The sequence below is a fragment of the Pseudomonas sp. DCB_BI genome (assembly GCF_026240995.1).
Taxonomy (GTDB): Bacteria; Pseudomonadota; Gammaproteobacteria; order Pseudomonadales; family Pseudomonadaceae; genus Aquipseudomonas.
Genome location: NZ_JAPFCG010000009.1, coordinates 1 through 57,010, shown reverse-complemented (window position 1 = coordinate 57,010; position 57,010 = coordinate 1). Strand labels below are relative to the sequence as shown.

General features: G+C 59.9%; 52 protein-coding genes, 2 tRNA genes and 1 pseudogene (1 of these 55 cut by a window edge). 32 read left to right on the top strand and 23 right to left on the bottom strand.

The window, feature by feature from the left end; translation table 11 throughout:
* Positions 1-477, top strand: the final stretch of a protein-coding gene (gene choV / locus OO258_RS11720; RefSeq protein WP_110744772.1) for a choline ABC transporter ATP-binding protein. It extends 702 nt beyond the left edge of the window; the window shows 477 of its 1,179 coding nt (coding positions 703-1,179); the start codon falls outside the window, past its left edge; the stop codon is at positions 475-477.
* A gap of 117 nt (positions 478-594) precedes the next feature.
* On the opposite strand, the gene hisF is transcribed toward choV, so the two are convergent.
* The 6 genes from hisF to OO258_RS11690 form a co-directional block, all read right to left on the bottom strand.
* Positions 595-1,365 carry an imidazole glycerol phosphate synthase subunit HisF gene (hisF, locus tag OO258_RS11715; RefSeq protein WP_266030534.1) on the bottom strand — a complete coding sequence of 257 codons (771 nt, stop codon included), beginning with the start codon at positions 1,363-1,365 and terminating at the stop codon, positions 595-597.
* Positions 1,366-1,375: 10 nt separating this feature from the next.
* Positions 1,376-2,113 carry a 1-(5-phosphoribosyl)-5-[(5-phosphoribosylamino)methylideneamino]imidazole-4-carboxamide isomerase gene (hisA, locus tag OO258_RS11710; protein ID WP_060494680.1) on the bottom strand — a complete coding sequence of 246 codons (738 nt, stop codon included), beginning with the start codon at positions 2,111-2,113 and terminating at the stop codon, positions 1,376-1,378.
* 27 nt (positions 2,114-2,140) lie between these two features.
* Positions 2,141-2,401 (bottom strand): DUF2164 domain-containing protein, encoded by a 261-nt coding sequence (locus tag OO258_RS11705; RefSeq protein ID WP_110744773.1) that lies wholly within the window; start codon positions 2,399-2,401, stop codon positions 2,141-2,143.
* A complete protein-coding gene (gene hisH / locus OO258_RS11700; RefSeq protein ID WP_016484506.1) occupies positions 2,402-3,040 on the bottom strand; it encodes an imidazole glycerol phosphate synthase subunit HisH in 639 nt (212 codons plus the stop codon). It lies immediately after the preceding gene.
* Positions 3,041-3,634 (bottom strand): imidazoleglycerol-phosphate dehydratase HisB, encoded by a 594-nt coding sequence (hisB, locus tag OO258_RS11695; RefSeq protein WP_009682881.1) that lies wholly within the window; start codon positions 3,632-3,634, stop codon positions 3,041-3,043. It abuts the gene before it with no gap.
* 271 nt (positions 3,635-3,905) lie between these two features.
* Positions 3,906-5,567 (bottom strand): OFA family MFS transporter, encoded by a 1,662-nt coding sequence (locus OO258_RS11690; RefSeq protein WP_266030533.1) that lies wholly within the window; start codon positions 5,565-5,567, stop codon positions 3,906-3,908.
* Positions 5,568-5,870: 303 nt separating this feature from the next.
* On the opposite strand from OO258_RS11690, the gene OO258_RS11685 reads away from it, so the two are divergent.
* The 4 genes from OO258_RS11685 to OO258_RS11670 all read left to right on the top strand — a co-directional run bounded on the left by OO258_RS11685 (position 5,871) and on the right by OO258_RS11670 (position 9,616).
* Positions 5,871-8,117 carry an AsmA family protein gene (locus OO258_RS11685; RefSeq protein WP_266030531.1) on the top strand — a complete coding sequence of 749 codons (2,247 nt, stop codon included), beginning with the start codon at positions 5,871-5,873 and terminating at the stop codon, positions 8,115-8,117.
* Positions 8,114-9,181 (top strand): A/G-specific adenine glycosylase, encoded by a 1,068-nt coding sequence (mutY, locus tag OO258_RS11680; RefSeq protein WP_110744776.1) that lies wholly within the window; start codon positions 8,114-8,116, stop codon positions 9,179-9,181. Before OO258_RS11685 ends, mutY begins: the two co-directional genes overlap by 4 nt.
* Positions 9,178-9,450, top strand: coding sequence for an oxidative damage protection protein (locus OO258_RS11675; RefSeq protein ID WP_110744777.1), 273 nt, complete (start codon positions 9,178-9,180; stop codon positions 9,448-9,450). The genes mutY and OO258_RS11675 overlap by 4 nt, the downstream gene beginning before the upstream one ends.
* A 90-nt stretch (positions 9,451-9,540) precedes the next feature.
* A tRNA-Phe gene (locus tag OO258_RS11670) sits at positions 9,541-9,616 on the top strand.
* 153 nt (positions 9,617-9,769) lie between these two features.
* Here the strand turns inward: OO258_RS11670 and OO258_RS11665 are convergent.
* Complete coding sequence (locus OO258_RS11665; protein WP_110744778.1) at positions 9,770-9,997, bottom strand: hypothetical protein; 228 nt, start codon at positions 9,995-9,997, stop codon at positions 9,770-9,772.
* Between the two features lie 241 nt (positions 9,998-10,238).
* Here OO258_RS11665 and OO258_RS11660 point away from each other — a divergent pair, with 241 nt between their 5' ends.
* Positions 10,239-10,685 (top strand): hypothetical protein, encoded by a 447-nt coding sequence (locus tag OO258_RS11660; protein ID WP_266030529.1) that lies wholly within the window; start codon positions 10,239-10,241, stop codon positions 10,683-10,685.
* 111 nt (positions 10,686-10,796) lie between these two features.
* Here OO258_RS11660 and gabP read toward each other — a convergent pair whose 3' ends face one another.
* Positions 10,797-12,182, bottom strand: a complete 1,386-nt coding sequence (gabP, locus tag OO258_RS11655) for a GABA permease (protein ID WP_110744852.1) — start codon at positions 12,180-12,182, stop codon at positions 10,797-10,799.
* Positions 12,183-12,819: 637 nt separating this feature from the next.
* Here gabP and OO258_RS11650 point away from each other — a divergent pair.
* The 5 genes from OO258_RS11650 to OO258_RS11630 all read left to right on the top strand — a co-directional run bounded on the left by OO258_RS11650 (position 12,820) and on the right by OO258_RS11630 (position 17,126).
* A complete protein-coding gene (locus OO258_RS11650; RefSeq protein WP_003255746.1) occupies positions 12,820-13,593 on the top strand; it encodes an ABC transporter ATP-binding protein in 774 nt (257 codons plus the stop codon).
* 11 nt (positions 13,594-13,604) lie between these two features.
* Complete coding sequence (locus OO258_RS11645) at positions 13,605-14,357, top strand: ABC transporter substrate-binding protein (protein WP_019439074.1); 753 nt, start codon at positions 13,605-13,607, stop codon at positions 14,355-14,357.
* Between the two features lie 54 nt (positions 14,358-14,411).
* Positions 14,412-15,107, top strand: coding sequence for an ABC transporter permease (locus OO258_RS11640; RefSeq protein ID WP_110744781.1), 696 nt, complete (start codon positions 14,412-14,414; stop codon positions 15,105-15,107).
* Positions 15,104-15,793 (top strand): ABC transporter permease, encoded by a 690-nt coding sequence (locus tag OO258_RS11635; RefSeq protein ID WP_016497592.1) that lies wholly within the window; start codon positions 15,104-15,106, stop codon positions 15,791-15,793. The genes OO258_RS11640 and OO258_RS11635 overlap by 4 nt, the downstream gene beginning before the upstream one ends.
* A 127-nt stretch (positions 15,794-15,920) precedes the next feature.
* On the top strand, positions 15,921-17,126 hold the full coding sequence (locus OO258_RS11630) for a methyltransferase (RefSeq protein WP_266030528.1): 1,206 nt from the start codon (positions 15,921-15,923) through the stop codon (positions 17,124-17,126).
* Positions 17,127-17,412: 286 nt separating this feature from the next.
* Here the strand turns inward: OO258_RS11630 and OO258_RS11625 are convergent, their stop codons facing one another.
* Entirely contained in the window at positions 17,413-17,682 is a 270-nt protein-coding gene (locus OO258_RS11625) for a DUF3077 domain-containing protein (protein WP_016484491.1), read from the bottom strand.
* Between the two features lie 520 nt (positions 17,683-18,202).
* Between OO258_RS11625 and OO258_RS11620 the strand changes: the two genes are divergently transcribed.
* The 8 genes from OO258_RS11620 (at position 18,203) to OO258_RS11585 (ending at position 26,686) form a co-directional block, all read left to right on the top strand.
* Positions 18,203-18,451 (top strand): hypothetical protein, encoded by a 249-nt coding sequence (locus OO258_RS11620; RefSeq protein ID WP_197898350.1) that lies wholly within the window; start codon positions 18,203-18,205, stop codon positions 18,449-18,451.
* 98 nt (positions 18,452-18,549) lie between these two features.
* Positions 18,550-18,625 (top strand) — tRNA-Thr (locus tag OO258_RS11615).
* 163 nt (positions 18,626-18,788) lie between these two features.
* Positions 18,789-20,108, top strand: a complete 1,320-nt coding sequence (locus OO258_RS11610) for a tyrosine-type recombinase/integrase (protein WP_266030525.1) — start codon at positions 18,789-18,791, stop codon at positions 20,106-20,108.
* 1,144 nt (positions 20,109-21,252) lie between these two features.
* Positions 21,253-21,762 (top strand): hypothetical protein, encoded by a 510-nt coding sequence (locus OO258_RS11605; RefSeq protein ID WP_266030524.1) that lies wholly within the window; start codon positions 21,253-21,255, stop codon positions 21,760-21,762.
* A 27-nt stretch (positions 21,763-21,789) separates the two neighbouring features.
* The gene (locus OO258_RS11600) at positions 21,790-23,055 is read left to right on the top strand and encodes a hypothetical protein (RefSeq protein ID WP_266030522.1); all 1,266 of its coding nucleotides are present in this window, start codon (positions 21,790-21,792) and stop codon (positions 23,053-23,055) included.
* 84 nt (positions 23,056-23,139) lie between these two features.
* On the top strand, positions 23,140-24,180 hold the full coding sequence (locus OO258_RS11595) for a hypothetical protein (RefSeq protein WP_266030521.1): 1,041 nt from the start codon (positions 23,140-23,142) through the stop codon (positions 24,178-24,180).
* Positions 24,167-25,771 carry a hypothetical protein gene (locus OO258_RS11590; RefSeq protein ID WP_266030520.1) on the top strand — a complete coding sequence of 535 codons (1,605 nt, stop codon included), beginning with the start codon at positions 24,167-24,169 and terminating at the stop codon, positions 25,769-25,771. Before OO258_RS11595 ends, OO258_RS11590 begins: the two co-directional genes overlap by 14 nt.
* 591 nt (positions 25,772-26,362) lie before the next feature.
* Positions 26,363-26,686 (top strand): helix-turn-helix domain-containing protein, encoded by a 324-nt coding sequence (locus tag OO258_RS11585; protein ID WP_102886248.1) that lies wholly within the window; start codon positions 26,363-26,365, stop codon positions 26,684-26,686.
* Here OO258_RS11585 and OO258_RS11580 read toward each other — a convergent pair.
* From OO258_RS11580 to OO258_RS11565, 4 genes and pseudogenes are all read right to left on the bottom strand, one after another.
* Positions 26,683-26,949 (bottom strand): annotated as a pseudogene (locus OO258_RS11580) (type II toxin-antitoxin system RelE/ParE family toxin); the annotation flags it as partial. The gene OO258_RS11585 and the pseudogene OO258_RS11580 sit on opposite strands and share 4 nt — an antisense overlap.
* A gap of 169 nt (positions 26,950-27,118) precedes the next feature.
* Positions 27,119-29,587 (bottom strand): TonB-dependent siderophore receptor, encoded by a 2,469-nt coding sequence (locus OO258_RS11575; protein WP_266030519.1) that lies wholly within the window; start codon positions 29,585-29,587, stop codon positions 27,119-27,121.
* Positions 29,588-29,686: 99 nt separating this feature from the next.
* Positions 29,687-30,670 carry a FecR domain-containing protein gene (locus tag OO258_RS11570; protein WP_266030517.1) on the bottom strand — a complete coding sequence of 328 codons (984 nt, stop codon included), beginning with the start codon at positions 30,668-30,670 and terminating at the stop codon, positions 29,687-29,689.
* Positions 30,671-30,675: 5 nt separating this feature from the next.
* Positions 30,676-31,185, bottom strand: a complete 510-nt coding sequence (locus tag OO258_RS11565) for a sigma-70 family RNA polymerase sigma factor (RefSeq protein ID WP_266030516.1) — start codon at positions 31,183-31,185, stop codon at positions 30,676-30,678.
* Between the two features lie 110 nt (positions 31,186-31,295).
* Here OO258_RS11565 and OO258_RS11560 point away from each other — a divergent pair, with 110 nt between their 5' ends.
* Positions 31,296-31,562: a helix-turn-helix transcriptional regulator gene (locus tag OO258_RS11560; RefSeq protein ID WP_266030515.1), complete on the top strand. Its 267-nt coding sequence runs from the start codon at positions 31,296-31,298 to the stop codon at positions 31,560-31,562.
* A gap of 183 nt (positions 31,563-31,745) precedes the next feature.
* Here OO258_RS11560 and OO258_RS11555 read toward each other — a convergent pair whose 3' ends face one another.
* Positions 31,746-34,043 carry a TonB-dependent siderophore receptor gene (locus OO258_RS11555; RefSeq protein WP_266030514.1) on the bottom strand — a complete coding sequence of 766 codons (2,298 nt, stop codon included), beginning with the start codon at positions 34,041-34,043 and terminating at the stop codon, positions 31,746-31,748.
* A 139-nt stretch (positions 34,044-34,182) separates the two neighbouring features.
* On the opposite strand from OO258_RS11555, the gene OO258_RS11550 reads away from it, so the two are divergent.
* The 3 genes from OO258_RS11550 to OO258_RS11540 all read left to right on the top strand — a co-directional run bounded on the left by OO258_RS11550 (position 34,183) and on the right by OO258_RS11540 (position 38,086).
* Positions 34,183-34,905: a response regulator gene (locus OO258_RS11550; protein ID WP_266030513.1), complete on the top strand. Its 723-nt coding sequence runs from the start codon at positions 34,183-34,185 to the stop codon at positions 34,903-34,905.
* Between the two features lies 1 nt (position 34,906).
* The gene (locus tag OO258_RS11545; RefSeq protein WP_266030511.1) at positions 34,907-36,274 is read left to right on the top strand and encodes an ATP-binding protein; all 1,368 of its coding nucleotides are present in this window, start codon (positions 34,907-34,909) and stop codon (positions 36,272-36,274) included.
* 141 nt (positions 36,275-36,415) lie between these two features.
* Positions 36,416-38,086, top strand: a complete 1,671-nt coding sequence (locus OO258_RS11540) for an FMN-binding glutamate synthase family protein (protein ID WP_266030509.1) — start codon at positions 36,416-36,418, stop codon at positions 38,084-38,086.
* A 153-nt stretch (positions 38,087-38,239) separates the two neighbouring features.
* On the opposite strand, the gene OO258_RS11535 is transcribed toward OO258_RS11540, so the two are convergent.
* The 3 genes from OO258_RS11535 to aguA form a co-directional block, all read right to left on the bottom strand.
* Positions 38,240-39,532, bottom strand: coding sequence for an OprD family porin (locus OO258_RS11535; RefSeq protein WP_110744794.1), 1,293 nt, complete (start codon positions 39,530-39,532; stop codon positions 38,240-38,242).
* A gap of 529 nt (positions 39,533-40,061) precedes the next feature.
* Positions 40,062-40,259 (bottom strand): hypothetical protein, encoded by a 198-nt coding sequence (locus OO258_RS11530; protein ID WP_110744795.1) that lies wholly within the window; start codon positions 40,257-40,259, stop codon positions 40,062-40,064.
* Between the two features lie 184 nt (positions 40,260-40,443).
* Positions 40,444-41,550, bottom strand: a complete 1,107-nt coding sequence (aguA, locus tag OO258_RS11525; RefSeq protein ID WP_266030507.1) for an agmatine deiminase — start codon at positions 41,548-41,550, stop codon at positions 40,444-40,446.
* A 277-nt stretch (positions 41,551-41,827) separates the two neighbouring features.
* Here aguA and rfbC point away from each other — a divergent pair, with 277 nt between their 5' ends.
* Genes rfbC through OO258_RS11505 form a run of 4 tightly spaced genes read left to right on the top strand, consistent with a single transcriptional unit; the run spans position 41,828 to position 46,088 of the window.
* Positions 41,828-42,373, top strand: coding sequence for a dTDP-4-dehydrorhamnose 3,5-epimerase (gene rfbC, locus OO258_RS11520; protein ID WP_266030506.1), 546 nt, complete (start codon positions 41,828-41,830; stop codon positions 42,371-42,373).
* 42 nt (positions 42,374-42,415) lie between these two features.
* Entirely contained in the window at positions 42,416-44,230 is a 1,815-nt protein-coding gene (locus OO258_RS11515) for a sensor histidine kinase (protein WP_266030504.1), read from the top strand.
* Positions 44,227-45,633, top strand: a complete 1,407-nt coding sequence (locus OO258_RS11510; RefSeq protein WP_266030503.1) for a sigma-54-dependent transcriptional regulator — start codon at positions 44,227-44,229, stop codon at positions 45,631-45,633. The genes OO258_RS11515 and OO258_RS11510 overlap by 4 nt, the downstream gene beginning before the upstream one ends.
* Positions 45,633-46,088 carry a YiiD C-terminal domain-containing protein gene (locus OO258_RS11505; RefSeq protein ID WP_266030502.1) on the top strand — a complete coding sequence of 152 codons (456 nt, stop codon included), beginning with the start codon at positions 45,633-45,635 and terminating at the stop codon, positions 46,086-46,088. The genes OO258_RS11510 and OO258_RS11505 overlap by 1 nt, the downstream gene beginning before the upstream one ends.
* 71 nt (positions 46,089-46,159) lie before the next feature.
* Here the strand turns inward: OO258_RS11505 and cysQ are convergent, their stop codons facing one another.
* Both cysQ and nudE read right to left on the bottom strand, forming a co-directional pair.
* Entirely contained in the window at positions 46,160-46,978 is an 819-nt protein-coding gene (cysQ, locus tag OO258_RS11500) for a 3'(2'),5'-bisphosphate nucleotidase CysQ (protein ID WP_266030501.1), read from the bottom strand.
* Positions 46,975-47,541, bottom strand: a complete 567-nt coding sequence (nudE, locus tag OO258_RS11495; protein WP_266030499.1) for an ADP compounds hydrolase NudE — start codon at positions 47,539-47,541, stop codon at positions 46,975-46,977. The genes cysQ and nudE overlap by 4 nt, the downstream gene beginning before the upstream one ends.
* Positions 47,542-47,605: 64 nt before the next feature.
* Here nudE and yrfG point away from each other — a divergent pair, with 64 nt between their 5' ends.
* Complete coding sequence (yrfG, locus tag OO258_RS11490) at positions 47,606-48,268, top strand: GMP/IMP nucleotidase (RefSeq protein ID WP_266030497.1); 663 nt, start codon at positions 47,606-47,608, stop codon at positions 48,266-48,268.
* Positions 48,269-48,317: 49 nt separating this feature from the next.
* Here the strand turns inward: yrfG and lysM are convergent, their stop codons facing one another.
* A complete protein-coding gene (gene lysM, locus OO258_RS11485; protein WP_110744804.1) occupies positions 48,318-48,758 on the bottom strand; it encodes a peptidoglycan-binding protein LysM in 441 nt (146 codons plus the stop codon).
* A gap of 178 nt (positions 48,759-48,936) precedes the next feature.
* Between lysM and fdhD the strand changes: the two genes are divergently transcribed.
* The 3 genes from fdhD (at position 48,937) to OO258_RS11470 (ending at position 52,793) form a co-directional block, all read left to right on the top strand.
* Positions 48,937-49,767 (top strand): formate dehydrogenase accessory sulfurtransferase FdhD, encoded by an 831-nt coding sequence (fdhD, locus tag OO258_RS11480; RefSeq protein WP_110744805.1) that lies wholly within the window; start codon positions 48,937-48,939, stop codon positions 49,765-49,767.
* A gap of 5 nt (positions 49,768-49,772) precedes the next feature.
* Complete coding sequence (locus tag OO258_RS11475; protein WP_266030494.1) at positions 49,773-52,118, top strand: FdhF/YdeP family oxidoreductase; 2,346 nt, start codon at positions 49,773-49,775, stop codon at positions 52,116-52,118.
* A 195-nt stretch (positions 52,119-52,313) separates the two neighbouring features.
* Positions 52,314-52,793, top strand: coding sequence for a glycine zipper domain-containing protein (locus OO258_RS11470; RefSeq protein ID WP_110744807.1), 480 nt, complete (start codon positions 52,314-52,316; stop codon positions 52,791-52,793).
* A 63-nt stretch (positions 52,794-52,856) separates the two neighbouring features.
* Here OO258_RS11470 and OO258_RS11465 read toward each other — a convergent pair whose 3' ends face one another.
* From OO258_RS11465 to hslO, 3 genes are all read right to left on the bottom strand, one after another.
* Complete coding sequence (locus OO258_RS11465) at positions 52,857-53,288, bottom strand: acyl-CoA thioesterase (protein ID WP_266030491.1); 432 nt, start codon at positions 53,286-53,288, stop codon at positions 52,857-52,859.
* Positions 53,289-53,438: 150 nt separating this feature from the next.
* A complete protein-coding gene (locus OO258_RS11460; protein ID WP_110744809.1) occupies positions 53,439-54,980 on the bottom strand; it encodes a phosphoenolpyruvate carboxykinase in 1,542 nt (513 codons plus the stop codon).
* Between the two features lie 179 nt (positions 54,981-55,159).
* Positions 55,160-56,059: an Hsp33 family molecular chaperone HslO gene (gene hslO, locus OO258_RS11455; protein ID WP_110744810.1), complete on the bottom strand. Its 900-nt coding sequence runs from the start codon at positions 56,057-56,059 to the stop codon at positions 55,160-55,162.
* A gap of 121 nt (positions 56,060-56,180) precedes the next feature.
* Between hslO and OO258_RS11450 the strand changes: the two genes are divergently transcribed.
* Positions 56,181-57,010 (top strand): phosphatase PAP2 family protein (locus OO258_RS11450; RefSeq protein ID WP_266030489.1); only part of this gene is annotated, 830 nt, incomplete at its 3' end.

Below are 57,010 nucleotides of genomic sequence, written 5' to 3'. Positions count from 1 at the left end.
GGTAGCCGCATCGCGATCATGAAAGACGGGCGGATCATTCAATACAGCAAGCCAGAAGAAATCGTGCTGAACCCGGCCGACGAGTACGTGCGCACCTTCGTCGCCCACACCAACCCGTTGAACGTGCTGTGCGGCCGCAGCCTGATGCGCAGCCTGGACAACTGCAAGCGGGTCAATGGCTCGGTGTGCCTGGACCCGGGTATCGATTCGTGGCTGGACCTGGGCGAAGGTGGCGCGCTCAAGCGTGCGCGCCAGGGCCAGAACGGGCTGGACATGCAGAACTGGGCACCGGGGCAGGATGTGGAGCTGCTGGAGCGCAGGCCGACCGTGGTGCACGCCGACATCGGCATGCGCGAGGCGCTGCAGATTCGTTATCAGACCGGCAACAAGCTGGTGCTGCAGGATAACGACAGGGTGGTGGGGATTCTTGGGGATACCGAGCTTTATCACGCGTTGCTCGGCAAGAACCACGGTTGAGGCAATTGGGGCCGCGTTGCGGCCCTTCGCGGGCACGCCCGCTCCCACAGGTTTGGAGAGCCCCCTGTGGGAGCGGGCGTGCCCGCGAAGGGCTGCTAAGCAGCCCCAATCAATGGATCAGCGAACGACGATACCGCGCGATGCCATGTAGGCCTTGGCCTCCGGCACCGTGTACTCGCCAAAGTGGAAGATACTGGCCGCCAGCACCGCGCTGGCATGCCCTTCCAGAATGCCGTCAGCCAGGTGCTGCAGGTTACCAACACCCCCCGAGGCAATCACCGGAATCCCCAGCGCATCACTGATGGCGCGGGTAACGCCCAGGTCGAAGCCGTTCTTCATACCGTCCTGGTCCATGCTGGTCAGCAGGATCTCGCCAGCGCCCAGTCTTTCCATCTTTTTCGCCCACTCGACTGCATCCAGCCCGGTCGGCTTGCGCCCACCGTGGGTGAAGATTTCCCAGCGCGGTTCTTCACCAGGCCCCGACACCTTCTTGGCATCGATGGCGACGACGATGCACTGCGAGCCGAAACGGTCCGCCGCCTCGCCGACAAACTCCGGGTTGAACACCGCAGCCGTGTTGATCGACACCTTGTCGGCACCGGCATTGAGCAGGTTGCGAATATCCTGCACGGTGCGCACGCCACCGCCCACGGTCAGTGGGATGAACACCTGGCTGGCCATGCGCTCGACGGTATGCAGGGTGGTGTCGCGGCCATCGACGCTGGCGGTGATGTCGAGGAAGGTGATTTCGTCGGCACCCTGCTCGTTGTAGCGACGAGCGATTTCCACCGGGTCGCCGGCATCACGGATGTTCTCGAACTTGACGCCCTTGACCACCCGGCCGTTGTCCACGTCCAGGCAAGGGATGATGCGCTTGGCCAGTGCCATGGTTCAGTCCTCAGCCTTGGTAGTTGTCGCAGAAGGCCTGGGCCTCGGCGACATCCAGGGTGCCTTCGTAGATGGCACGGCCGGTGATGGCGCCGACAATGCCCGGGGCCTTGGCGTCCAGCAGGGCCTTGATGTCGCCCAGGTTGTGGATGCCGCCCGAGGCGATCACCGGAATGCGCGTGGCTTCGGCCAGCGCCTTGGTGAACGGTACGTTGCAGCCCTGCATCATGCCGTCCTTGGCGATGTCGGTATAGACGATCGCCGAGACGCCATCGGCCTCGAAACGCTTGGCCAGGTCGATGACCTGCACCGAGCTGACTTCGGCCCAGCCGTCGGTGGCGACGAAGCCGTCCTTGGCGTCCAGGCCAACGATGACCTTGCCCGGGAAGGCCTTGCACGCCTCGGCGACGAACTCTGGCTGCTTGACTGCCTTGGTGCCAATGATCACGTAGCTGACGCCGGCCTTGACGTAGTGTTCGATGGTTTCCAGCGAGCGGATGCCACCGCCGATCTGGATCGGCAGGGTCGGGTAACGCTTGGCGATGGCGGTAACCACCTCACCATTGACCGGCTGGCCTTCGAAGGCGCCGTTGAGGTCGACCAGGTGCAGGCGGCGGCAGCCACCCTCGACCCACTTGGCGGCCATGCTCACCGGGTCGTCGGAAAATACCGTGGAGTCTTCCATGCGGCCCTGGCGCAGGCGCACGCAGGCACCGTCCTTCAGATCGATAGCGGGGATAATCAGCACTTTGGGAACCTGTCTGTTCTTGGGGGTTCAGGGCTTTTCGAGCGCCCACAGATCGCTTTCGATGCTCTCGAACCGCTCCTTGAGGTGCAGCTGAACATCGGCAATCGCCCTGTTGTAGTAAAGGGGTGCAATTTCTTTGCTGAACAGGTCAAGGACCTCGGCGACCTCGAACGACCCCAGCTCCAGCTCGAAACGGTCTTCGAGAAAGCGCTTGAGCGTGTGCAGCGCTTCGCGCTCCTGCTCGGGGGCCAGGGTGATGACCGGGGCCTTGGTCTTCGACCTGCTCATTTACCAGCGCCCGTCCCAGGCGACGAAGTTCTGCAGCAGCTGCAGGCCATGGGTATGGCTCTTCTCCGGGTGGAACTGCACGGCAAAGCGCGAGCCATCGGCCAGCGCCGCGGCGAAGTCGACGCCATAGTGGCCGCGGCCGACCACCTGGCCCGGCTTGCCGGCATTGATGTAGTAGCTGTGCACGAAATAGAAACGTGCGCGGTCAGGGATGTCATGCCACAGCGGGTGGTCGATGGTCTGGCTGACTTCGTTCCAGCCCATGTGCGGCACCTTCAGGTGCTCGCCGTCTTCTTGCAGGTCTTTGCCAAAGAAGCGCACCTGGCCCGGGAACAGGCCGATGCAGTCGACACCGGTGTTTTCTTCGCTGTGTTCGAGCAGCGCCTGCATACCCACGCAGATGCCGAGGAACGGGCGGTCCTGGCTGACTTCGCGCACCAGGCTGTCGAAGCCCAGGCGGCGGATTTCAGCCATGCAGTCGCGGATCGCGCCCACACCCGGGAACACCACACGGTCGGCCTCGCGAATGACTGCGGCATCACTGGTGACCAGCACCTTGCCGGCACCTACGTGCTCAAGCGCCTTGGCCACCGAGTGCAGGTTGCCCATGCCATAGTCGATTACGGCTACCGTCTGCATTTACAGGCACCCTTTGGTGGACGGCATCTGGCCGGCCATACGCTCGTCGAGGGTTACCGCCATGCGCAAAGCGCGGCCGAAAGCCTTGAACACGGTTTCGATCTGGTGGTGGGTGTTGTGGCCACGCAGGTTGTCGATGTGCAGGGTGACCAGGGCGTGGTTGACGAAGCCCTGGAAAAACTCCTGGAACAGGTCGACATCGAAGCCGCCGACGCTGGCACGGGTGTACGGCACATGCATCTGCAGGCCTGGGCGGCCGGAGAAGTCGATGACCACGCGCGACAGCGCTTCGTCCAGCGGCACATAGGCGTGGCCGTAGCGGAAGATGCCTTTCTTGTCACCGATGGCCTGGGCGAAAGCCATGCCCAGGGTGATACCGACGTCTTCGACGGTATGGTGATCGTCGATATGCGTGTCACCCTTGCACTCGATATCCAGATCGATCAGGCCATGGCGGGCGATCTGGTCCAGCATGTGTTCAAGGAAAGGCACGCCGATATCGAATCGGGCCTTGCCACTGCCATCGAGGTTGATCGAGCACTTGACCTGGGTTTCCAGGGTATTGCGCTCGACGGAAGCCTTACGTTCGACCATCACCAGCTCCGCAAAATCATTGGGCGAAAAGGGTTCCATTATAGGCCCAGAACGCGCCAGCTTGAAACGCGGATGACATATGGCAAAGCGAGGAATTACGCGGGCTGGATGCTGCTACAGGTCTATACAACTGCGTAATGGGGGCTGCTTTGCAGCCCATCGCGACATAAGGCCGCTCCCACAGGGACCGCGCAACCCTGAAGCTTACGCGGCCCCTGTGGGAGCGGCCTTGCGTCGCGAAAGGGGCGCAAAGCGCCCCCATGCAGTTACATCAATGGAACAGGACAGCAGTCTTCTGCAGTGTCACCCACACACCCCAGGCCAACGGCACGACCACCACCGCCCAGGCCAGCAGCACCAGCGGCAGGCTGCCCGGCGCGGCTTTCCATTCCAGCGAGCGCGCCCCATCGGCGCCCTTGTCATGGCTCAGCGCCCGCTCGGCCGCCAGTTCGGCATCGCTCATGAAGTGCTTGTCGGCCACCGGCCGCACCAGCATGTTGCAGATAAAGCCCAGCACCAGCAGGCCAGCAAGGATGTACAGGGTCATGTCGTAAGCCGCTGCCCGCTCCACCCCTGCTGCCAACTGAGACTCGCGCAGGTAAGTGATCAACACCGGCCCCAGCACCCCCGCCGCTGCCCAGGCAGTCAGCAGGCGACCGTGAATGGCACCGACCATCTGCGTGCCGAACAGGTCAGCCAGATACGCCGGCACGGTCGCGAAACCGCCGCCATACATCGACAGAATGATGCAGAACGCCGCCACGAACAGTGCCACGTTACCCAGGTGCCCCATGTTCGGCACCAGGCTGTAAAGGCCAACGCCCAAGGCGAAGAAGGCGAAGTAGGTGTTCTTGCGGCCGATGTAGTCCGAGAACGACGCCCAGAAGAACCGCCCACCGATGTTGAACAGGCTCAGCAGGCCGGTGAAGCCGGCGGCGATCGCGGCAATCTGCGCCAGCTGGGCAGCATTCAGCTGGCTGAAGGTCAGTTCGTTGCCCAGTAGCTTGCCGGCAAACACCTCCTGCAGCAGCGGCGACGCCATGCCGAGAATGCCGATGCCGGCCGACACGTTCAGGCACAGCACCAACCAGATCAGCGCAAACTGCGGGGTTTTCCACGCCACGCTGACGTGCACATGGCGGTCGGTGACCATGGTGTTGCCGGCTTTTTTCAGCGGGGCAGTCCAGCCTTCTGGCTTCCAACCAGTCGGCGGCACGCGGTAGGCCAGAGCGCCAGCAGTCATGAACACGAAGTAAATCGCCGCCATGACGACGAAGCTCTGCCACACGCCGACTTCGTGCGCGTTGCCAAAGTGCCCCATGAGCGCGGTCGCCAGCGGTGCACCCACCATGGCGCCGCCACCGAAGCCCATGATCGCCATGCCGGTGGCCATGCCACGTTTGTCCGGGAACCACTTGATCAGGGTCGACACTGGCGAGATATAGCCCAGGCCCAGCCCGATACCGCCGATCACCCCAGAGCCCAGCCACATCAGCCACAGCTGGTGGGTTTTGACGCCAACCGCGGAAATCAGCATGCCACCACACCAGCACAGGGCCGACACCAGGCCGGCCTTGCGCGGGCCGGCGTGCTCCAGCCAGCCGCCCAGCACGGCTGCCGAGCAGCCAAGGAAGACGAAGAACAAGGTGTAGATCCAGCTCAGCATGGAGATCGGCCAGTCGCACTCGGCGCTGAACATACGGGCCATGAAGCCCATGTCTGCGGCGCATGCGACCGGGGCGGTGATGCCCAGGGCTTGCGACAAAGGTAGCCAGAACACCGAAAAACCATAGGCCATGCCGATGCACAGGTGAATGGCCAGGGCGGCTGGCGGGACCAGCCAGCGATTGAAGCCCGGACGGGCGATGATGCGCTCCTTCGACAGGAAGCCTGGCGCACTGGCCAGGGTGCCCGTCGCGACGGTACTGCTCATGGGTGTGATCCTTTTTATAGGGAGGTGCAGGCAAAGCGGCGCAAGGGTAGCAGCATCATGTGGCGTGAAAGCAATCTGATATCGTTAATTTTGGCTTCGCTGAAACGGTCCTGTTGCCTGTACTGGCCCCTATCGCCAATACACCAAAACATTCGGAACAAGCCAAATCATGGCTGTCGAAAGCCGTAGCATCTGTTTCAAACGTAGGAAATGGCCTGTATCTGTAGTCGTATAAGCAGGCACAACCGCTGCGGCGTTATACTCTGCCGCCTGAATTCACTAACGGACTACAAGGACTCGCCCATGAAAGCGTTCGGCAAAATCCTGGGGCTGGGGCTTCTCGGGTTGCTGCTGATCATCGTGGCGCTGGGCTTCGCCCTGACCCACCTCTTCGATCCCAACGACTATAAAGACGAGATTCGCCAGTTGGCGCGCGACAAGGCACACGTCGAGCTGACCCTCAACGGCGACATCGGCTGGAGCCTGTTCCCGTGGCTGGGCCTGGAGCTGCACGAAGCCAGCATCGCCACCTTGAACAAACCCAAGGAGCCGTTCGCCGACCTGCAGATGCTCGGCCTTTCGGTACGCGTACTGCCGCTGCTGCGCCGCGAAGTGCAGATGAGCGACGTGCGCGTCGAGGGCCTGAACCTGACCCTGGCACGTGACGAACAGGGCCATGGCAACTGGGAAGACATCGGCAAGCCGCTGCCCGCGCAGAACGCTGGCACCGCCGACGCACCAGCCCAGGCACCTGCCGAGCAGAAGCCAGCCAGCGCCGATGGCAGCGACCGCGCCGTCAAGCTGGACATCGACAGCCTGACCGTGAACAACGCACGCGTGCAGTACACCGATGCCAAGACTGGCCAGAGCTACAGCGCCGAAAGCATCCAGCTCAGCACCGGCCCGGTTCACGAAGGCGCCAACATCCCGCTCAAGGCCAGCGCCTTCATCAGCGCCAGCCAGCCGAATATCAAGGCCCGCACCGAGCTGGCCGGCGAACTGCGCTTCGACCGCAAGCTCAAGCGCTACAACTTCGAAGACATGCGCCTGTCGGGCGAAACTTCGGGTGAGCCAACCGGCGGCAAGACCGTGACCTTCGCTGCCCAAGGCCAGTTGCTGGTCGACCTGGGCGCCAATGTCGCCTCGTGGAACGGCCTGAAAGTCTCGGCCAACCAGTTGCGCGCGCTCGGCGAGCTGAACCTGCGTGACCTGGACAAGGCGCCCCAGCTCAGCGGCGGCCTGTCCATCGCCCAGTTCAACCTGCGCACCTTCCTCGACAGCATCGGGCGCCCACTGCCGGCCACCAACGACCCGGCGGCCTTCGCCAGATTGGAGCTGGTCACCCGCCTGCAAGGTACGCCGAACAGCCTGGCACTTGAGGACCTGGCGGTGAAGCTGGACGACAGCACCTTCAGTGGTCGCGTGGCGGTCGAAGACGTTGCCAAGCAGGCCTTGCGCCTGCAGCTTAAAGGCGACACCTTCGACGCCGACCGCTATCTGCCGGCCAAGAGCGAAGAGGCCAAGGGCGCCACAGCTGCGCGCCAGGCCGAGGTCCAGCAACAGGAAGCCAGTGCGGTGGCCGGTGCCGGCAACTCGCCGCTGCCCAACGCCCCGACCCAAGTGGCCTGGAGCGACGACAAGCTGCTGCCGGTCGACCGCCTGCGCGCCCTCGACCTGCAGGCCGACCTGGCCTTCGGCGCGTTGACCGTGGACAAATTGCCTATCGAAGGTGCCCAGCTCAAGGCCGTGGGCCAGGGCGGCCTGTTGACCCTGCAAACCCTGCGCGGCGAGCTGTACAACGGCACCTTCGAAGCCAAGGGCACCGTCGACGTGCGCCCTGCCGTGCCGCAACTGGGGGTGAACACCAACATCCAGCGCGTGCCGGTTGAGCACTTCATCAAGACCGAAGGCAAGGAGCAGACACCACCGGTCAAGGGCCTGCTGACCCTGACCAGTGATCTGACAGCCACCGGCAACAGCCAGAAGGCACTGGTCGACACCCTGAACGGCAGCGCAAACTTCACCATCAACGATGGCGTGCTGGTCAACGCCAACCTCGAGCAACAGCTTTGCCAGGCCATTGCCACACTCAACCGCAAGGCCCTGAGCGGCGAACCACGCGGCAAGGACACACCGTTCCAGGAGCTGCGCGGCAGCCTGGTGGTACGCAACGGCGTCGCCAGCAACCCGGACCTCAAGGTGCGTATCCCGGGCCTGACCGTCAACGGCCATGGCGACCTCGACCTGCGTGTGCTGGGCATGGACTACAACATCGGCGTAATCGTCGAAGGCGACCAGCGCGCCATGCCGGATCCGGCCTGCCAGGTCAACGAACGCTTCGCCGGCGTCGAAGTGCCACTGCGCTGCCGCGGCCCACTGGAGCTGGGCGCCAAGGCCTGCCGCCTGGACCAGAGCGGCATGGGCAAGGTAGCAGCGAAACTGGCCGGCAACCGCCTGAAAGACAAGATCGACGAAAAGCTCGATGAAAAACTTGGAGACAAAGTGAGCCCGGAAGTAAAAGACGCACTCAAGGGGCTGTTCAAGCGATGAGCCCCGAGCAGTTCTCCAGCGCTGTGCTGGATTGGTATGACGAGCACGGCCGGCATGACCTGCCCTGGCAACAGGGCATCACCCCGTACCGGGTGTGGGTGTCGGAAATCATGTTGCAGCAGACCCAGGTCAGCACTGTGCTCAATTACTTCGACCGTTTCATGCAGGCCCTGCCGACCGTGCAGGCGCTGGCCGAAGCGCCGGAGGACGAAGTGCTGCACCTGTGGACGGGCCTGGGCTACTACACCCGCGCCCGCAACCTGCAAAAGGCCGCCAAGATCGTGGTCGCACAACATGGTGGCGAGTTCCCCCGCAGTGTCGAGCAGCTCACCGAGCTGCCTGGCATTGGCCGCTCCACCGCCGGCGCCATCGCCAGCATCAGCATGGGCATCCGCGCACCGATCCTGGACGGCAACGTCAAGCGCGTGCTGGCTCGCTACACGGCCCAGGCCGGCTACCCCGGCGAGCCCAAGGTGGCCAACCAGCTGTGGGCTACGGCCGAGCGTTTTACCCCGCAACAGCGCGCCAACCACTACACCCAGGCCATGATGGACATGGGCGCCACGCTGTGCACCCGCAGCAAGCCCAGTTGCCTGATCTGCCCGTTGCAGCGTGGCTGCGAGGCCCACCTGCACGGCGAAGAAACCCGCTACCCCGAGCCCAAGCCGCGCAAGGCTCTGCCGCAACGGCGCACATTGATGCCACTGCTGGCCAACCACGACGGTGCCATCCTGCTTTATCGACGCCCTTCCAGCGGCCTTTGGGGGGGCTTGTGGAGCCTGCCGGAACTGGACGACATCGCCCAGCTCGACGACTTGGCCTACCAGCACGGCCTGCGCCTGGCTGGCAGCCGCGCCATGGACGGCCTGACCCATACCTTCAGCCACTTCCAGCTGGCGATCGAGCCCTGGCTGGTGCGCGTCGACCCCCTTGGCGAGCACGTGACCGAGGCCGACTGGCTCTGGTATAACCTCGCCACCCCGCCGCGCCTGGGCCTTGCTGCCCCGGTGAAAAAGCTGCTCAAACGCGCGGCCGACGAACTGACCGCAGGAGACGCCCGATGACCCGCACCGTGATGTGCCGCAAATACAAAGAAGAACTGCCAGGCCTGGAGCGCCCGCCCTACCCCGGCGCCAAGGGCCAGGACATCTTCGACCACATCTCGCAGAAGGCCTGGGCCGACTGGCAGAAGCACCAGACCATGCTGATCAACGAAAAGCGCCTGAACATGATGAATGCAGAGGACCGCAAATTCCTGCAGGCCGAGATGGACAAGTTCTTCGCTGGCGAAGAGTACGCGCAGGCGGAAGGCTACGTTCCACCGTCGGAATGACCCTACGGAACGTAAGCGACGGAATTAATTTAAAATTTTTTCAAAAAGTCGTTGACGGACCGTCAGAAAATCTATTTAATTCACCTCGTCGCCCAGATAGCTCAGTCGGTAGAGCAGAGGATTGAAAATCCTCGTGTCGGCGGTTCGACTCCGTCTCTGGGCACCACCTTCAAGCTTCTGGTGGTTGCAAAGTTACCCGAAGCGACAACAAGAAACCCGCCTAGTGCGGGTTTTTTGTTGTCTGTGATTTTTGACCTGAGGCGGTTTGGAAGAACGAAATCGAGAAACCCGCAGCCATACGCAGACTGCGGGTCGAGCCTTACTCGTCCGACATGGAACGAAGATGCTCGAATGCGTCCTCGGTCATGTGCCCCAGATAAGAAACGCTGTGTAGCTGGAACTCGCCGTGCGCCTTGCTTTTTTCGATAATTGCGGCGATGTCAGCCTTGGTGATCCGCTGCTCGTCGCAACCGGCGAAACCGGTTGGGTAGTAAACATTGCCGTCGGCCCTATAGCCGTAAAGGGTTATCAGGTAAAAGTACTTCATGGCTGCTCCTTTGTAGCGCAAACGTGCGCACCCTTCACAAACGCCGAATTGGCGCAGTGACAAACTGCCGGCCAACATGGCGGGCAGCGGGAGACAAGCTACGCAGGGCCTACGGTCAGCATAATCGGGATATCTATCCCACAGACCTCTAACCCAGCTACAGCGCACAGGCGCCCTGCTTGGGTTTATCGGGCAATTGCGCTTCAATACGCGCACTTTCAGACACACCCAAGGATTCCCCATGGCCACCCCTACCAAGCAACAGAAACGCGCCAAGCGCGCCGCCAGCAAGGCCAAGCAGAACCGCATGGTACGCAGCGGCCAAGCGGTCAAGGCCAGCGCCGGCGACAGCGCCAGCGTCGAGCAGGTGTACAACAAAGCCATGGAGTCGGGCAGCTACGACGCGATGTTCAGCAAAATGAAGGAAGCCCAGGAAAGCGGCGGGCTGGTACCGATGATTTCGGTGTTCCTGGTGGACCCGCTACTGGCCTTGGTGCTCAAGGGGCACAAGGAAGAGCACGCTACCGACTACATCGTGCTGGTGTTCAACGCCTACCGCAAATGGCTGGACGGCGCCGACGAAGAGGCCACCATGGCCTGGCTGGAAAGCGATGAGTTCCAAAATGCCTATATCACCGCTTCCGAGCTGGTGGCCAAGCAGCAGCAACAACAGAAGCAGTTTGGCTAATAGGGCCGGTAACCTGTACCGGCCCCTCGCAGGCCCCACAGGGCCAGCACAGGCAACAAAAAAGGCCGCACCCCTCACAGGGCGCGGCCTTTTCATTTCAGCTAGCGTGGCTCAGTTGTCCAGCGCCACCCGCCCGGCAGCTTCGCGCTTGCGGTGCACCAGCAAGCCAGCCGCTACCACACCAATGCTCAGCAACGCAGTCGCGATGATCTCCGCACGGTGATCCTCACGCAGCGCCATCACCACCAGAATGGCAACGATGAAGGCAATCGTCGCCCAGGTCAGGCCTGGGAACAGCCACATCTTGAAGGTGATCTTCTCGCCACGCGCCTCACGCTGGGCGCGCATGCGCAGTTGCGATACGGCAATCACCAGGTACACCAGCAGGGCAATGGCGCCGGAGCTGGCCAGCAGGAACTCGAACACCTGAGCCGGGGCCACGAAGTTGGCGAACACGCAAAGGAACGCCGCTGCGGTAGACAGCAGTACCGCCACATGCGGGGTCGCTGCCTTGGTGGTGCGCTGGGCGATGGCCGGCGCGTCGCCACGCTTGCTCAGCGAGAACAGCATGCGCGACGAAGTGTACAGCGCCGAGTTCAAGCAGCTGGTCACGGCAATCAGCACGACGATGTCGACGATCAGCTTGGCATTCGGCACGCCGATACGGCTGAGCACCGTCTGGTAGGAACCGGTTTCGGCCAGAGCCGGGTCGTTCCACGGCACCAGGGCCACGACCAGGAAGATCGACACCAGGTAGAACAGGCAGATACGCCAGATCACCGAGTTGGTGGCGCGGCTGATCTGCTTGCCAGGGTCCTTCGACTCGGCAGCAGCGATGGTGACAATTTCGGTACCCATGAACGAGAACATGGTGGTCAGCATCGCGGCCAGCACTGCGCCCAGGCCATTAGGCATGAAGCCCTGGGTGTCGAACAGGTGGCTGGCACCACTCACCTGGCTGCCCGATACAAAGCCGAACATTGCCGCACAACCCACAACGATGAAACCGATGATCGCCAGTACCTTGAGCAGGGCGAACCAGAACTCGAACTCACCGTAGTTCTTCACGCTGCACAGGTTGGTCAGGGTCAGCGCCAGGGTAATGATGAGGGAGAAGGCCCACAGGTCAACCGCAGGGAACCAGGCATGCAGGATGGCGGCGGCGGCGTTGGCCTCCAGCGGAATCACCAGCACCCAGAACCACCAGTACAGCCAGCCAATGGTGAAGCCGGCCCAGCGCCCGATAGCGCGGTCGGCATAGGTAGAGAAAGAACCGGTGTCTGGCGACGCAACGGCCATTTCACCCAGCATGCGCATTACCAGTACAACCAGCGTACCGGCGGCGGCATAAGCCAGCAGCACGGCCGGGCCGGCAGCTGCGATGGCGTGGCCGGAACCTACGAACAAGCCGGCACCGATGACGCCAGCGATGGATAGCATGGTTACATGCCGTTGTTTGAGCCCCTGAGCGAGGTCATTGGAATTGTTACCGCTCATAAAACTACCTTTGTAAGGAGTGGACCACTCCGACTGCGGTACGGAGCGCGCCTGGGGTTGACCTAGGCATCGCTGCAATCGGCGGTTTCCTACTGGCAATAAGCGCGCCACCTGCTGAATGCATTCGTCAGAAAAATCTGCGGGCCTTTAAGGGCGCGGTTTGGAGGGCTTTCGGCCACACCCTGACCGAAAGGGCGCCAAATCATCGAATTACTGAAATACCCACTTACAAACGCACCAAAGGTGCTCCTCGGTAACACCCATGCACCACTGCAATGCCAAAAAGTGCAACCTTTAGGTACAACCCTATAGCCTGTTGACGCGTCCACAGATCAGCCGGCCCTCTGCGAACACGTTTGACCTAAAGGTCGGGTTTACCGCTCGAATGGGCCAAAACCGCTTCCATGAGCGGGCTAAAGCTGGCACCATCGCGCCTTTTTTCATCAAGGCTCTGGTGCTGGGCGAGACCTTCGCGGACATCCGCGCGACGTTACGCTGTAGCGATGCGACAAACTGCCCCACCAGTGCCCACAGTCCCTAGCGACCCTGTTGGCCGCCTAATGCCGCTATGCTAGCTTGGCGCACGCCAGGAAGGCCGCCAACAGCTGGGAACGCACCGAACACATGAGGACCGCACATGGCTCAGGCCACGCCCGCGCTGGAAATCCGCAACCTGCACAAACGCTACGGCGAGCAGGAAATTCTCAAGGGCATTTCGCTGACCGCACGCGACGGTGACGTGATCTCCATCCTGGGGTCTTCCGGCTCCGGCAAGTCCACCCTGCTGCGTTGCATCAACCTGCTCGAGAACCCGCACCAGGGCGAAATCCTGGTTGCCGGCGAAGCCCTCAAGCTCAAAGCTGCCAAAAACGGCGACCTGATCGCCGCCGACAACCGCCAGATCAATCGCCTGCGCAGCGAAATCGGCTTCGTCTTCCAGAACTTCAACCTGTGGCCACACATGTCGATCCTCGACAACATTATCGAGGCGCCGCGCCGCGTGCTCGGCCAGAGCAAGGCCGAGGCCATCGAAGCCGCCGAAGCGCTGCTGAACAAGGTTGGCATCTACGACAAACGCCACAGCTACCCTGCCCAGCTTTCCGGTGGCCAGCAACAGCGTGCCGCCATTGCCCGTACCCTGGCCATGAAACCAAAAGTCATTCTGTTCGACGAGCCCACTTCGGCCCTCGATCCGGAAATGGTCCAGGAAGTGCTTAACGTTATCCGCGCATTGGCCGAAGAAGGCCGTACCATGCTTTTGGTCACGCACGAGATGAGCTTTGCCCGCCATGTGTCCAGTGAAGTCGTCTTCCTGCACCAGGGGCTGGTCGAAGAGCAGGGGTCGCCGCAGCAGGTCTTCGAGAACCCGACCTCGGCGCGTTGCAAGCAATTCATGTCAAGCCACCGCTAACGGAGCAATACATGCACACCTACAAGAAGTTTCTCCTGGCAGCTGCTGCCACGCTGGTGATGTCGGCAAACGCCATGGCCGCAGAAAAACTGCGCATGGGCATCGAAGCCGCCTACCCACCGTTCAACAACAAGGATGCCAGCGGTAACGTGGTTGGCTTCGATAAAGACATCGGCGACGCCCTGTGCGCCAAGATGAAAGTCGAGTGCTCGGTCGTTACCTCCGACTGGGACGGCATCATCCCGGCCCTGAACGCCAAGAAGTTCGACTTCCTGGTGTCTTCGCTGTCGATCACCGACGAGCGCAAGCAGGCTGTGGACTTCACCGAGCCGTACTACTCCAACAAGCTGCAGTTCATCGCGCCGAAAAACGTCGATTTCAAGACTGACAAAGCGTCGCTGAAAGGCAAGGTCATCGGCACCCAGCGCGCCACCTTGGCCGGCACCTACCTTGAAGACAACTACCCGGATGTCGACGTCAAACTTTACGACACCCAGGAAAATGCCTACCTGGACCTGGTCTCCGGCCGCATCGACGGCATCCTGGCTGACAAGTACGTGCAGTACGAGTGGCTGAAAAGCAAAGATGGCTCGAACTTCGAGTTCAAGGGCGAGCCAGTGATGGACAGCGACAAGATCGGCATTGCCGTGCGCAAAGGTGACACCAAGCTGCGCGACGACCTGAACAAAGCCCTGGCAGAAATCAAAGCCGACGGCACGTACAAGAAGATCAACGACAAGTACTTCCCGTTCAGTATCGAATGACCCGCCCTGACCGGCGCGCCCAAGTGGCGCGCCAGTCCCTAAAATGACCTGCCCATGAATATCGACCTGCACGGATTCGGTCCGGCCATGATGGCCGGCACCCTGATGACCGTAAAACTGGCGCTTTGCGCCTTGCTGCTGGGGCTGGTGCTGGGCCTGCTCGGCGCCCTGGCCAAAACCTCACCGCTCAAGCCCCTGCAATGGCTTGGCGGCTTCTACTCGACCCTGGTTCGCGGCGTGCCCGAACTGCTGTGGGTACTGCTTATTTATTTCGGCACCGTCGGGCTGATGAACAGCCTCGGCGAAGCCCTGAACATGCCCGGCCTGGAACTCAGCGCCTTCGCCGCAGGCGTCATCGCCCTGGGCCTGTGCTTTGGCGCCTACGCCACCGAAGTGTTCCGTGGCGCCATCCTGGCGATCCCCAAGGGCCACCGTGAAGCTGGCCTGGCGCTGGGCCTGTCCAAGGGCCGCATCCTCTCGCGGATCATCCTGCCGCAGATGTGGCGCATCGCCCTGCCCGGCCTTGGCAACCTGTTCATGATCCTGATGAAGGACACCGCCCTGGTGTCGGTGATCGGCCTGGAAGAAATCATGCGACACGCGCAAATCGGCGTGACCGTGACCAAAGAGCCGTTCACCTTCTACATGGTTGCGGCCTGCATCTACCTGGGCCTGACCGTCATCGCCATGACCGGCATGTACTTCATGGAAAAACGCGCCGCTCGCGGCTTTGCGAGGGCTGAACAATGAATTGGGAAGTCATCTTCAAATGGCTGCCACGCCTGGCCGAGGGTGCGGTGCTGACCCTGGAGCTGGTGGCCATTGCCGTGGTGGCCGGGTTGATCCTGGCCATCCCGCTGGGCATCGCCCGCTCCTCGCGCCACTGGTACGTGCGCGCCGTGCCGTTCAGCTACATCTTCTTCTTCCGTGGCACGCCGCTGCTGGTGCAGTTGTTCCTGGTCTATTACGGCCTGGCGCAGTTCGATGCGGTGCGCTCCAGCTCGCTGTGGCCGTACCTGCGCGACCCGTTCTGGTGCACGGTGCTGACCATGACCCTGCACACGGCCGCATACATTGCCGAGATCCTGCGCGGCGCACTGCAGTCGATCCCCAAAGGTGAGATCGAAGCGGCGCGGGCGCTGGGCATGTCGCGTGGCAAGGCGCTGTTCTACATCATGCTGCCCCGTGCTGCGCGCATCGGCCTGCCGGCCTACAGCAACGAAGTGATCCTGATGCTCAAGGCCAGTGCCCTGGCCAGTACCGTGACCCTGCTGGAACTGACCGGCATGGCCCGTACCATCATTGCCCGGACCTACCTGCCGGTGGAAATCTTCTTTGCCGCAGGCGTGTTCTACCTGGTGATCTCCTTCTTGCTGGTGCAGGGCTTCAAGCTGCTGGAGCGCTGGCTGCGCGTAGATGCCTGCCAAGGTCGCTGAGACCTTACTCGCCATTTCGCGGGTAAACCCGCTCCCACAGGTAAATCACAGGCCTTGAAACCTGTGCTAATCCTGTGGGAGCGGGTTCACCCGCGAAGAGGCCCTTAAACCCAACACACTTCTTCCCATGCCCAACCACCTCCACAGCCACCACCTAAGCACCCGCTTCAAGGCCCTCGACCAGTTCCTGATCGAGCACCAACCGCTGTGGAAACCGCGCCCCTTCACCACCCTGCAACTGGCCTGGGAGGCCACCCACCCAGAGCTGGCCACCCACCTGCGCCAATGTCCACTGGCAGACGCCGAAGCCGACAGCGCCGCTGACCGCTTGCCTGCCCCATTCCCGCAACTGGCCGAGCAAGCCCGACAGCTCGCCACGCTCGGCAGCCTTCCGCAAACCCACCTGCCACCTGCCGCCCACCGCCTGGACGTCGCTGTGCCCGGCCGCAAATGGCAGCAGATCGAAGCCTTCGCCAGCCACCTGGCCTTCCGCGAGCCGCCCCACCACTGGCTGGACTGGTGCTCTGGCAAAGGCCACCTCGGCCGTCGCCTGCTGCAACCCGGGCAACACCTGACCTGCCTGGAGTACGACGCCGAACTGGTCGGTGCCGGTCAGGCCCTGAGCGCACACCACCACTTGCCCGCACAGCACGTACATCAGGATGTGATGGCCAGCGACAGCGCCCGCCACCTGGCGGGTGACAAAAGCGTGGTCGCCCTGCATGCCTGTGGCGACCTGCATGTCCGCCTGATGCAACTGGCCAGCCAGCAAGGTTGCCGGCAACTCGCCGTAGCCCCCTGCTGCTACAACCGCATCGCCGCGCCGCAATACCAGGCGTTATCCACAGCCGCGCAGGCGTCCAGCCTGCAGCTGTCGCTGGACGATCTGGGCCTGCCCCTGAGCGAAACCGTCACTGCCGGCGCCCGCGTGCGGCGCCAGCGCGACACCTCGATGGCCCGGCGCCTGGGCTTCGACCTGCTGCAACGCCAGCAGCGCCAGAGCGATGAATACATGCCGACGCCTTCCCTGCCGGTGGCCTGGCTGGAGAAGCCCTTCGAGCAATACTGCCGCGACTTGGCTGAACTGAAGCAATTGCCAGTGAGCGGCGACCCGGACTGGGCAATGCTGGAAGCTGCGGGCTGGCAACGCCTGGCCGAGGTCCGCAACCTGGAGCGGGTGCGCAACCTATTCCGCCGGCCGCTGGAGTTGTGGCTGGTGCTGGATCGCGCCCTGTTCCTCGAAGAACAAGGCTATGACGTACGCCTAGGCCTGTTTTGCGATTACCCACTGACCCCGCGCAACCTGTTGATACTCGCGGAACGTGACCGTTAGCCGCAGCACAACCTGTGGATAAGTCTGTGAACAAGCTTGTGATTACCTGTTGGATCCAAGGGCTATTTCAAACGCTTGGCTTATTCCCACTTGCTGCTGCAGGCCAGTAAAAACAGGCGTTTGCGCAAAGACCAGCGGCGTAGCGATGCGGCATGCCTTTCGCGCAAGTCGCCGATGCCACTTGTGCATAAACATTTCTTGTGGTTAGCCAAGCGCTGTTGGCGCGGTTATTTGTGGGAGCGGCCTTGCGCCGCGAAAGGGCTGCAAAGCAGCCCCTCTCCCAGTCTCAATGCGCCTTACCCTTGGCGATCTCGATATCGTTCATCAACGCCTTGGCCATGTCGCACAGGTAATCGGCAGCCCCCAGGAATTTATGGTCATCCTCCATATCCCCCTCACGCACCAAGTGCTTGATGTAGCCCATCAGGATCGAGACATGCTCGTAGGCAGCATCCACCGGGACGCCGGGTTGAACGCGAAGCAGATTTAGGGATGGGTTACCGGCTGCGAGGAAGGTTTCAACGCCTGCGGTGGTGACTGGCTCATCTTGTTTCATGGCAAATCCTCATTCACGAAAGGAGGCTGCCAAAAATCTTTCTCACGGATTTGGGGCGGCAGCCGTACGCGGGGTGAGAAACCGAGTGAATAAGGAAGCCCGGCCAGACCGAGGTCTGCCCACGTACGGCCACCATGACAGGTAGCGCTTATTCAAAGTCGGGCTCTCACACCCGGTCGCCTGAGCGACCCGAAAACGGTATCTGTGAGCCACTTCCCCGACAACAGCGATACTTCGGCGGCGCGCGTAGGATACTTCCGAAGCATCCAAACTCTGAAGCTCTCGGCCCCATGATTCAGAATTGCCTTACACAGATAGCCGCGCTTACGCGGCCCCCTGTGGGAGCGGGTTCACCCGCGAAGAGGCCACACCAGGCAACACAAGGCTAATGCTCACCCACCGTAACGGTGTATCATCCGCCCCCCAAATCATTAAAAAGTGACGTCGCGCGCTGCCCGCCAGCCCCGCGGCCTTCTGGCGTTGCGCCAGAACCGACAATGGACCAACGGACCTGACCATCGTGACCCGAGCCAAACCCCTCGCCCTGTTGACCCTCGCCCTGGCCCTCACCGGCTGCGCCGGCGGCACCTCGCCCCACCCCAACAGCAACCTGGGCTGGAACCACCCCGGTATGCAACTAGGCGGCGACAACGGCCTGCCCCTGCGCACCGAAAGCCCCTGCCGCAAGCGCGGCTGCGACAACGACAAGCTGTTCTTCAACCCGGGTAAAAGCGAGCCAAGCGTCAATACCATCCACCGCGGCTGGTAGGAAAATTCTCCTTTTGGGCCGGTGACTTAGGTCTTTTGCGAACATTCGCAAGGAAGTGGTTTACAGGCGCCAAACGATCGTTATAATGACGCCCCATTGCCGGTATAGCTCAGATGGTAGAGCAACTGACTTGTAATCAGTAGGTCCCGGGTTCGATTCCTGGTGCCGGCACCATTCAAGGTTCCATAGAAAGCTTTCAAAATCTCTGGAACCCCCGAAAAACCCGCCTTCTGGCGGGTTTTTTCGTTTTGGCGTTCCGTCGGATTCCGAGGGTAGCCAGCGCTAATAAGGGTAGTTTTAAGGATAGAGGTCCGTTTCGATATCGGAGACTACCCTTATGGCCCGCACCACTGCCCCGCTTACAGACACCGCCTGTCGCACGGCAAAGCCCAGAGAGCGCGAGTACAAGCTCTTCGACGGTGACGGTCTTTATCTACTTGTGCAACCCAACGGCCGCAAAGGCTGGCGGCTCAGGTACGTTAAACCCGATGGCCGAGAAGGCCTGACCGCTCTAGGCAGCTATCCGGTGGTCGGGCTGGGCGACGCACGCCGCAAGCGCTTCGAGATCAAGCAGCAGCTCGCCAACGGCATAGATCCCATCCAGTACAAGCAACAAACCAAGACCCAAGCCGTGATCAACGGCCGCACCTTCGAAAGCGTTGCGCTCGACTGGCACGCGAGCATGGTGCCGAAGTGGGCGCCCGGCCACGCCAAGACTGTGCTCAGCCGGTTGAAGACTCACGTATTCCCCTTAATCGGTGCCAGAGCAATCGTTGAGTTGGACACCCATGACCTCATGCAGCCACTGGAAGCCGTGACGAAGCGCGGCACCATCGACGTGGCGCTCAGGATCAAGAACTACCTACAAAGCATCATGCGCGAAGCCAAACGGCTGCGGCTGATCACGACGAACCCAGCCCACGACCTCGATGGATCAATCAGAGCACCACGGGTTACACATCGACCCGCACTACCCTTATCACGGCTGCCAGAGCTATTGGCATGCATCGAGGACTACAGAGGTCGCCCGCTCACGCGCCTCACGGTGATGCTATCGCTGCACGTGTTCGTACGTTCCAGTGAACTGCGCTTCGCCCGTTGGAACGAATTCGACCTCAAGCGCGGAATCTGGGAAATCCCCGACACCCGCCCGGCGCTGGACGGCGTGCCGTTTTCCACAAGGGGTACGAAGATGGCCGGGGACATTCACGTTGTACCCTTATCACCGCAGGCAGTGGCCTTGCTTGAGCAGATTCACGCGATCACCGGCAAGTTCGACCTGGTGTTCGCGGGGGATGCCAAACCTTGGAAGCCGATGTCCGAGAACACAGTGAATGCCGCGCTCAGGACGATGGGCTACGACACCAAGGTGGATATCTGCGGCCACGGGTTCCGAGCCATGGCGTGCAGTGCGCTGGTCGAGTCCGGACTGTGGTCTGAGACGGCTATCGAGCGGCAGATGAGCCACAAGGAACGCAACAACGTGCGCGCCGCCTATACCCACAAGGCTGAGTTCCTCGAAGAGCGCCGGATGATCATGACCTGGTGGAGCCGGTTTCTGGAGGCGAACCGCGAGGACCATGTGACGCCGCATGAGTTTGCCAAGCAGACGGGCCAGAACGTCACGCGCCTTCGCAGTGCCAAGGGAACCGAGTAGCCAGCCGCACCACCACCTCAACTCGCTGTGAAGTTACCCACAGCACCGCATGAAGCTCCTCCGCGCGGGTCCTTTCAAACGGGGCTGCAAAGCCGCCCCGTTTGAAAGGACCATACCTTAGAAAAAACCGCTGGCACAGAGTACGTCTGTGGAAAACCACTGATGTCCACCGGGGGATAATTTTATCCACAGGCGCTAAATCTTTGAAATCGCTTTGCTTGACGAATATTGTCCACAGGCGTAGACCGGGAGTTGCAAGCGCTGTCGATGACAGCACCCCAGGTGACCCGAACCTTAAAGGTCACGCCGCTCCCGCGGTGGTTCAGCCCAAGTACGATTCGCATCCGGCAGCTCGTACGGTCACTACCCATGTGATGGATGCCACCTCAATATCGTTGCCCCTGCGGCAACCACCCTACCCATCTGCTCAGCAGCAACTTATCCGCTTGGCCATTTCGCGTGCGCCAACCTGCGCCCGTCTCTTTCTCCTGGAAAGAGACGGGCGCGTCTAACACTGCTGCAGCCCTCATCGCATTTGGCTTTGCGGCAACTTCACTCGTGACAATCGGCGTGACAAACGCCGATGTCACCAGCAACAGCGATGTAGATGATGGTGCCGCAGGCCAAGGAATGGACTGCACCTGACTGACAGTCAGGCATGCCCCGGTCATCGCATTGCTGCGTTCACCCTGCTCAGGATCTCGCGGCACCGGTCTCGTCAGCCAATGCAGCCTCCACCCGCCCACCGGTAACGGTGCTCAGGAGGCCAGATCATGAGATGCCCTTGCTCCCGGACGTAAGGAGCCGCCAGTCCCGCGTTAGAGGACATCCCCACAGGTCGCAGGGGCCTTGATCCCTGATAACACTCAGCATTCTTGGCGGGATGACGTGGTGCGACTTTGACACTTGGCTGAGCAGGGAGCTTGATAACCGAAAAAATCACTATCTATGAGATGGTGACTGAGACCGCACGCGCATAGACGTCAGATGGCATCACAGCGGGCTCAACATGAATAGCGCTGGCGGCCCAGAAGCACTATTACCACGTGTATCAAATCAAGAGGACGCTAGCCGGCACCATGAATTTGATGGCAATTTGAAATCATAGTACCATACCTCGCCTAAATTTCATCATGGTGTAAAAATGGATTTTGATTCTATGGCTTATCCAGACATATTAGTTATTGGTTCTGGCGAGCATAAAGGCAGCAGGAATATAGCAAATAACACGCTACTAATTCCCTACAGCGTTGATTTAGATGTCGGCATTGGCGATATAATTACTCAAAGAATTGGAAGTCGAGAAATAAGACTGAAAGTAATTGATGTGTCTTTCGCTCAAGGTGGAACCATGAATATTGGCACACCGCACCCAAACCTAGCGAAACTCAAAATTGAAAACTTAACAGCTATCGAACACTTACCAAAAGAGGCTGCCAGCGTGATTAATATTGGAAATTTAAACGGTCAGCAGGTTCAAGTTGGCAATAACAACAATCAAACTGTAAATATTAGTTTGCAGCAACTGGTCGAAGCCGTTGCAAAATCCAATGATGAAGAAGCTAAGGGTGCACTGCGCAAACTATTTGATAACGGTACAGTCGCAAGTGTTGTCGGTGCTGGACTAACTAGTCTACTCGGAATGATAAGCTAAAACACTCGTCAAGGATGATCGAAATAAATGTCAAAAATCTCCGTAGATGCAGTATTCGGCACGGCGCGAGACTTGCCAAGGAACTACGTTTGGAGACCGCATGTAGATGAAAATTTTATCTCCGCACTTTCCAAAGGCACCCATGTAATAGTTCATGGTGGTTCTAAGCAGGGCAAAACTTCGCTCAGAAAGAAAAACTTGGACGGCAATGATTATATTACTGTCACCTGTTCCAGGTCTTGGGGGATTGCTGACATACATGAAGCCATCTTAAAAGCAGTCGGTTATCAGACATGTGCTTCAGAAAGTTTGACCTCCAGTGGAAAATCTAAAATAAACCTGACGATCGGTCTCGGCGACACCGAGCTTTCCGCAGAGACAGTAAAACAAGTCAACAAAAAACACTTGGAATTGGATCTGTCAAGTGTTAACGACATATTGAGAGCACTCGAAGAAGTTGGCTTCAATAAATTTATAGTAATCGAAGAATTTCATTACCTTAACGAGAGCATTCAAGCTGACTTCTCTCAAGCATTAAAAGCCTACCATGAGTTGAGCAAATATTGCTTTATCATCGTCGGCGTATGGCTGGAGGATGACAGACTGACGGCTCACAATAATGACCTAGTAGGACGCATCATCTCAGTTAACGCCGACCTCTGGCAGGATGCAGACATCGACGAACTCTTCTCGAGCAGTGAGAAATTGCTAAACATCGCATTCTCACCTGCTTTTAAAGAAGGCGTCAAAAAATATTGCAAAGGAAATGTTTTCCTCGTTCAGCAAATTTGTATGAAGGCTTGCGAACTCCAAGGCGTCCATAGTACGCAAGACACATTGGTCGACGTGGCTCACAACTTAAATATATATGAAGAAATTAAACGAATTCTACAAATGCAGACTGGCAGATACACTAAATTCCTCATGGAATTTAGTGTTGGTTTTGCGCCTACTGAGCTTGAGCTCTACAAATGGATACTATATCCACTGATAACTCTTGACGAAAAACATTTTGAAAATGGTTTAGCTGCACAAGCTATGCGACGAATGATATCTGAAAGACACCCAATCAGAAAACAAGTTTCAATACTTAAGCTAATAGGCGCACTTGATCGAGCGGTTGCTTTGCAGCAAGAAAAAAATATTCGACCAATAGTTATCGAATTTGACAAAAACCGCTCTAGATTAAAGATCGTAGACAAAGGTTTTTTACTTTGGAGAGCTTTCCAAGAGGAACGATACCTGTTAGAGCTAGCTGATTTGGATGCGGAACTTAATGCAAGCGAGGCCTAACCTCGCAAATCGAAAAAACTTAAAACTTAATCGGCACAACACCTTTCAAAATGTGAATAGCCCCAAATTACTTGGTAATCTCACATGGAATATGTTTTTGAGTATACGGAAAAGACTGCAGAAAAAGCCTCCGAGTTTGAAACAAAGGCTTTACTCTATCTAATAGGCATCGACAAAGATAAGAAAAAAATATCACTGGCATTCATAGACTGCTTCAATGATGTTACTGGGACAGACAAAAACAGCAGTGCCCTATGGGACATACAATCAAAAGGGGTGGCCAACATGTCCCCCTCTCAGATCGGGCGCTCATTAATTACACTACTATTGAATAGCTTATCGAACCTAAATTTCTGTAAGTTTGCTCTATTCATGCCTGAGCCAAAGCCCGAATACTTAGTTCGCACTGAACTGACTGAGTTCGGAATTGACAACTTGGAACCTATACAGGACAAAATAAGGTCAGGACTTAAAAAAGAATGGTTAAAACGTAGAGAGCTATCCGCGTTAAATACAAGCCAAGAATTAGAGCTTGATAAATTTCTTCAGAAAATTCGCTTCATCGCTGACAAATCATCAAACAAGGATTACATAAAAAATATAACACCTTTCAAAAGCTCAAACATTAAGAAGGATGAGTTCTATAACACTATATTTAGAGAAATAAAGGAACAACAAACATTAAAGAAACTTTCTTCCATACATCACTCGAAAATAACCAAGATTGCAGAAGCATTAGCATTTGAACGTCACATAAACTCCCTAGACCTATCAAAACTAATTATAAACAGGATAGTAGGACACGACGTATTCAAGTTCAAACTTATGCCATTAAATTTTCTTCCGGAAATTTCCGGACTTTCCAAAGATTCCGTTACTGAACTGGTATTCGTTTGCAACCAGCAAATAGCCAAAGCTTTTTTTGACAAGAACAAGAGAGTGATCTTTTGGGACTTCCTTGAAAGCGCACTTTTAAATATCAGTAAAAACCCTAACTTTTCGTCAAGAGAAATATACGAAGAAGCCCAGCAAATTAAGGGCTTTGAAAACAGTAGCCTTTATGGAATGCCAGGCATATTTTTCATTTCAATCGTAATGGACGGCCTTGAAAATGCACTTCACTGAGTCAGGATTTGGAAATCGCGACGAGGCTTTCGTTGAAAATCGATATAGCAGTGGAACCAATATAATATTTAGCGATGACAACAACAAAGGCAAGACTTTAACCATTCAAGGCCTCATGTATTCCATTGGTAATGACCCAATATTTCCCAGTGGATTCACTTATCAGGATTACTACTTCTACAGCAAATTCATTTTTAACGAAAAAGAGTTTCTATTCCTTAGAAAGAGGAACTCTTTCTTAGTAAAATCAGGCTCTGAAACGCACCTTCTTGACTCAGTAGCCGAACTGAAGCGATTCTTTAATGAAAACATCTATGCCCTACCAAAGATCAATAAAGATGGAATTTTAAAGACAACCGATTTGGCACTGTTTTTCCAGCTATTTTTCCTCCCTCAAGATAACAGAGACACCTCCAACGTAATCGGGGGCGGGTATTTCAATAAAGGCGACTTCATAGCAATGCTGTACGCCCTATTTGACGAAAATTTAACTCCTGCGCCTGCCGAACACCTTAATTTTGTAAAAAAAGAAATAAGTGACATTAAGGAAGAAATAAAAGATCTTTCTAAACTACAGAAGCTAGCCAAAAGAACACCACAAGTTTCAAAGATTGCTAACTCAAACACCGACAGGGCTGTATATGAAGAAACCAAAAGAAGAGTGGCAATAATAAATGACCGTATCACAGAAAATCAAAAAAAACGAAACAAGGAAACCTCATTCAAAGTAAGGCTTGAGTCTCTAATATCCGAGCTAAACTCTCTCAACAGAGAGCTTGAAATTGGGCGAGTGGCCTGCGGTGATTGTGGCAGCAAGAAAGTCATTTACGGGAACCGAGATTTTGCATTTGAAGTTAGCAATCAAGACATCAGGAACGAAGTAATCACCACAATCAAAAGTGAAATCTCATTAAAAGATGAGATCATCATGGAGCTAACTCGCGAAATAAATAACGACCAACTGGTCATGACACGCGAACTCGAAGTTTTACCGAAAGACATAAAAACGATAATGCTGAAGCATGAAGAAATACTAGCGGACGCACAAATCGGAAAACGATTATCTCAATTAAACTCCGACCTAATATCCAATCAAGCTATTTTAGATGCTTCGTCCGAAAAAGACATCAAATCTTCCGCTAAAAAAATATCTCTGACCGAAGATCTAGTCCAGAAAATGCAAAGCATTTATCAAGAAATGGATCCAGAAGGGACATTAATATTTGACGGTATTTTTTCCAAAAAAGGTATGGTTTACTCGGGCAGCGAGGGCCAAGAGTTTTATTTTTCAAAAATAGTTTGTTTAAAGGAACTACTTGACCACCCCTTCCCTATTATCATTGATGCATTCCGTGACGGAGAACTTTCTACTGCCAAAGAGCGCTACGCAATTACTAGACTCAATGAGTTAGGCGGTCAAAAAATTTTGAGCTCGACCTTAAAACAGCAAGAATACGAGCACAATGTTTACTCAACATTTGAAAGCGTAAACGCAATTGATTACAGCAGCAAACCCACTAGCAAGATCCTTAACAAGGAAGATGTCAAACGATTTACAGAAATCATCGAAAGCTTTAATATTTTATTGTAATCATGGCATATAGGGGTAGCCAATGACGTAGTGGCCACCCCAACTTCTAAACTTGACTCATAAAAAGATTTTCCTAAAAACTAGAAGCTTATTAACCATCACTTAGCTTGGGCAAAAGTTTTCCCAATAGAATTTATTTCATGGCGTACTGATCGCAAAGACATCATAGTTCCAATTCTTTAACCTAGGATACTTTATGAGGTAGTCGACCACTATGAAAATTAAATGTTCATGCAAATCAATTGATTGCCGCACGATTCGATTCCTGGTGCCGCACCATACGCAGTATCAAGAAAGGCTCACCGAAAGGTGGGCCTTTTTTGTTTTCAACCCCCGCAGTACCGCCCTCCACTCTTGCCCCTGCCAGCGTCTTGTTCTTACAAATCCACTGAAGCCACCACGATCAGTGTGGGAGCTGGCTTGCCTGCGATGGGCTGCGCAGCAGACCCACCCACCCTAGGCTGATGCAATTCTCTGATCAACAGCACAGTTCCAAAGCAGGCACACCCTTCAACAGAAACGCTTTGACTCGCCAACCTCTCCTCGCTACGATTTATCGCAAATTTTAGATATTTTCACTGAGGCAAGCCAATGGCGCTTCAATTCCACGAAAGCCCTTTCCACGCCACCCACGACGCAGATACCGCCAGCAAAATGGCCTTGAAAATGGACTTGTCCATTTTCATCACTGACTGCATCAAAAAAATGGGCCTCAAACAGCATGATGCCGCAGCCAAGCTGAACGTAACCCAATCCCGCATATCCGAACTTGCAAATGGCAAGATCGAGAAATTCACCTTGGACGCCATGATGGACATGCTGGACAAGCTCGGCTTTCGCACCAGCCTGACCCTGCCCTCGAACGATGCCGGTTCACCGCCCCAGATCGTGATCACCCAAACGCCTGGCAGCTAAACCCTGTATCCCATTTTTCTCAGTTCTTGCTTCAACTCCCTCATCCGCTGTTCGGCGACCTGCATCGCGTGCCGGTCGGACCTGTTGGTCGTTTTTACGAACGAATGCAACACGACGACCATGTCTGCAAATTTGGCCACATACACACATCGGAATGCAGGGCTGCCGTTGATGATGAGCTCAATCGCACCCGCCCCTACCGACTCCGTCAGCGACGTGATCGGCCGCCCAGGGTCATGGTCATACTGAATACGACGTAAGACTTTGCCGAAAAGCTTGGCTGCTCAACTAACCCAGCTTTCGCGTAGACGCGCGATTTTTAGGATGTTTTGAACAGCTCGATTGCTCGGAGGGTTTTCACAAAGCCTCGGTCTATACCCGCCATTCGCCAGTGAGCGCTCTCGACCCAAAGCCAATGCACGGTGGCTAATTTCAGAAGTCGTATCGCGTGTTCAACATCACATTGCGCGGTTCACCGTAGTACCCGCTGTAGAACGTGGTGTCCAACGCACTGATGTACTTCTTGTCAAACAGGTTGTTCACGTTGAGCGTGGTGGAAAGCTGGTCGGTGAGCTGATAGCGGGCCATGAGGTTGACCACGGTAAACTGCGATTGCTTGGCCTTGACCGTGCCCATCGCCGTGCTCGGCGTAACGGTTATGTGGGTGCCGCTTTGCCAGTTCGCGCCACCGCCAACGGTCAGCCGATCGAAATCGCCCGGCAGCCGGTAGGTGCTCCACAGCTTCACCATGTTGGCAGGGGCTTCGGTGTTCAAGCGCTCGCCGTCGCGATCCTTGGTGATGCCATGGTTGTAGCTGGCGGAAACATTCCAGCCAGGCATCAGCTCGCCATTGGCTTCGACTTCAAAGCCACGGGTAGTCGCCCCGCTTACTGCCTTGTAGGCGGCGGTAGAGCCATCGTTGTTGACGGTCTTGCCTTCGTCGAGTACAGCAAGGTTGTCTTGCTTGATCTCGTACGCCGCGATACTGGTGTTCAACAGGCCACCAAAGAATTCGCTCTTCAAACCTATCTCGTAGTTGTCACCTTCACGCGGTTCAAGGGTCGAGCCATCGGCGTCACGCACGCTCTGTGGTTTGAAAATGCTGGTCCAACTGGCATAAACCGAGTGCACGTCGTTGAGGTCGTAAACCACGCCTGCATAGGGTGTAACCACGCCGTTTTCCTTGTAATCCGTCGTGCGATTGCTGCGTGGCGTCGCCGGATAGGTCAGGTCGTAGTCGTAGTTGTACTTGTTGACGCGCGCACCGAGGATCACCGACAAGTTTTCGGTCGGGCGCAGCCGAGTGGCAATGTAGGTGCCACTCTGGTGAATGACGGTGTCGCCATCGTAGAGCTTGCCGCCACCCATGACAGGTTGGTTGGTGTAGTTGTCCCAGTCGTAGAAATTGACGAAGGTCCCTTCGATGCCGGTACCACGGGTGGGCGTATGGCGATTCTCGTAACGCGAATAGTTGTAGCCAACGATCAGCTCGTGCTGGCGGCCGAAGAGCTGGAAGGGGCCTTGTGCCTGCAGGTCTACGCCGGTCTGTTTCTGCCAGGTGCTGCCCGCGCCACCGTACAGACGCACGCCAGCGCCCGTGTTCTCGTCAGGGAAGCCCCAGCTGGCGGTGGCCAGCTTGTAGTCGTCACGCTTGATGTACATGCGGTTCACGGAAGCCTTCAAGCTCCAGTCATGAGCCAGCTTCTGCTCGATGCTCGCGAAGGTATTGAGGGCATCTTGCGGGTTGTGGCTCCAGCGTGCGGCACTGTTGGTCGAGCGAGAGAAATCGGTCTGTTTGCCATTGCTGTAGAACAGTGGGAAGGCCACGGAGGAAGAGCCTTGCGGGTTATTCTTCTGGTAGTCGGCGCCGGCGGTAAGCAGGGTGGTATCGGTCAGGTCGGCTTCGAGGACACCATAGAAAATCTGCTTTTCCTGTGAATAGTGGTCAACGAAACTATTGTTCTGCTGGTACGCCGCGACCATGCGGCCACGCACGTTACCGGCTGGGGTCAGCGGGCCGGACAGGTCGACTTCGGTGCGATACTTGTCCCAAGAGCCCACGCCAGCGGTGATGTGGCCTTTGAATTGCTCAGTAGGGCGTTTGCGCACCAGATTGATGGTGGCCGAAGGGTCTCCCGCGCCGGTCATCAGGCCAGTCGCACCGCGCAGCACTTCGACACGGTCGTAGATGGCCATGTCCGCAAGGCTTTGCGCCGACATTTGCGTTGCGATATCCAGCGTCGTCGGAATGCCATCGAATTGGTAATTATCTACCGAGTACCCACGTGAATAGATGTTGAAGCGTTCGCTCCCCAGGCTCTGCACCGACAGCCCAGGCGTCTGCTGCAGCACTTCGGTAATGTCATTGAGCCCCTGGTCATCCATGCGCTGGCGAGTGATCACGCTCACCGACTGCGGCGTTTCACGTATCGACAGGTTCATCTTGGTAGCGGTGCTGCTTAGCCCTGTGGTGTACGAGCCTGTGCCTTCTGTGGTTGCACCTAATGACCGCGAATTGATCGACGTCACCCCCAGCTCCAACGCCCCGCTCGGCTCAGCGGCCTGCATCAGCAGGTAGTTGCCGCTGTCGGTCCTGAATACGTTCAGACCGGTGCCAGCCAGCAACCTGGCAAAGCCCTGCTCCACGTTGAAACTGCCCTTGACCCCAGGACTGGTCTTGCCGGCCGTGAGGCTGGCATCGATCGACAAAGGGATACCAGCCTGGCGACCAAACTGGCTGAGTGCCAGGTCGAGCGGGGCCGCATCAATGTCGAAACGAATGATGCTACTGGCCGCCGGCTGGGCCAGTGCGGCATTGCTACCAGACAGGCTGCACAGGGTCAGGCCAGTGGCGAAGGCCAGGTGGATGGCGCGGGCCAGCGGGGTGATTCGATGCGTCATGTGGAACGTCCGAAAGGGTCAGAGGAACCGCGGTATTGGCGGGGTATGCCCTGAAGCCAATCGAGAACGAAAAAACTGCGCAGAGGGTGAAAATATTTTTCAGGCGCCAGCTCTCGGTACCACCGTCACCCAGTAGCGGGTTCGCCGTTGAATGCTCACTGGCAGGCTGCTTTCCAGCAGTGCGAGGATGCGCTCGTTGTCATCCAGCGGGTAGGACCCCGTCACCCGCAAGCCGGCCACGCGCGGGTCGCAACGCAAGATGCCCGGGCGGTAGCGGCCGAGCTGGTCGATCAGTTCGTCCAGGCGTGTGGCCTGGGCAATCACGAAGCCGTCGATCCAGGCATCGTCCTGCACCGCCGGTTGACTGACGACGATCCCCTCGCTATCGAGCCTTGCGCGCTGGCCGCTGTCGATGACGCGCTGACCCCGGCCATGTCGCAGGGTGGCAGCCACGCGCCCGCTGCTGACCGACAGCAGCGTACCCGGACAACCATCCCCGCAACGTACTGTGAAGCGGGTGCCGAGCGGCCGCATCAGCGCATCGTCGGTTTGCACCAGCAGCGGTCGGCCGAAGGGGTCGTGGCCGGTGAGCACGTTGATTTCGCCATACCGCAACAAAATGCGCCGCTCGTTGGCATTGAAATCGATATCCACCGCCGTGGCGGTGTTCAGCCACAGTTCGGTGCCATCGTCCAACACCTGACGGCGGCGCTCTCCGGTCTCGGTGCTGAGGTCTGCCAAACCGCCCTGCAGCCATTGGCTTTCTCTGTTCTGCCAGGCGATGGCCCCCAGCAAGCTGGCACCCATCAACATTTTCAATACCTGGCGACGGTCACCGTTGACATAGCGGGCCTGTTGTAGCGCAGACCGGGCGACCGGGTCGCGTAGCACGCCAGCGTTGTTGCGCAGCAGCGCCGGCAAACCCACCATGCGCTGCCACGCAAGTTCGTGCTCGCTGTCGGCCTGACGCCAGCGTTCAAGCTCCCGGATTTGCTCGGCGGTGATATCGCCGGACTGGGTCAACGAATACCAGGCGATGGCCTGCTGGCGCACGCTGGCGGAAATCGGCTGGGCCTGGTACATGGCGGTCACTCGAACTGACTGGCATAGCAGCGATCGAAGGCCTTGAGCATAGCCCTCTGAACCTGGTCGACACTCAGCGCCAGCTGCGCGGCGATCTGCTTGTAGGTCAGCCCATCGAGCTGCGACAGCAGAAAAATCTCCCGCACTCGCGGCGACAGTCCGTGCAGCAGCTCATCGAGCTGTGTGAGGGTTTCGATCAGCAAGTGGCGCTCTTCGGCGGAGATCTCGTATTGCTCCGGTTGCGCCGCCAATGCCTCGGTATAGGCACGCTCTACCGCCAGGCGCCGCCAACGGTTGATCAACAAGCTGTTGGCGATGGTGGCCAGGTACGCCAAGGGGCGCTGCACATCGTCGAGCGGGCGGCGCGCGCGCATGATACGCACGAAGGTGTCCTGGGCCAGATCATCAGCATCCGCAGCCTCCCCCAGACGCTTCATCAGCCAGCGCTTCAACCAGCTGTGATGCTGCGTGTAGAGGCGCTCGACATCCAGGTCGAAGGAGCTTGGGGGTCCCATAGGCGAGTGGCCTGTCTGCGTTCTTGTGAGCGGAATATGATAATCACTCGCAATTACCCAGCGCAAGCAGCGGGGGGACGGAGTAAAAGGCTCACCGAATAGGCCTTCTGATGAAGGAGGCGCGTCTGCGCACGAGAATGCGTCAGGCAGACCTTGCGGACCTGGCTGGAATTTCTCTCCGAACTGTTCGTCACCTCGAGAAGGGTAAGGCTGACGGTGTTTCGTTGCGCGATTTCATGCTCGCGCTGTTCACTGTTGGAATCTCTGACCGGGTTTTCCAGGCGTTGATCGATGACCCTGCGCTTGATCTCAACTCTTTAGAAACCAACACGACCAAGCGCGTAAAGCTGCCGCGCAGCAACGCGGCGGACTTCTGATGTCACGCGCTTACATCGGGCATTTAGTCCCACCACCCCTTCGAGTCTAACCATACAAGCGGGCGTGCCCGCGAAGCTGGCGCTGCGGTTGCAGGCACGTGGTGGATGGCACGGGCTTCGCCCGTGTTCGCGGGACAAGCCCGCTCCCACAGGGACCGCGCGCAGACCTGTGGGAACGGTTGGTCAGAACGCGGTGCTTACCGTCACCGACAGGTTGCGCGGGTCGCCGTAGATGGCCCCGGCATAGAACCCGTACTGGGTGTAGTAGTGCTTGTCGAACAGGTTGTTGGCGTTGAGGCTGACGCTGGTGTCGTCGGTCAGTTGGTACTTGGCCATGGCATTCCAGATGGCATAACCGGACCAGTTCACGTCAGTGGCCCCATTGCTCACACCGTTCGTGGGCTGGCCGGCCGGGCTGGAAATGGCGCGGATGTTGGTCTGCGCAGTCACGCCGGCGCCCAGGGTCAGGCGGTCGAGCGGGCCGCTCAGGCGGTAGGTGGTGGAGGCCTTGAACAGGTGCGACGGGTCGCTGCGGCCGTCGCTGTCGACGCGGCGGAAGTGCAGGTAGGTGTAACCGGCGTAGACGTTCCAGTTGGGGGTCAGGGCGCCTGCGACTTCCAGGTCGATACCGTCGGTTTCCTGCCCGGAGCCGGCCTTGTAGGCGCTGCCGCCAGTCGGGGTGGTCAGGTCGCCGTCCAACACGGCCTTGTTTTCCTGCTTGGTGCGGAAGTACGCCGCCGAGGCGTTCAGGCGGCCATCGAACCACTCACCCTTGATACCTGTCTCGTAGCTTTGCCCACGAATCGGCTCGACCTTGCTGCCGCTGCTGGTTTCAGACGTTTGCGGCGTGAAGATATCGGTGTAGCTGGCATACACCGAGTAGTTGTCGTTGAGGTCATACACCGCGCCCAGGTAGGGGGTGACGATGCCGTTTTCTTCCTGGCTGCTGCGCTCGCCAGCCACGCTGCGGGTGACCGAGGAATAGTTGCTGGTGCGCACGCCCACGATTACCGATAGCGGGTCGGTGATGCTCAGGCGGGTGGCGGCGTACATGCCCTGCAGGCGAGTGGTGGTCTTGCTGTGAAGGCCGGTGCGCGAGGCGATGAGGTCGTAATCGTCATCCACGCCATTGTGCCAGTCGGTCACCGGGAAGCCGTTGTTGGCGCGGAACTGGCAACCCAGTGCAGGCGCGCTGGTCATGCCGTCGCCGACCATGGTGCAGGTGTACTGAGGCGACCAGCCGACGGTGCGGCTGTCGTTGTAGCCGACCATGGCCTGGTGGGTGCGGCCAAACAGCTGGAACGGGCCGGACAGGTCGATCTGCGCGGACTGCTGGGTGGTGTCGCTGGAGCTGTGCAAACCGTTCAACACGGCGCCGCTGCCATCCTGGTCCCAGTAACCGCCATAGGTGCCGCGCCCAGCCGAGTTCACCTTGGCAAGGCCGCGATGGTTCAGGGCTTCGGTGGTGGCTTGGGCGGCTTTCAGGTCCAGGGTCCAGTCGTTGTCGAAGCGATGCTCCAGCGAGCCAAACGCAGTACGCGTGGTGTACTCGCCAAAGCTCCAGCTGGGCACTACGTTGGTGCTGCGCGGCAAGTCGGTCTTGCTGCCGTCGCGGTACCAGATGGGGATGTTCGCGCCCCAGCCGCCACCCACGACCTTGTTGTACTCATACTGGTAACCGGCGCCCAGGGTGGTGGCGTCGTCCAGGTCGAACTCGAAATTGGCCAGCGCGGCGCGGGAGCGTTCGGACTGGTTGTCGCGGAACGAGTTGGCGTCCTGCTGGGTCATCACGAAGCGCGAACGCAGGCGGCCATCTTCGGACAGCGGCAGATTCAGGTCAGCACCCAGGCGACGTTTGTCCCAGCTGCCATAAGTGGCGTAGGCGCTGCCGCCGAAGGTTTTGGTCGGTGCCTTGCGGATCAGGTTGACGGTGGCCGAAGGGTCGCCAGTGCCACCGAGCAGGCCGTTGGCGCCGCGCACGATGTCGATGCGTTCGTACAGGTCCATGTTCAACGCATTGCCGCTGCCACTGAAATCGGAGCCGCCCTGGGTCTGCAGGCCATCGACCTTCCAGTTGCTGATCGAGTAGCCACGGGCCCGATAGTCGGTACGCCCGCCCACCTCGGACTTGTTGGCCGTGACGCCCGGCGTGGTTTCCAGCGCCTGCTCGATGGTGTGGATGTCACGGTCATCCATCTGCTGACGGGTGATGGTGGTGACCGATTGCGGCGTTTGCCGTGGCGTCAGCGCCAGGCCGGTAGAGCTGCGGGTGCTCTCGACCGTGTAACCCAACTGGCCGGCATCATCGGCGGGCAGCAGCGCGCTGTCTTCGATCTGCGTGGCGTCCAGCTCCAGAGGTTTGCCGTCGGCAGCAACGGCCCCGCCACTGATGGCGATGGCCACGAACAAGGCCAGCGGGTTGAGGCGAGGGCCGCCTTGGCTGATGGGGGTGAACAGTTGCGGGATGCTCTTGGGATTCATTTGGGAAGGCTTCGTATTTGCAGATGATTTTTTGTTAGGATTCTAGGGATCGGCCCTCCCGGCTCCAGACCCGACATGTACGGGGATGTAATTGAACGTAACGAGCGCCACCGGCCCTCACCGAACAGGTTTTTTCCGCATGAGCACGACCTTGCTGGTTGTCGACGATGACGACGAGATCCGCGAACTTCTTTGTGACTACCTGACCGATGCCGGCTACAACGTGCTAGCCGCAGCCGACGGTGAACAGATGCGCGAACAACTGGCCCGGCACAAGGTGGACCTGGTGGTGCTCGACCTCATGCTGCCGGGTGAAGATGGCCTTAGCCTGTGCCGCCAGTTGCAAGCGACGCCGGGGCTGGCCGTGATCATGCTGTCGGCCAAGGGCAGCACGCTGGACCGCATCATCGGCCTGGAAGTGGGTGCCGACGACTACCTGGCCAAGCCTTTCGAACCACGCGAGCTGATCGCCCGGATCAAGGCCGTGCTGCGTCGCCCGCAACGTCTGGACACCCCCGCCGAAGAGCCCGCCGTGGTGGATGCCCAGCAGTTCGCAGGCTTTCGCCTTGAACACGTCAAGCGTCTGCTCACCCGCCCCGATGGCGAGACGCTGACCCTGCCCCGCTCCGACTACCGCGTGCTGCGCGAATTGCTGGATGCCAACAACCGCGTGGTGTCCCGCGACCAGCTGACGCGTAGCGCGTTTGGCCGCGACCACCTGCCCGACGACCGTTCGGTGGACATGTGCGTCAGCCGCCTGCGCCAGCAACTGCGCCGTGCACCGGCGGGGGCCGCGCAAATTCTCACGATCCGCAACGAAGGCTATCTGCTGAGTATCGCCAACCTCGCGGCCGACGCCTGACATGCGCTGGCTTCGCCGTCTGTGGCCGCGCACCTTGTTTGGCCAGTTGCTGCTGATCATGGTCAGCGGCACGTTGTTGATCCAGTTGATGTCGAGCAGCATCTGGTTCGATGTGCGCTTTGCCCAGGTGCTCGAAGCCCCGGTGCGGCTGATCGCTGCACGCAGTGCACCGCTGATTGCCCAGGCCGACTGCCACGGTGGCACGTTGCAGGCGCCAGCCCATTACCAGCTGCGCTGCGCCGAGCACCTGCCCACGGCGGAGCATGACGAGCGTCGCGGGCGCAGGCGCATCGAGCTGTTGCTGCAGCAGGCCCTCAAGTACGAACTGGGGCATGCCCAGGACCTGCGCCTGATGAAGGTGCAACTGACCGACGAACTCGGCCAGCCGATTGTCTGGCGCAGCCTGTTCGGCCTGCGCACGGCGCAAGCGCATATCCAGTTCGCGGTGCCGTTGGCCGATGGCCACTGGCTAACCATCGATGGCCAGGAGTTGCAGGGCTGGAGCGGCGAGTCAGCCTGGGTGCTGATCAGCGATTACCTGCTGCGGGTGTATGCGCTGCGCATCGTCGCGGTACTGCTGGTATGCCTGCTTGCCGTGCGCCTGTGCCTGCGCCCACTGCGGCGCCTGGCCGATGCCGCACGTGGCCTGGGCAGCAACCTTGAACAGCCACCGCTGGCACTGGATGGCCCGGAGGAAGTGCGCCAGGCGGCCCAGGCCTTCAATGCCATGCAGCAGCGGCTGATTGCCATGGTCAACGACAAGGCCTACTTCCTGGCCGCCGTGTCTCACGACCTGCGCACCCCGCTGACCCGTATGCGCCTGCGCCTGGAGCGCCTGCCAGATGACGAACACCGCCAGCGCTTGCGGCAGAACATTACGCAGATGGACGATATGATCGGCCAGGTTCTGGACTACCTGCGTGCGGGGGAGCAGCAGAATTTGCAGCAGGTGGACCTGGACCGATTGGTTGCGCGCCAGTGTGCGGACTTGGCCACTGCTGAAGAACCACTTCCGGTGCACGGCCAGGCGGGCAGTTTGCGGGTAGATGCCTTGCTGTTGCAGCGCTGCCTGCAAAACTTGCTGGTGAATGCGCTGCGCTATGCCCAGCACATTTCGGTCACGCTGGAACGGCCCACAAAAGGGGTGTTGATCCATATCGACGACTGCGGGCCGGGGATTGCACCGGACCTGCTGGCGACCATTACCGACCCCTTCGTGCGCGGTGACGGGTCGCGTAACCAGGCATACGGCGGATATGGGTTGGGGTTGAGCATCGCCCAGCGGATCGCAGCCAGCCATGGGGGTGAACTGCTGCTGTCGAACCGAGAGAGCGGTGGGTTGCGGGTCAGCATCCTGCTGCCTGGCTAACGCGATTTTGTGTGGGAGCGGCCTTGTGTCGTGAGGGGCTGGGACTACGCAATCAGGTAACAGTCTTTTACCGATTACCCAGGTTTTTCCTCCCCCGCCTTTGCCTATCCTATGCCCGGTCATCCTGCCTGCGATGGACCCATGAATCACTCTCTGCCCAGCCGCTATGCCTGCCTCGCCATCTGCCTGTTGTTCACGTTTGCCAGCTTGCCGCTGCTACCCCAACACGCCTGGCTCTGGCCAATAACACTGATCACTGCCCTGCTCAGCCTGATCGGGCTCAACGACCTGCGCCAAAGCCACCACGCCGTGCGCCGCAACTACCCGATCCTGGGTAACATCCGCTACCTGATCGAAACCATCCGCCCGGAAATCCGCCAGTACCTGATCGAAGGCGACGACGACAAGCTGCCGTTCTCCCGCTCGCAGCGCTCGCTGGTCTACGCCCGCGCCAAGAACGAAAGCGCCGAGAAAGCTTTCGGCACGCTCAACGATGCCTACAAGCCCGGGTTCGAGTTCATCAGCCATTCGATGCTGCCAGTGGCCACGCCAGACCCGGCATCGTTTCGTATCGCCATTGGCGGGCCACAATGCCGCCTGCCCTACTCGGCCTCGATCTTCAACATATCTGCCATGAGCTTTGGTGCGCTCAGCGCCAACGCTATCTCCGCCCTCAACCGCGGTGCGCGGATGGGCCGGTTTGCCCACGACACTGGCGAAGGCAGCATCAGCCCGTACCACCGTGAACACGGCGGTGACCTGATCTGGGAAATTGGCAGCGGCTACTTCGGCTGCCGTACGGCGGACGGTCGTTTCGACCCGCACCGTTTCGCCGAACAGGCCCGCTCGCCACAGGTGAAGATGATCGAGATCAAGCTCAGCCAAGGCGCCAAGCCGGGGCACGGCGGCATCTTGCCGGGGCATAAGGTCAGCCCTGAAATCGCCGAGACCCGTGGCGTGCGCGTGGGCGAGGACTGTATCTCACCGGCCGCACACAGTGCCTTCCGCACACCGGTCGAGTTGCTACAGTTCGTGGCGAGCCTGCGCGAGCTGTCGGGGGGTAAACCCGTGGGCTTCAAGTTCTGCCTGGGCCACCCGTGGGAGTTCATGGGCATCGCCAAAGCCATGCTGGCCACCGGCATTACGCCGGACTTCATCGTTGTCGATGGCAAGGAAGGCGGCACCGGAGCGGCACCACGCGAATTCAGCGACAACATGGGCGTACCCATGCGCGAAGGCCTGATGTTCGTGCACAACACCTTGGTCGGCCTGAACCTGCGCTCCAGCATTCGGATTGGCGCGGCGGGCAAGATCGTCAGCGCCTTCGACATTGCCAGTGTGTTGGCCATCGGCGCTGACTGGGTCAACTCGGCACGCGGCTTCATGTTCGCCATTGGCTGCATCCAGTCGCAAAGCTGCCACACCAACAAGTGCCCGACCGGCGTGGCCACCCAAGACCCACTGCGCCAGCGCGCCCTGGTGGTGCCAGACAAGGCCGAGCGGGTCGCCAGCTTCCATCGCAACACACTGCACGCACTGGCTGAAATGCTGGCGGCTGCGGGCCTGGAGCACCCTTCGGAGCTGAAGCCCAAGCACCTGGCCCGGCGCATCAGCCCTAGCGAGATCGGGTTGTTTTCGGACCTGCACACGTTCCTCAAGCCAGGCGAACTGCTCAGTGGCTCGATAGAAAGCGAGTTTTATGCGCGGATGTGGCAGATGGCGCGTAGCGACAGTTTTGCGCCGGAGACTGGGGGGGCTGCAACACGAGGTGTGGCATCAAGACTGCGCCACGAAGAGACTGAGCCTGCATGAAAAACAAGACTGGGGCTGCCCTGCAGCCCTTCGCGGGCTTGCCCGCTCCCACACCTGCAGCGCCAGACTTGAAGGCGGCGCTGTACCTGTGGGAGCGGGCAAGCCCGCGAAGGGGCGCAGCGCGGCCCCAGCTTTCATGCAAACAACTGCGGATCAGAAGATGCTGATCGGGTACTCGACGAATACGCGGACTTCGTTGCCGTCGTCGTTGTAACCGTTCTGCTGCACAGCATTGTTGGTACGCAGGAACGAGCTACGCAGTTTGATCGACAGGTCCTTGGCCGGGCCGTCCTGAACGACGTAACGAACCTGGTTGAAGATCTCGCGCTCTTTACCTTCGCCGAAGCCGTGGGTATTGATGTTGTCACCCACAACGTACGCAACCTTGTACGTCAGGCCTGGCAGACCGAAGGCACCAAAGTCCAGACCATAACCCAACTGCCAGGAGCGCTCGTCTTCGGCGTTGAAGTCAGACCAGTAGGAGTTGGCCAGGTAGATGGTCGATCCACCATCGCTGGTTCCCCAAGGCTGGCTCTGGTAGCCACCGTAGTTGTAGCCGGTGCTGCCGGTGCTGCGCTGGTGGGCCAAGGTGATGGAGTGCGGGCCAAAGGCGTAGGTGGCCGCCAGGCTCCAGATTGTGTTGTCGTCACCGGTCAGGCTGGCTTTCTCGACGAATTTCTTGTCGATATCAGTCTTGTAGCCGTTGAAATCCAGGGTCAGGGACTGGTCGCTGGCGATCGGGAAGACGTAGTTCAAGCCCAGGTAGTGCTTCTTCATCACATCTTCGTTGTCGGCCGTGTACAGCGAAGCGGTGAAGTTGTCGGTGAACTTGTAGCTGCCGCCGAACACGTTGATGGACTTCAGGTGGCCACTGTCACGACCTTCAGCGCTCTTGCGGGCTTCCTGCGTGAAGCGACCAGCGTTCAGTTCCAGGCCCTCGATTTCCTTGGAGGTAATCAGGGTACCGGTGAAGCTCTCTGGCAGCAGGCGCGCATCGTCATACTGCAGCACTGGCAGTGCCGGCATCTGGTCACCGTACTTGAGCACGGTGTTGGAGATACGGAACTTGATCGCAGCACCGCCACGGGCCAAGTTGTGCGGGGAGTTGGCCGGGTCGGTATCACTCGGCTTGAAGAAGTCGACGCCCGCGCCACCGTTGTGGCCTTTGCCGCCATCGAGACGCACGGCGTACAGGCCGAATGCGTCGACACCCACACCTACGGTGCCCTGAGTGAAGCCGGAGGAGAAGTTGGCGATGAACGCCTGGCCCCATTCGATCTGGTCGTCGGTGCCGTGCTTCTTGTCGCGGTTGATGTAGGCGTTGCGCAGAAGGACGTTGGCGTGGCTGTCCTCGATGAAGCCCTTGCTGTCGGCCTGGTCATTGGCCTGTGCCTGGGTCGCGGCGATCATCGCCAAGGCGACCAGGCTGATCCTGGTTTTGAACATGTTGTTTTCCTTATTTCTTAATCAAGAACGCGCTGCAATACGACGCCAGGAACCAACGCCCCTTCGTAGGTTCGACGCTATGCGGATCCACACTTGAAGGCCTGCCGGTAAGTGCACGGCGGCCTCTGGCAACAGCATGGCCAAGGTTATGGCCAGCAGGCGTTGGCCGAATCCTAGCCGTGTGCGATTACAAATGTCAAAAAATCGTGAAATGCAGGTTGATATAACCAAAATTACCGGCGTGTCTGGTGCATTTCCATGCTTGCGTGCGCAATCAGCGGGCAATTTATCTTGTGTAGGAAATGACCTTTTGATCGATCGGACAATTTTCCTGTGCAGACGCTTATGCCTTCCCGCCGGTGAGCAGAAGGGAGTCGGGGATTAAGATTGACTGGCTCAAGCAGCGCCTGACCACCAGGGACGCTGTGGGAGCGGGCTTGCCCCGCGAACACCGGCAAAGCCGGTGCCATGCAGCGCGCGGCGCCCTTCGCGGGACAAGCCCGCTCCCACAGTCACGGGTGTTCTTCGATCAGTGCCACACCGCTATCAGCGCCTGCATTTCTGCTTCGCTGATCAGCCCTTGGGGATACCGTCCGGCAAGCAGACGTCGTGGGTCGGTCGTCCTGACCCTGATGCTTCCATGGTGTTTCAACCACTTCGCCACAACCTTGAGCGACTGGTGATCCACTGCCAATGGGCGCAAAGCCGACTCACTTGCTGCGTTCATGTCTACACGTACTCCCTGGCCCGTGAGCGGCTAATTTACGTAGGTAATGTTACAGATCCGAGAGCCCAGCACGGCCGGGCTATCTACTTGAAAAACAATACAAAACGTATGCCAGCCTGGAGGCCGGGTGTCGCCCAAAAAAAAGGCCCGTCAGAAGACGGGCCCTTTGTTATTCACACAGCGCTCAACGCTTCACTGGCGCCGGCTGCTGCTGAGTCAGGCAGTGAATGTTGCCACCACCGAGCAACAACTCGCGGCCAGGGATCATCACTACTTCGTGGTCAGGGAAAATTTTCGTCAGAATCGCTCTGGCTTCGGCATCTGCCGGGTCGTCAAAGCTAGGCGCAATAATGCCGCCGTTGACGATCAGGAAGTTCACGTACGACCCGGCCAGGCGCACCGATGGGTCACGCTCCTGGCTACCGGCCACTTGATCGACGCCGGCACACTCTTCAGCGGTGGCGAACAGCGGGCCCGGAATCGGCATCTTGTGCACGATGAACTCCCGGCCCTTGGCATCACGGGTGTTCTGCAACACCTCCATGGCCGCGTGGCAGCGCGCATAGTTGGGGTCGTTGGAATCATCGGTCCAGGCCAGTAACACTTCGCCCGGGCGCACGTAACAGCAGAAGTTGTCGACGTGGCCATCGGTTTCGTCGTTGTACAGGCCATCGGGCAGCCACACCACGGTGTCTACTGACAACTGTTCACGCAGCACCGCTTCAATCTGCTCACGCTTCAGGTGCGGGTTGCGGTTACGGTTGAGCAAGCATTCCTCGGTAGTGATCACGGTGCCTTCACCGTCCACGTGGATCGAGCCGCCCTCCAGCACGAAGCCTTCGGTGTGGTAGCGCTGGCAGCGCTCCATTTCCAGCACCTTGGCGGCCAGTTCCTCGTCGCGGTTCCAAGGAGCATACAGGCCACCGTCGAAGCCGCCCCACGCGTTGAAGCCCCAGTCCACGCCGCGCACTTCACCCTGGTCATTGATGACGAAGGTCGGGCCGGTGTCACGCACCCAAGCGTCGTCATTGCTGATTTCGACCACACGGATGTTCGGCTGGTCGAGCTGGCGGCGGGCGTTTTCGTACTGGCCAGCAGACGCCGCAACGGTTACCGGTTCAAAGCGGGCGATCGCCTTGGCCAGGGTTACGTGGGCTGCCTGCGCCGGCTTGCCGCCCAAACGCCAGTTGTCGGGGCGTTCCGGCCAGACCATCCACACCTGGGTTTGCGGGGCCCACTCGGCGGGCATGTGGAAACCATCGGCACGGGGCGTGGAGTTGAGGGTTTTCATGGGTGACCTCTGTGATGGCCCTGAGCCGGAGTGTGCTGGGGCGTCTGCCCATTTATAACCGATATATATCGATGTTTAAAGCCCGATAATCGGAAATTTGCGGGACAAAACTCGCTATAAAACCGATATGAATCGGATCTTCACTGGTTTCATCTGGCGCGCAGACCCGTCTGACGTCTACCATAACCACACCACGTGCATCCTTTTAAAGCGGCTTGCGCAAAAATCGTGCAAGCCGGCTAGGGTCAATACTTGAGCAACGGGCCAGTAAGCCGCTATGAACATCATCCCTACCGCCATCCCGGAAGTACTGATCATCGAGCCGAAAGTATTCGGTGACAGCCGTGGTTTTTTCTTCGAGGCATTCAACGCTCGCGAGTTCGCCCTGCAGACCGGGGTGAATCTCGAGTTCGTCCAGGACAACCACTCGCGCTCCATCCAAGGCGTGCTGCGTGGGTTGCATTACCAGGTAGAAAACACCCAGGGCAAGCTGGTGCGCGTGGTGCAGGGGGAAATCCGCGATGTCGCCGTGGATGTGCGCAAAAGCTCGCCAACCTTCGGCCAATGGGTCGCAGTGAACCTGTCGGCCGACAACCATCGGCAACTATGGATACCACCGGGCTTCGCCCACGGGTTTGCCGTCATGAGCGAATCCGCCGAGTTCCTGTACAAGACCACCGATTACTACAACCCTGGCGCAGACCGCTGCATTCGCTGGGACGATGCGCAACTGGCCATCGACTGGGGGCTGCAGCAGCCACCGGTGCTGTCAGACAAGGACAAGGTCGGCCTGCCACTGGCGGAGGCGGAACTGCTGCCGTAACTAGCGCATAATTGCGTCAGACTTTTCTGGCGCATTTACGTGATGATTGCAAAACCCACGCCCCCACGCCGTCCCCGCTGGCGCAGCCTGGCCCTGTTGGCCCTGTGCCTGGCCCCGTTACTCTGGCCGCTGCACCACCTTGCCGAACGCTATTATCAGGACGAGCTGGCCTCGCAGAACCGCCAGACCCTCGACCTGTACGTCGCCAACCTGCTCGGCACCCTGCACCGCTACGAAACCCTGCCGCAGATCCTCGGCGACCTGCCGGCGTTGCGTGGCGTACTGGCCGACCCTTTCCGCCTGGAAGCGGTGACCAACGCCAACCGCCTGCTCAAGAACATCGTGCAGCAGACCGGTGCCGAGGTGATGTACCTGATGGACGTCAGCGGCAACACGCTGGCGGCCTCCAATTGGGACAAGCACGACAGCTTCGTCGGCCGCAATTTCGCCTTCCGCCCCTACTTCAACGAAGCCATGGCCGGCCATCTGGGACGTTTTTTTGGCCAGGGCACCACTTCGGCCAAACGTGGCTACTTCTTCGCCGCCGCCGTGCGCGACCGCGAGCGCATCGTTGGCGTGCTGGTAGTCAAGGTCGATCTCGATCACACCGAAACCCTCTGGGGCCGTACCCCCGAGCAGTTGTTGCTGACCGATCACAATGGCGTGGTCATCCTCACCTCGCGTCCTGACTGGCGCTTCCGCGCCACCCGCGTGCTGAGCGAGGCCGAACGCCAGGCGATCATCGCTATCCAGCCCTACCCTACCCAGGCCCCGCAACCGCTTGTACTCAACCCGGACGCGTGGCTCACCCAGACCCGTGATATCAAGGAAACCGGCTGGCAGGTGAGCATCCTCGCCCCGCGCATACTGGTCGACCGTTCTGTACAGACAGTGACGGCCATCGGTGCCGGTACCTTGCTGGTGGTAATGCTGCTGGCCGGGCTGGTGATGCAGCGGCGCCGCCACTACATCGACCGCATCGACTTCGAGGCCCGTGGCCGCCAGGAACTGGAAAAGCGCGTAGCCGAACGCACGGCCGACCTCGAAGGCCTCAACACCCGCCTCAAGCTTGCCGTGCTGGAACGCGAGAACGCCCAGCAGGAGGCCGTGCGCGCCCAGGACGAACTGGTTCAGGCCGGCAAGCTGTCGGTACTCGGCACCATGTCGGCCAGCATCAGCCATGAGCTCAACCAGCCGCTGGCGGCTATTCGCAGCTATGCGGAGAACGCCGAAATCCTGCTCGATCACCAGCGCACCGAAGACGCCCGCGGCAACCTCAAGCTGATCGGAGAGCTGACCGGCCGCATGGCCTCGATCATCGCCCACCTGCGCGCGTTCGCCCGCCGCGACCGCCATGCCCCGGAGAGCGTGGCCCTGCAGCCAGCCCTGGACGATGCCCTGGCACTGCTGGCCAAGCGCCGCCGGGCGATGGCCGTGGAGCTGATTCGCGACCTGCCGGAAGCAACATTGTGGGTACAGGCCGGCGAAACCCGCCTGCGCCAGGTGCTGGGCAACCTGCTGGCCAATGCACTCGACGCCTTGACCGAAAAAGCCAACCCGAGGCGCCTGTGGCTGAGTGCCGAGCAGCGGGATGACTGCGTCTACCTGTACATCCGCGACAATGGCCCCGGTTTCAGCCGCCAGGCCCTGGAGCACGCCAAGGAGCCGTTCTTCACCACCAAGACCCGCACTCAGGGCCTGGGCCTGGGGTTGGCCATCTGCGAAAGCCTGATGCGCGCCCTGGGTGGTGAACTGCTGCTGGCCAACCACCCGGAAGGTGGCGCCCTGCTGACCTTGCAGCTGCGTGTGGCCGCGCCTGGCGCTACCTTGCCCAATTCGGAGGACCCCTCGGCATGACCACCGAGACACTGATAGACAGCCAAGCCCAGGTCATCCTGGTGGACGATGACCCGCACCTGCGCCAGGCGCTGAGCCAGACCCTGGACCTGGCGGGGCTCAAGGTGGTCGCCCTGGCCGATGCCCAAGGCTTGGCTGACCGTATCGAGGCCGACTGGCCCGGTGTGGTGGTCACCGACATCCGCATGCCCGGCATCGATGGCCTGCAGTTGCTGGAACAATTGCACGGCCGTGACAGCGAGCTGCCGGTACTGTTGATCACCGGCCATGGCGACGTGCCGCTAGCGGTGCAGGCAATGCGTGCCGGGGCTTATGACTTTCTGGAAAAACCCTTCGCTACAGACGCCCTGCTCGACAGCGTGCGCCGGGCCCTGGCCCTGCGGCGGCTGGTACTGGACAACCGCAGCCTGCGCCTGGCACTGAGCGACCGCCAGCAACTGGCCACCCGCCTGGTCGGTCATTCGCCATCCATGCTGCGCCTGCGCGAGCAGATCGGCGCCCTGGCCGGCACCCGCGCCGATGTGCTGATCCTTGGTGAGACCGGCGCGGGCAAAGAGGTGGTGGCCCGCGCCCTGCACGACCTGTCCAGCCGCCGCGACGGGCCCTTCGTGGCGATCAACGCCGGAGCACTGGCCGAGTCGGTGGTCGAAAGCGAGCTGTTCGGCCATGAACCGGGTGCGTTTACTGGCGCGCAAAAACGCCGTATCGGCAAGTTCGAATTCGCCAATGGCGGCACGCTGTTCCTCGACGAAATCGAGAGCATGAGCCTGGATGTACAGGTAAAACTGCTGCGCATGTTGCAGGAACGAGTGGTCGAGCGACTCGGCGGCAACCAGCTGATCCCACTGGATATCCGCATCATCGCCGCGACCAAGGAAGACCTGCGCCAGTCCGCCGACCAAGGGCGCTTTCGCGCCGACCTGTATTACCGCCTGAACGTGGCACCGCTGCGTATCCCACCGCTGCGTGAACGCGGCGATGACATCCTGGTGTTGTTCCAGCACTTTGCCGACGCCGCCAGCCAGCGCCATGGCCTGGCGCCGCACACCCTGCAACCGGCACAACGTGCCCTGCTGCTGCGCCACAGCTGGCCAGGCAATGTGCGCGAGCTGCAGAACGCCGCCGAGCGTTTCGCCCTTGGCCTAGAACTGGCCCTGGACGGCCAGGCACCGCCAGCGACCGCACCGGCGCAGCCAATGCCGAGCGGCAACCTCAGTGAACAGGTAGAGCAATTCGAGCGCTCGCTGATCGCGGCCGAACTGGCCCAGCCACACAGCTCCATGCGCAGCCTGGCCGAGGCGCTGGGCATACCCCGCAAGACCCTGCACGACAAGCTGCGCAAGCATGGCCTGAGCTTTGACGGCGGTAGCGGCGGGCATGACGACCAAGAGGACCACCGTTGATGAGCACCGATAGCCAGTACCTGCAGTCCGTACTGCACAGCGACATCCCCCTGACCCGTGAAATGGGCCTGGAAGTAATCGGTTGGCAGCAGCACACCCTGCAATTGCAGCTGCCCCTGGCGCCCAACGTCAACCACAAGAGCACCATGTTCGGCGGCAGCCTGTACTGCGCGGCAGTGCTGGCAGGTTGGGGCTGGCTGCACCTGCGGCTGCGCGAACTGGGGATAGACGACGGGCATATCGTCATTCAGGAAGGGCAGATCAGTTATCCGTTGCCGGTAACCGGCGCGGCGCTGGCGCGCTGTGCGGCGCCGGACGAGAAGGTCTGGGAGCGGTTCCTGAACCTGTACCAGCGGCGTGGCCGGGCGCGGCTGACGCTGCAGACCACGGTGAGCAATGCCGATAGTGACGAACCCGCGGTGAAATTCAGCGGCCAGTACGTGCTGCACCGCTGAACCCTGGAGGCTGTCACAATCCCACAGGTATGGGAAAGGTGGAGGGAATAGGGTGTACCTGTGGAAGCCAGTTAGATCAGGTTCAGGAAGGCCTGGCGCCATGCCGCATTGGCGGGCAATGCCAGGAAATACGGATTGAGCAGCGACTCACGCGGCGGATACCGGAACGGTAAACCATCCAGCCCGATCACCTCGCCACCGGCGCCCTCCACCACACCCTGCGCCGCAGCAGTGTCCCATTGCGAAGTCGGCGCCAGGCGCGGATAACAATCGGCACTGCCCTCAGCCAACAGGCAAAACTTCAACGAGCTGCCAATATTGGCCAGTTCCAGCTCACCCACCGCAGCCCCCAGGCCGGCCAACAGCGCTTCCTGTTCCGGACTGGAGTGTCGACGGCTGGCAACCACGGTAAAACGCTCGCCTGGCGCGGGTGCGTTGCGGACCTGGATCGGTTGGGCTGCCTCATCGGCATCTGCACGCCAGGCCCCCAAACCGCGCCCACCGAAATAGCAGCGCCCATTGGTGGGCATCGACACAACGCCGAACACCACCTCGCCGTTCTCGATCAGGGCGATGTTGACCGTGAACTCCTCGCTGCCGGCAATGAACTCCTTGGTGCCATCAAGCGGGTCGACCAGCCACCAGCGGCGCCAGCCCTCACGCTCGGCCAACGGAATGTTGCAGTCCTCTTCGGACAGCACAGGAACCTGCGGCGCCAGGGCCAACAGCCCATCGGCAATCACCCGGTGCGCTGCCAAGTCGGCAGCGGTCACCGGCGAATCATCGGCCTTGTTGGTCACCGCCACATCGGCGCGCCAGAACGGCAGGGTCGCCTCACCTGCGGCCAGCGCCAGCTTGACCGCCTCATGCATCAGTTGCAGGTCGTTCATAGTTCCAGCAGCCCCCGCTGGGTCAGCAGGTCACGCGTCAGGTACAACGCTGCCAGCGCGCGGCCCTCGGTGAACTGCGGGTGCATGGCCAGCGCCGACAGCTCGCGCAGGTTGACCTTGTCGACCCGCATCGGCTCCGGCTCATCGCCTTCCAGATGCGCTTCGTACAGGTCGCTGGCCAGTACCACCTGGATTTTCTGGCTCATGTAGCCGGGCGACAGCGACAGCTCGGTCAGGTGCTCCAGCTGGCGCGCACCAAAACCGGCTTCTTCCTTGAGCTCCCGGTCGGCTGCCGCCAGCACGTCTTCGCCCGGCTCGATCAGGCCCTTGGGCAACGACAGCTCGTACTCGTCGGTGCCACCGCAGTATTCCTCGACCAGCACAGCGTGCTCGGCGTCGAGCATGGCCACGATCATCACCGCGCCGTACCCGTTACCCCGGCCTACCAGGCGCTCGTAGGTACGCTCGTTGCCATTGCTGAAGCGCAATTGCACGGCTTCGACGCGGAACAGGCGGCTACTGGCGACGATTTCGCGGCTGAGGACGGTGGGTTTCTGGCGCATGGGGCGGCTCCTTGGCGTGAACGGGTTACTATACCGTGGCTTGCCGACTGATCGAGAGTTTCCCATGCCTGTTCTTCCCTGGTCTGCCATCGATACCGTTCTGCTGGATATGGACGGCACCCTGCTCGACCTGCATTACGACAACCGCTTCTGGCTGCACCACCTGCCCCAGCGCTATGCCGAGCTGCACGGGGTAAGCCGGGCCATGGCAGAAATGGAGTTGCAACCGCTGTTCGAGCGCAATGCCGGCACACTCAACTGGTATTGCCTGGACTTCTGGAGCCGTGAGCTAGACCTGCCGATCCGCGAGCTGAAGCGGGAAATTGCCGACCTCATCGCCCTGCGCCCAGACGCCGATACCTTCTTGGCGGCGATTCGCAAGGCCGGCAAACGGGTTGTGATGATCACCAATGCACACCGGGATTCGCTGTCGCTGAAGCTGGAGCGGGTGGAACTGGCGCCGTATTTCGAGCGGTTGATCAGCTCGCATGACTACGGCTACCCAAAAGAGAGCCCACAGTTCTGGGATGCCTTGCAGGCGGATATTGGTTTCGAGCCGGGGCGCAGCCTGTTCATCGATGACACGCTGGCGATATTGCGCAGTGCGCGGCGGTTTGGTGTTGGCCACCTGCTGGCGGTGCGGCAGCCGGATAGCAAGGCAGGGCCGCGGGATACCGAAGAGTTTCCAGCGGTCGAGGATTACCGGGAATTAGTGATAGGCCTGTGAGGCCGCCTTCGCGGGCATGCCCGCGAAGGGCCGGTACAGACTTCAGAGATCAATCAGGAATACGCAGCACCTGCCCCGGATAGATCTTGTCCGGGTGCGAGAGCATCGGCTTGTTGGCCTCGAAGATCTTGTTGTACTGGTTGGCGTTGCCATAAACCACGATTGAAATGGCCGACAACGTGTCACCCTTTTTCACTGTAACGAACCTGGCCGCCTTCACCACTGGCCCCGTCACGGTGATCTGGTCATCCACGCTGGCCACACCATTGATGTTGCCGGCGGCGAGAATGATCTTTTCCTTCTCCTCCTGGCTGGCCACCTCACCCTTGAGGATGATCTTGTCGCCCTCTACAGTGGCGGTAATGTTCGGATTGCCCAGGCCGACACTTTCCACGTGTTTTTTCAGCTGCTCCTCGGCATTGGCATTGCCTGGGGTCAGCAGGTCGATCAACTTCTCGCCCGCTTCCTTCACGAAACTGAACAAGCTCATAGCGCTCTCCTTGTTGACGAAACCTCGGACTCAGCAGTCTAGGCCACCTTTCCTCCCGCCGCCCCCTGCGACCAATCGACGCGCTCTATCAAGGCATAGACCCTAGCAATTAGACGCCGCCGGCCCGCACGCCTAGGCTTGTGCTATCACCAAGCCGCCGAATGAACAGCCTGCCCCGATGAACAGCAAACCACCGGTCTGCGCGGCCTCATCGCCCTTGGCCATGCCCGCCGCCAGCAACACCTACGATTACGTCCAGCTCAACGACAGCAAACGTGACAGCACGCCGCTGGCCGAAGAGGTGGCGCTGGCCATTGTCTACAACGGCCTCAACCAGGCGGTGATGCTGGTCAGCCCCACCGACCTGGAAGACTTCGCCGTCGGGTTTAGCGTTGGCAGCGGCATTGTCGAAGGCACCGCGGAAATCTACGACCTCAAGCTCTCCGGCAGCGGCTCGGCGATGTACGCCGACCTGGAAATATCCAGCCGGGCGTTCTGGAACCTGAAAAACCAGCGTCGCCAGCTGGCCGGCACCAGTGGGTGTGGCCTGTGTGGAGTCGAAGCACTGGAACAGGCATTGCCAGAGCTGACCGTGCTGCCGGGTGCCCCCCTGCCCCCGGCGCAGTGGCTGGTCGGGCTGCGCGAGCGCATCGATGCTTTCCAGCCGCTGGGCCAGCACTGCGGCGCGGTGCATGCGGCACTGTTCATGGACCGTCATGGCGAGCTGTTGCTCGGGCGTGAAGACATTGGCCGGCACAACGCCCTCGACAAGCTGATCGGCGCCCTGCTGCGCCAAGGCATCGACAGCCAGGGCGGCCTTGCCATCGTCACCAGCCGCTGCAGCCTGGAGCTGATCCAGAAGGTACTGCGTGCCGGTATCCAGACACTGGTCAGCCTTTCAGCCCCCACCGGGCTTGCCCTGCAATGGGCGCGCAAGCACAACCTCAACCTTATCCATTTGCCCAAGCACAGCGCACCGCGGGTCTACAGCCCAGCGGCGGAGTCGTAACAGTCGTGACCTCGTACCAGCACCTTCCGGACAACGCCCCAGCCTCCCCTCCTCGCTACAAGCCCTACCACGGCCCCGCCGGTGGCTGGGGCGCACTGCGCAGCGTGGCCAAGGCCTGGGTCGGCAGCGACAACGCGCTGAAGAACATCCGCGCCCTGCTCAAGACCAACCAGAACGGTGGGTTCGACTGCCCTGGTTGTGCTTGGGGCGACTCGCCGGAAAGCGGCATGGTCAAGTTCTGCGAGAACGGCGCCAAGGCGGTGAACTGGGAGGCCACCAAGCGTCGCGTCGACGCGTCCTTCTTCGCCCGCTACAGCGTTACAGCCCTGCTGCAGCAGAGCGATTACTGGCTGGAGTACCAGGGGCGCCTGACCGAGCCAATGGTCTACGACCCAACCAGCGACCGCTACCAGCCGATCAGCTGGGACGCCGCCTTCGCCCTGATCGCCCGCGAGCTGAACAAGCTGGCCAGCCCTGACCAGGCCGAATTCTATACCTCGGGGCGCGCCAGCAACGAAGCGGCCTATCTTTACCAGCTGTTCGTGCGGGCCTATGGCACCAACAACTTCCCCGACTGCTCGAACATGTGCCACGAGGCCAGCGGCGTGGCGTTGGGCCAAAGTGTGGGGGTGGGCAAGGGCACGGTCACCTTCGACGACTTCGAGCATGCCGATGCCATTTTTGTGTGGGGCCAGAACCCCGGCACGAACCACCCGCGCATGCTCGACCCGCTGCGTGACGCGGTGAAGCGTGGCGCTCAGGTGGTGTGCATCAACCCGCTCAAGGAGCGCGGCCTCGAACGCTTCCAGCACCCGCAGAACCCACTGGAAATGCTGACCAACAGCGACCGGCCGACCAACACTGCGTTCTTCCGCCCAGCGCTGGGCGGCGACATGGCGATGCTGCGCGGCATGGCCAAGTTCGTTCTGCTGTGGGAGCGTGAGGCCCAGGCCAGCGGCGAACCGGCCGTGTTCGATCATGCTTTCATTGCCGAACATGGGCATGGCGTTGACGAATACCTGGCCGTGGTCGATGCCACGCCGTGGCAGCACATCCAGATGCAGTCCGGCCTGAGCCTGGCCGACATCGAGCTGGCCGCGCGCATGTACTGCCGTGGCAAACGGGTAATCATGTGCTGGGCAATGGGCATCACCCAGCACCGCCATTCGGTGCCGACCATCCAGGAAATCGTCAACCTGCAAATGCTGCGCGGCAACATCGGCGCGCCGGGCGCTGGCCTCTGCCCGGTGCGTGGCCACAGCAATGTGCAGGGCGATCGCACCATGGGCATCAACGAACGCCCTCCAGTGGCGCTGCTGGACGCCATCGAGAACCGCTTTGGCTTCCCCGTGCCGCGGCACAACGGCCACAATACCGTTGAAGCGATCCACGCCATGCTCGACGGCCGGGCGAAGGTATTCATCGGCTTGGGTGGCAACTTCGCCCAGGCCACGCCAGATACCGAGCGTACTGCCACAGCATTGCGCAACTGCGAGCTGACCGTGCACATCAGCACCAAGCTCAACCGCAGCCACCTGGTCCACGGCAAGCAGGCGCTGATCCTGCCGTGCCTGGGCCGCACCGACATCGACCTGCAGGCTGAAGGGCCGCAAGCGGTCACGGTGGAAGACTCGTTCAGCATGGTGCATGCCTCCAATGGCCAGCTCAAGCCGCTGTCGGCACAGATGCGCTCGGAGCCTGCGGTCATTGCCGGCATTGCCGCCGCCACCCTGGGCAAGAAACCGGTGGACTGGCACTGGCTGGTTGCCGATTACGACCGCATCCGCGACCTGATCGGCGACACCATCGCCGGCTTCAGCGGCTTCAACCAGCGCTTGCAACACCCAGGGGGATTCTACCTGGGCAACAGCGCCGCCAGCCGGGAATGGAAGACCAGCACGGGCCGCGCCAACTTCAAGGCCAACCTGCTGCCCGACACCCTGCTGGACGAGCGCGTGCGCGCCAGCGGCCAATTACCGGACCTGATCATGCAGTCGATGCGCTCGCACGATCAGTACAACACCACCATCTACGGCCTGGACGACCGCTACCGCGGCGTGCGTGGCCAGCGCGAAGTGATTTTTGCCAACGAAGCCGACATCATCCGCCTGGGCTTCCAACCCGGGCAGAAGGTCGACATCGTGTCGTTGTGGGGGGATGAGCATGTGCGCCGGGTGCATGGCTTCACCCTGCTGGCGTTCGATATCCCGGCAGGCCAGGCCGCGGCTTACTACCCTGAGGTGAACCCGCTGGTGCCGCTGGAGAGCATTGGCGATGGCAGCCATACGCCGACATCGAAGTTCATTGCCATCAAACTGGAGCGCGCTCGGGACGACGGGCGTATCCTGTAGACACGAAAAAGCCCTGTTCCATGGCGGTTCAGGGCTTTGTCATAAAGGTCTCAGACAGCCGAAAATCGATAAAGTTTCACAGCAAATACAGTAACTTAGAGAATTGTGTACAACTCGTGTTACTCGTCGGATTTCCGTTGCCAGCCACGCCGCTTAGCCTCAAATTCGCCTCGTCATCCCTATGAGGCTCTCTTGATGAAGAAGTACTCCTCGATTTTGTTGTTGTCTTTCAGCTTGCTCAGCGGCGTTGCCATGGCAGGCGGCACCACCGAGGCCGGCATCGGCGGCGCATTGGGTGGGGTACTGGGCTCCGTGGTGGGCAACTCCATCGGTGGTAGCACTGGCGGCGCCATTGGTGCCGGCCTGGGCGGTGCCGCAGGCGGTGCCCTGGGTGCCGATAAGCGCCAGCGCGGTGAGGCCGCTATCGGTGGCGCACTGGGTGCTGCGGGCGGTAACGTGGTCGGTCGCTCGGTGGGCGGCACTACCGGTAGCTACATTGGCGCGGCAGCCGGCGGTGGTGCCGGTGGCGCACTGGGTAACTACATGGGCAACAAGGCCGACGAAGACGACCGCGATGACGACCGTCGCTACCGTCGCGGCTACGACGACCGTCGTCACTACGACCGTGGCCATCACTACGGCCACCGCAAGCACAAGCGCCACTGGCGCGACTGATGCCGAGGGCCTCGCCCCGGCAGCAAAAGCCCCGCCCCTGCCGGCGGGGCTTTTTTATGCCTGCTAGGCGAGTACGAGGCCAGAAAGGATCACTTGCAGCGGCTCAGGCAACACCACAGGACGACCACTGGCACGGTCGATGAACACCTGCACCACCGTGCCTGCCGCACACGCCTCCGGCTCGCCCGGACGGAACAACGCCAGGCGGTACTCTACCGTGCTGCCCGCCAGGCGCGTCACGCCCAACCCCACCTCCAGCAAGTCCGGAAAGCCCGGTAATGCGTAGAAATCCGCCGCCGAACTGACCACGAATGCCGCCAGTTCACCGTCACGCAGGTCGACCTCGGCCTGTTCGACAAGGAAGGCGTGGATAGCAGTTTCAAAAAAGCCGTGCACGGTAGCACCGGCGATATGGCCGTTGACGTCGTTGTCCGAAGGGCGGGTGAGGATGGGGTGGAAGTGGGAGAAGGCAGTGCGCTGAGGGGATTCGGTCATCTGTCTGGCTCTTGTCTTCGCAATGGATGCTGACAGTGAAACAGAAATTGCAGATTTCCGCTGCCTGCAATCCCTTGTAGGAACGCACCGATTTGCAGGAACAAAAAAGCCGCCCCTGAGGGCGGCTGTCTTGTTGCAGCCAGGTTCAGCTTACAGCTGTGGACCAGCGGCCTTGATGGCGTCGGAAACTTCGAACTTCTTGAAGTTTTCGATGAACAGCTTGGCCAGACCTTTGGCGGCCTCGTCGTAGGCAGCTTTGTCAGCCCAGTTGGTGCGCGGGTTGAGCAGGTCGGTCTCAACGCCCGGAACGGCCTTCGGCACATCCAGGTTGATGATGTCCAAGTGCTCGGTTTCGGCACCGACCAGCGCGCCGCTCTGGATTGCAGCGATCACCGCGCGGGTGGTCGGGATGCTGAAGCGCTTGCCAACACCGTAGCCACCGCCGGTCCAGCCGGTGTTTACCAGGTAGACCTTGGAGTTGAAGCCGTTGATACGCTTGATCAGCAGCTCGGCGTACTCGCCAGCCGGGCGCGGGAAGAACGGTGCGCCGAAGCAGGTGGAGAAGGTCGACTTGATGCCGCCGCCCGAGCCCATTTCGGTGGAACCGACCAGCGCGGTGTAACCGGACAGGAAGTGGTAAGCCGCCTGCTCATTGTTCAGGATCGACACCGGAGGCAGAACACCGGTCAGGTCGCAGGTCAGGAAGATTACGGCATTAGGCTCGCCGCCCAGGTTCGCTTCGGAACGCTTGGCAACGTGCTCCAGCGGGTAGGCCGCACGGCTGTTCTGGGTCAGGCTGACGTCGGTGTAATCGGCGTGCTTGTTGGCGTCGAGCACGACGTTTTCCAGTACCGCACCGTGCTTGATGGCTTTCCAGATGACCGGCTCGTTCTTCTCGGACAGGTCGATGCACTTGGCGTAGCAGCCACCTTCCATGTTGAAGACAACGCCTTCGCCCCAACCGTGCTCGTCGTCACCGATGAGGTAACGGCTTTCGTCAGCCGACAGGGTGGTCTTGCCGGTGCCGGACAGGCCGAAGAACAGGGTTACATCGCCTTCTTCGCCGATGTTGGCCGCGCAGTGCATTGGCAGTACGTCGGCGGCCGGCAGCAGGAAGTTCTGCACCGAGAACATGGCTTTCTTCATTTCGCCGGCGTAGCGCATGCCAGCGATCAGCACCTTCTTCTGGGCGAAGTTGATGATCACGCAACCGTCGGAATTGGTGCCGTCACGCTCAGGTTCGCAGACGAAGTTGGCAACGTTGAGGATCTGCCACTGGTCGCGACCAGCCGGGTTGAATTGCTCCGGGTTGATGAACAGGCAACGGCCGAACAGGTTCTGCCAGGCAGTCTGGGTGGTCATCTTGACGGGCAGGTAGTGCTCGGCTGCAGCCCCTACGTGAACGTAGGAGACGAAGTGATCCTGGGCGTTGTTGAACGCCTCGACGCGAGCCCACAGGGCATCGAACTTGTCGGCCGGGAACTTGCGGTTGATCGGGCCCCAGGAGATGGCGTCCTGGGTGGAAGGTTCTTCGACGATGAAACGGTCAGCCGGCGAACGGCCAGTACGGTGACCGGTCTCCACGACCAGTGCGCCAGTATCGGCTAATACGCCTTCACCGCGTTGCAGCGCTTCTTTTACCAGCTCATCGACGCTCAGGTCGGTGTACACGGTGTTGTTGGCTTGCGTCATGAGATACCCCATCCGGCCCGAGGCCGAGTGCTCCAAACGTTTTGTAGTTGTCTTGAAAAAACTACTACAGCGAAAAAAGTGGCCGGATTATGCCAGAAACGCCCAAAAAAAGTAGGCCCCTCCTGTCAGAACTGCTCTTTTGCGCAATTCGACAGGAGATTGTCCTGTGGTTAAACGTTTCAGTGACGAGTTTCTGAGGCTACGTCAGTGCCGCCACCCGCAAACAGTTGTGCCACGTCGCTGGCATCGAAGAAGTAGCGCTCGTTGCAGAACTGGCAATCGATTTCTACCGTCCCGCCACATTCTTCCACCAACGCCTTGGCGTCGTGCTCGCCCAGACTGACCAGCGCATTGCCAGAGCGTTCCCGCGAACAGCTGCAATTGAAGCGCAGCGGCTGGATATCGAACAGGCGTACTGCATCTTCGTGGTACAGGCGGTGAAGTAGCGTTTCGTTGTTTTCAGCCCACTCTTCAGGCTTGAGGGTCTTGGCCAGAGCGACCACGTGCTGCCAGCTGTCCTCGCGCTCTTCATCATCCGGCTGGCGATCGCGCGGCAGTTGCTGAAGCAGCAGGCCACGCGCCTTGCCACCTTCGGCATTGAGCCAGAAGCGCGTGTTCAGCTGCTGGGACTGGACGAAGTAGTTGGTGAAACACTCCGAGAGGTTGGCGCCATCGAGGTCGACGGTACCCTGGTAACGCTGGCCCTTGACCGGGTCGATGGTCAGGGTCAGGTGGCCGTCGGGCATCAGCTGCGAGAGTGTGGCATCCGCAGGGATCTGGTCCGCTTCGTAGCGGGCCATGCCGCGGATCTCACGGTCGCCGGAACACTCCACCATCAGCAACGGAATCGGCCCCGCCGAGCGGGCCTGCAAAATCAGCAAACCATCGAACTTCATCGCGCCAACCAGCAAGGCGGTGGCAGCCATCAGCTCGCCAAGCAGCGCCTTGACCGGCTGGGGGTACTCATGACGCGCCAACACCGCGGCGTAACTGTCATCGAGAGACACCCACTCGCCGCGCACATCGCGCTCGTCGAAGATGAAACGTTGGGTGAAATCGGTATCAGGCAAGTCGCTCATAGGTTTTGGCTATCTGAAAATGATGACAAAATGATTACAAGGGTTGTCGGACTACACGCGACAACCCAATGAAAAAGCGCTCACGAGGCGCTCCGGTTCCTGTTTGCAATAGAGGTATTTTATGGACAATCGACCACTGTTCCAAGCAAGGTGGTCCTTGGGGCCATTGGCAGCCTGTACGCTGCTGCCTATCGCTCTACTGTGTTTCTGGTTATGGCCCATTGGCCAGATCTTGTGCCTGACTTTCGACGAGTGGCTATTCCACGGCCTGAATGCCCCGCTGGCCGACAACACCATCTGGCGTTACATATGGACTGTGGGCAGCCTGCGCCCGTTCGACATTATCGTCGGCCTGATCCTGCTGGCCGTACTCATCCGGGGTGACTGGGTGTTCAAGGCAGCCCAGGTTCGTCAGGCCTTTTTCGGCTTTCTGGTCACGCTACTCCTCTTAGTGGTGATTCGCGCGCTGTTTTCCAAGTGGGTGGATGCAGCCGGCTGGCAGCACAAGAGCCCGTCGATGATGTTCGACGACGTCGTCCACCTCAGTGATTACTACCCGAACCTGGAGGCGGCCTGGGAGCTTAAGGACCGTTCGAGCAAGAGCTTCCCGGGGGATCACGCCTCGGTGCTTTTGATCTGGGCACTGTTCATGAGCGTGTTCAGCCGGCGCCTGGTGCAGTACCTGGTGGTCTGGGGGCTGGCGCTGCTGTTCATGCTGCCGCGCCTGGTGGCCGGTGCCCATTGGGGGCAGGATGACTACATCGGCGGGTTGCTGATGGCAGTGCTGGCGTTGGGCTGGAGCTACTACACACCGCTGGCGGCCAAGGGAAGCGAGGCGTTGAACGCCGAAGGGCCGCGGGTGATCGTCGGTGGTGAACGCCTGCACCTGTGGGACAGCGAGGGCAAGCGCTACCTGGACGGCATGTCTGGCCTGTGGTGCACCCAGCTCGG

Bases quoted from the DNA above. Each gene is read 5' to 3' on its own strand.
- OO258_RS11565 (WP_266030516.1), bottom strand. From the start codon at position 31,185: ATGGGACCCCCAAGCTCCTTCGACCTGGATGTCGAGCGCCTCTACACG.
- OO258_RS11575 (WP_266030519.1), bottom strand. From the start codon at position 29,587: ATGACGCATCGAATCACCCCGCTGGCCCGCGCCATCCACCTGGCCTTC.
- fdhD (WP_110744805.1), top strand. From the start codon at position 48,937: ATGAACAGCAAACCACCGGTCTGCGCGGCCTCATCGCCCTTGGCCATG.
- yrfG (WP_266030497.1), top strand. From the start codon at position 47,606: ATGCCTGTTCTTCCCTGGTCTGCCATCGATACCGTTCTGCTGGATATG.
- OO258_RS11570 (WP_266030517.1), bottom strand. From the start codon at position 30,670: ATGTACCAGGCCCAGCCGATTTCCGCCAGCGTGCGCCAGCAGGCCATC.
- hisB (WP_009682881.1), bottom strand. From the start codon at position 3,634: ATGGTCGAACGTAAGGCTTCCGTCGAGCGCAATACCCTGGAAACCCAG.
- OO258_RS11640 (WP_110744781.1), top strand. From the start codon at position 14,412: ATGAATATCGACCTGCACGGATTCGGTCCGGCCATGATGGCCGGCACC.
- mutY (WP_110744776.1), top strand. From the start codon at position 8,114: ATGAGCCCCGAGCAGTTCTCCAGCGCTGTGCTGGATTGGTATGACGAG.
- OO258_RS11630 (WP_266030528.1), top strand. From the start codon at position 15,921: ATGCCCAACCACCTCCACAGCCACCACCTAAGCACCCGCTTCAAGGCC.
- OO258_RS11635 (WP_016497592.1), top strand. From the start codon at position 15,104: ATGAATTGGGAAGTCATCTTCAAATGGCTGCCACGCCTGGCCGAGGGT.
- OO258_RS11555 (WP_266030514.1), bottom strand. From the start codon at position 34,043: ATGAATCCCAAGAGCATCCCGCAACTGTTCACCCCCATCAGCCAAGGC.
- OO258_RS11505 (WP_266030502.1), top strand. From the start codon at position 45,633: ATGAGCACCGATAGCCAGTACCTGCAGTCCGTACTGCACAGCGACATC.
- cysQ (WP_266030501.1), bottom strand. From the start codon at position 46,978: ATGAACGACCTGCAACTGATGCATGAGGCGGTCAAGCTGGCGCTGGCC.
- lysM (WP_110744804.1), bottom strand. From the start codon at position 48,758: ATGAGCTTGTTCAGTTTCGTGAAGGAAGCGGGCGAGAAGTTGATCGAC.
- OO258_RS11545 (WP_266030511.1), top strand. From the start codon at position 34,907: ATGCGCTGGCTTCGCCGTCTGTGGCCGCGCACCTTGTTTGGCCAGTTG.
- OO258_RS11530 (WP_110744795.1), bottom strand. From the start codon at position 40,259: ATGAACGCAGCAAGTGAGTCGGCTTTGCGCCCATTGGCAGTGGATCAC.
- OO258_RS11590 (WP_266030520.1), top strand. From the start codon at position 24,167: ATGCACTTCACTGAGTCAGGATTTGGAAATCGCGACGAGGCTTTCGTT.
- OO258_RS11675 (WP_110744777.1), top strand. From the start codon at position 9,178: ATGACCCGCACCGTGATGTGCCGCAAATACAAAGAAGAACTGCCAGGC.
- OO258_RS11685 (WP_266030531.1), top strand. From the start codon at position 5,871: ATGAAAGCGTTCGGCAAAATCCTGGGGCTGGGGCTTCTCGGGTTGCTG.
- OO258_RS11515 (WP_266030504.1), top strand. From the start codon at position 42,416: ATGATTGCAAAACCCACGCCCCCACGCCGTCCCCGCTGGCGCAGCCTG.
- OO258_RS11540 (WP_266030509.1), top strand. From the start codon at position 36,416: ATGAATCACTCTCTGCCCAGCCGCTATGCCTGCCTCGCCATCTGCCTG.
- rfbC (WP_266030506.1), top strand. From the start codon at position 41,828: ATGAACATCATCCCTACCGCCATCCCGGAAGTACTGATCATCGAGCCG.
- OO258_RS11465 (WP_266030491.1), bottom strand. From the start codon at position 53,288: ATGACCGAATCCCCTCAGCGCACTGCCTTCTCCCACTTCCACCCCATC.
- OO258_RS11560 (WP_266030515.1), top strand. From the start codon at position 31,296: ATGAAGGAGGCGCGTCTGCGCACGAGAATGCGTCAGGCAGACCTTGCG.
- hisH (WP_016484506.1), bottom strand. From the start codon at position 3,040: ATGCAGACGGTAGCCGTAATCGACTATGGCATGGGCAACCTGCACTCG.
- OO258_RS11595 (WP_266030521.1), top strand. From the start codon at position 23,140: ATGGAATATGTTTTTGAGTATACGGAAAAGACTGCAGAAAAAGCCTCC.
- OO258_RS11585 (WP_102886248.1), top strand. From the start codon at position 26,363: ATGGCGCTTCAATTCCACGAAAGCCCTTTCCACGCCACCCACGACGCA.
- OO258_RS11460 (WP_110744809.1), bottom strand. From the start codon at position 54,980: ATGACGCAAGCCAACAACACCGTGTACACCGACCTGAGCGTCGATGAG.
- OO258_RS11625 (WP_016484491.1), bottom strand. From the start codon at position 17,682: ATGAAACAAGATGAGCCAGTCACCACCGCAGGCGTTGAAACCTTCCTC.
- gabP (WP_110744852.1), bottom strand. From the start codon at position 12,182: ATGAGCGGTAACAATTCCAATGACCTCGCTCAGGGGCTCAAACAACGG.
- OO258_RS11690 (WP_266030533.1), bottom strand. From the start codon at position 5,567: ATGAGCAGTACCGTCGCGACGGGCACCCTGGCCAGTGCGCCAGGCTTC.
- OO258_RS11605 (WP_266030524.1), top strand. From the start codon at position 21,253: ATGGATTTTGATTCTATGGCTTATCCAGACATATTAGTTATTGGTTCT.
- OO258_RS11470 (WP_110744807.1), top strand. From the start codon at position 52,314: ATGAAGAAGTACTCCTCGATTTTGTTGTTGTCTTTCAGCTTGCTCAGC.
- OO258_RS11600 (WP_266030522.1), top strand. From the start codon at position 21,790: ATGTCAAAAATCTCCGTAGATGCAGTATTCGGCACGGCGCGAGACTTG.
- OO258_RS11660 (WP_266030529.1), top strand. From the start codon at position 10,239: ATGGCCACCCCTACCAAGCAACAGAAACGCGCCAAGCGCGCCGCCAGC.
- OO258_RS11510 (WP_266030503.1), top strand. From the start codon at position 44,227: ATGACCACCGAGACACTGATAGACAGCCAAGCCCAGGTCATCCTGGTG.
- hisF (WP_266030534.1), bottom strand. From the start codon at position 1,365: ATGGCACTGGCCAAGCGCATCATCCCTTGCCTGGACGTGGACAACGGC.
- OO258_RS11705 (WP_110744773.1), bottom strand. From the start codon at position 2,401: ATGAGCAGGTCGAAGACCAAGGCCCCGGTCATCACCCTGGCCCCCGAG.
- OO258_RS11665 (WP_110744778.1), bottom strand. From the start codon at position 9,997: ATGAAGTACTTTTACCTGATAACCCTTTACGGCTATAGGGCCGACGGC.
- OO258_RS11535 (WP_110744794.1), bottom strand. From the start codon at position 39,532: ATGTTCAAAACCAGGATCAGCCTGGTCGCCTTGGCGATGATCGCCGCG.
- aguA (WP_266030507.1), bottom strand. From the start codon at position 41,550: ATGAAAACCCTCAACTCCACGCCCCGTGCCGATGGTTTCCACATGCCC.
- OO258_RS11650 (WP_003255746.1), top strand. From the start codon at position 12,820: ATGGCTCAGGCCACGCCCGCGCTGGAAATCCGCAACCTGCACAAACGC.
- OO258_RS11550 (WP_266030513.1), top strand. From the start codon at position 34,183: ATGAGCACGACCTTGCTGGTTGTCGACGATGACGACGAGATCCGCGAA.
- OO258_RS11645 (WP_019439074.1), top strand. From the start codon at position 13,605: ATGCACACCTACAAGAAGTTTCTCCTGGCAGCTGCTGCCACGCTGGTG.
- nudE (WP_266030499.1), bottom strand. From the start codon at position 47,541: ATGCGCCAGAAACCCACCGTCCTCAGCCGCGAAATCGTCGCCAGTAGC.
- OO258_RS11610 (WP_266030525.1), top strand. From the start codon at position 18,789: ATGGCCCGCACCACTGCCCCGCTTACAGACACCGCCTGTCGCACGGCA.
- hslO (WP_110744810.1), bottom strand. From the start codon at position 56,059: ATGAGCGACTTGCCTGATACCGATTTCACCCAACGTTTCATCTTCGAC.